At 39.1% G+C, this 47,099-nt stretch carries 41 protein-coding genes, 4 tRNA genes and 2 pseudogenes; 22 read left to right on the top strand and 25 right to left on the bottom strand.

All coding sequences use genetic code 11. From position 1 onward, the window contains the following. The first annotated feature begins 192 nt into the window (after positions 1-192). Both H7O61_RS06110 and H7O61_RS06105 read left to right on the top strand, forming a co-directional pair. A complete protein-coding gene (locus H7O61_RS06110; RefSeq protein ID WP_000906664.1) occupies positions 193-411 on the top strand; it encodes a type II toxin-antitoxin system HicB family antitoxin in 219 nt (72 codons plus the stop codon). After that, positions 404-597, top strand: a pseudogene (locus H7O61_RS06105) (type II toxin-antitoxin system HicA family toxin). The gene H7O61_RS06110 and the pseudogene H7O61_RS06105 overlap by 8 nt, the downstream one beginning before the upstream one ends. 73 nt (positions 598-670) lie before the next feature. On the opposite strand, the gene speA reads toward H7O61_RS06105, so the two are convergent. From speA to metG, 6 genes are read right to left on the bottom strand one after another with little or no spacing between them, the layout of a single operon-like run. Next, positions 671-2,518 carry an arginine decarboxylase gene (speA, locus tag H7O61_RS06100; RefSeq protein WP_079295559.1) on the bottom strand — a complete coding sequence of 616 codons (1,848 nt, stop codon included), beginning with the start codon at positions 2,516-2,518 and terminating at the stop codon, positions 671-673. Between the two features lie 14 nt (positions 2,519-2,532). Then, positions 2,533-3,702 carry a glycosyltransferase family 4 protein gene (locus tag H7O61_RS06095; protein ID WP_187875452.1) on the bottom strand — a complete coding sequence of 390 codons (1,170 nt, stop codon included), beginning with the start codon at positions 3,700-3,702 and terminating at the stop codon, positions 2,533-2,535. Positions 3,703-3,706: 4 nt separating this feature from the next. Beyond that, positions 3,707-4,135 carry a PaaI family thioesterase gene (locus tag H7O61_RS06090; RefSeq protein ID WP_001158298.1) on the bottom strand — a complete coding sequence of 143 codons (429 nt, stop codon included), beginning with the start codon at positions 4,133-4,135 and terminating at the stop codon, positions 3,707-3,709. A gap of 16 nt (positions 4,136-4,151) precedes the next feature. Further along, on the bottom strand, positions 4,152-4,937 hold the full coding sequence (gene cmoB / locus H7O61_RS06085; RefSeq protein WP_001929443.1) for a tRNA 5-methoxyuridine(34)/uridine 5-oxyacetic acid(34) synthase CmoB: 786 nt from the start codon (positions 4,935-4,937) through the stop codon (positions 4,152-4,154). A 3-nt stretch (positions 4,938-4,940) separates the two neighbouring features. Continuing rightward, positions 4,941-5,960 carry a ferrochelatase gene (locus H7O61_RS06080; RefSeq protein ID WP_079358129.1) on the bottom strand — a complete coding sequence of 340 codons (1,020 nt, stop codon included), beginning with the start codon at positions 5,958-5,960 and terminating at the stop codon, positions 4,941-4,943. Next, the gene (gene metG, locus H7O61_RS06075) at positions 5,961-7,907 is read right to left on the bottom strand and encodes a methionine--tRNA ligase (RefSeq protein WP_187875451.1); all 1,947 of its coding nucleotides are present in this window, start codon (positions 7,905-7,907) and stop codon (positions 5,961-5,963) included. It abuts the gene before it with no gap. A gap of 169 nt (positions 7,908-8,076) precedes the next feature. Between metG and cfaS the strand changes: the two genes are divergently transcribed. Then, complete coding sequence (gene cfaS, locus H7O61_RS06070) at positions 8,077-9,246, top strand: cyclopropane fatty acid synthase (RefSeq protein ID WP_187875450.1); 1,170 nt, start codon at positions 8,077-8,079, stop codon at positions 9,244-9,246. A gap of 9 nt (positions 9,247-9,255) precedes the next feature. Here cfaS and H7O61_RS06065 read toward each other — a convergent pair whose 3' ends face one another. The 13 genes from H7O61_RS06065 to H7O61_RS06010 form a co-directional block, all read right to left on the bottom strand. Then, positions 9,256-11,127, bottom strand: a complete 1,872-nt coding sequence (locus H7O61_RS06065; protein WP_001238081.1) for a mechanosensitive ion channel family protein — start codon at positions 11,125-11,127, stop codon at positions 9,256-9,258. A 700-nt stretch (positions 11,128-11,827) separates the two neighbouring features. After that, positions 11,828-11,904 (bottom strand) — tRNA-Arg (locus tag H7O61_RS06060). A gap of 21 nt (positions 11,905-11,925) precedes the next feature. Further along, positions 11,926-12,002 (bottom strand) — tRNA-Arg (locus tag H7O61_RS06055). A gap of 59 nt (positions 12,003-12,061) precedes the next feature. Next, positions 12,062-12,138, bottom strand: a tRNA-His gene (locus H7O61_RS06050). Positions 12,139-12,204: 66 nt separating this feature from the next. Further along, a tRNA-Pro gene (locus H7O61_RS06045) sits at positions 12,205-12,282 on the bottom strand. 185 nt (positions 12,283-12,467) lie between these two features. After that, positions 12,468-13,217 (bottom strand): HpaA2 protein, encoded by a 750-nt coding sequence (gene hpaA2 / locus H7O61_RS06040; protein WP_187875449.1) that lies wholly within the window; start codon positions 13,215-13,217, stop codon positions 12,468-12,470. A gap of 19 nt (positions 13,218-13,236) precedes the next feature. Beyond that, positions 13,237-13,344, bottom strand: coding sequence for a neuraminyllactose-binding hemagglutinin-like domain protein (locus H7O61_RS08075; protein ID WP_078215504.1), 108 nt, complete (start codon positions 13,342-13,344; stop codon positions 13,237-13,239). Next, entirely contained in the window at positions 13,301-14,827 is a 1,527-nt protein-coding gene (gene guaA / locus H7O61_RS06035; protein WP_187875448.1) for a glutamine-hydrolyzing GMP synthase, read from the bottom strand. The genes H7O61_RS08075 and guaA overlap by 44 nt, the downstream gene beginning before the upstream one ends. Beyond that, a complete protein-coding gene (locus H7O61_RS06030) occupies positions 14,824-15,321 on the bottom strand; it encodes a hypothetical protein (protein ID WP_187875447.1) in 498 nt (165 codons plus the stop codon). Before H7O61_RS06030 ends, guaA begins: the two co-directional genes overlap by 4 nt. Before the next feature lie 165 nt (positions 15,322-15,486). After that, entirely contained in the window at positions 15,487-17,877 is a 2,391-nt protein-coding gene (locus tag H7O61_RS06025; protein ID WP_187875446.1) for a molybdopterin guanine dinucleotide-containing S/N-oxide reductase, read from the bottom strand. 103 nt (positions 17,878-17,980) lie between these two features. After that, positions 17,981-18,571, bottom strand: a complete 591-nt coding sequence (locus tag H7O61_RS06020) for a DUF3972 domain-containing protein (protein WP_000353132.1) — start codon at positions 18,569-18,571, stop codon at positions 17,981-17,983. A 25-nt stretch (positions 18,572-18,596) separates the two neighbouring features. Next, on the bottom strand, positions 18,597-19,919 hold the full coding sequence (locus H7O61_RS06015; protein WP_001147587.1) for an aminotransferase class V-fold PLP-dependent enzyme: 1,323 nt from the start codon (positions 19,917-19,919) through the stop codon (positions 18,597-18,599). 18 nt (positions 19,920-19,937) lie between these two features. Next, a complete protein-coding gene (locus H7O61_RS06010) occupies positions 19,938-20,252 on the bottom strand; it encodes a histidine triad nucleotide-binding protein (protein ID WP_001100349.1) in 315 nt (104 codons plus the stop codon). A gap of 80 nt (positions 20,253-20,332) precedes the next feature. Here H7O61_RS06010 and pheS point away from each other — a divergent pair, with 80 nt between their 5' ends. The 13 genes from pheS to cheW all read left to right on the top strand — a co-directional run bounded on the left by pheS (position 20,333) and on the right by cheW (position 36,888). Then, positions 20,333-21,319 carry a phenylalanine--tRNA ligase subunit alpha gene (gene pheS, locus H7O61_RS06005; RefSeq protein WP_187875445.1) on the top strand — a complete coding sequence of 329 codons (987 nt, stop codon included), beginning with the start codon at positions 20,333-20,335 and terminating at the stop codon, positions 21,317-21,319. After that, positions 21,319-23,613 (top strand): phenylalanine--tRNA ligase subunit beta, encoded by a 2,295-nt coding sequence (gene pheT / locus H7O61_RS06000; protein ID WP_187875444.1) that lies wholly within the window; start codon positions 21,319-21,321, stop codon positions 23,611-23,613. The genes pheS and pheT overlap by 1 nt, the downstream gene beginning before the upstream one ends. 15 nt (positions 23,614-23,628) lie before the next feature. Further along, positions 23,629-24,918 (top strand): 3-phosphoshikimate 1-carboxyvinyltransferase, encoded by a 1,290-nt coding sequence (gene aroA / locus H7O61_RS05995; RefSeq protein ID WP_187875443.1) that lies wholly within the window; start codon positions 23,629-23,631, stop codon positions 24,916-24,918. After that, on the top strand, positions 24,908-25,732 hold the full coding sequence (locus tag H7O61_RS05990) for a 4-hydroxy-3-methylbut-2-enyl diphosphate reductase (RefSeq protein WP_000403570.1): 825 nt from the start codon (positions 24,908-24,910) through the stop codon (positions 25,730-25,732). Before aroA ends, H7O61_RS05990 begins: the two co-directional genes overlap by 11 nt. A gap of 120 nt (positions 25,733-25,852) precedes the next feature. After that, positions 25,853-27,511 carry a 30S ribosomal protein S1 gene (locus tag H7O61_RS05985; RefSeq protein ID WP_187875442.1) on the top strand — a complete coding sequence of 553 codons (1,659 nt, stop codon included), beginning with the start codon at positions 25,853-25,855 and terminating at the stop codon, positions 27,509-27,511. Positions 27,512-27,539: 28 nt separating this feature from the next. Then, positions 27,540-28,073, top strand: a complete 534-nt coding sequence (locus tag H7O61_RS05980; RefSeq protein ID WP_187875441.1) for a hypothetical protein — start codon at positions 27,540-27,542, stop codon at positions 28,071-28,073. A gap of 15 nt (positions 28,074-28,088) precedes the next feature. After that, on the top strand, positions 28,089-29,663 hold the full coding sequence (gene serA / locus H7O61_RS05975) for a phosphoglycerate dehydrogenase (RefSeq protein ID WP_001939531.1): 1,575 nt from the start codon (positions 28,089-28,091) through the stop codon (positions 29,661-29,663). Between the two features lie 9 nt (positions 29,664-29,672). Then, positions 29,673-31,523: a menaquinone biosynthesis decarboxylase gene (locus tag H7O61_RS05970; RefSeq protein ID WP_187875440.1), complete on the top strand. Its 1,851-nt coding sequence runs from the start codon at positions 29,673-29,675 to the stop codon at positions 31,521-31,523. A gap of 22 nt (positions 31,524-31,545) precedes the next feature. Next, a complete protein-coding gene (locus H7O61_RS05965) occupies positions 31,546-32,214 on the top strand; it encodes a YggS family pyridoxal phosphate-dependent enzyme (RefSeq protein ID WP_187875439.1) in 669 nt (222 codons plus the stop codon). 1 nt (position 32,215) lies between these two features. Then, entirely contained in the window at positions 32,216-32,974 is a 759-nt protein-coding gene (locus H7O61_RS05960) for a UDP-2,3-diacylglucosamine diphosphatase (RefSeq protein WP_187875438.1), read from the top strand. A gap of 1 nt (position 32,975) precedes the next feature. Next, positions 32,976-33,914: a chemotaxis protein CheV3 gene (cheV3, locus tag H7O61_RS05955; protein WP_131157992.1), complete on the top strand. Its 939-nt coding sequence runs from the start codon at positions 32,976-32,978 to the stop codon at positions 33,912-33,914. A 56-nt stretch (positions 33,915-33,970) separates the two neighbouring features. Continuing rightward, on the top strand, positions 33,971-36,394 hold the full coding sequence (cheAY2, locus tag H7O61_RS05950; RefSeq protein ID WP_187875437.1) for a chemotaxis histidine kinase/response regulator CheAY2: 2,424 nt from the start codon (positions 33,971-33,973) through the stop codon (positions 36,392-36,394). Further along, positions 36,391-36,888 carry a chemotaxis protein CheW gene (gene cheW, locus H7O61_RS05945; RefSeq protein ID WP_000070762.1) on the top strand — a complete coding sequence of 166 codons (498 nt, stop codon included), beginning with the start codon at positions 36,391-36,393 and terminating at the stop codon, positions 36,886-36,888. Before cheAY2 ends, cheW begins: the two co-directional genes overlap by 4 nt. A 257-nt stretch (positions 36,889-37,145) precedes the next feature. On the opposite strand, the gene tpx is transcribed toward cheW, so the two are convergent. Further along, entirely contained in the window at positions 37,146-37,646 is a 501-nt protein-coding gene (tpx, locus tag H7O61_RS05940; RefSeq protein ID WP_079354247.1) for a thiol peroxidase, read from the bottom strand. Between the two features lie 222 nt (positions 37,647-37,868). On the opposite strand from tpx, the gene sodB reads away from it, so the two are divergent. Together sodB and cmoA are read left to right on the top strand one after the other, a co-directional pair. Then, complete coding sequence (gene sodB, locus H7O61_RS05935) at positions 37,869-38,510, top strand: superoxide dismutase [Fe] (RefSeq protein ID WP_000494623.1); 642 nt, start codon at positions 37,869-37,871, stop codon at positions 38,508-38,510. A 54-nt stretch (positions 38,511-38,564) separates the two neighbouring features. Next, the gene (gene cmoA / locus H7O61_RS05930) at positions 38,565-39,308 is read left to right on the top strand and encodes a carboxy-S-adenosyl-L-methionine synthase CmoA (RefSeq protein WP_187875436.1); all 744 of its coding nucleotides are present in this window, start codon (positions 38,565-38,567) and stop codon (positions 39,306-39,308) included. 33 nt (positions 39,309-39,341) lie between these two features. Here the strand turns inward: cmoA and H7O61_RS05925 are convergent, their stop codons facing one another. Genes H7O61_RS05925 through H7O61_RS05915 form a run of 3 tightly spaced genes read right to left on the bottom strand, consistent with a single transcriptional unit; the run spans position 39,342 to position 41,662 of the window. After that, a complete protein-coding gene (locus H7O61_RS05925) occupies positions 39,342-41,201 on the bottom strand; it encodes a primosomal protein N' (RefSeq protein WP_187875435.1) in 1,860 nt (619 codons plus the stop codon). Then, a complete protein-coding gene (locus H7O61_RS05920; RefSeq protein WP_000051172.1) occupies positions 41,186-41,422 on the bottom strand; it encodes a hypothetical protein in 237 nt (78 codons plus the stop codon). Before H7O61_RS05920 ends, H7O61_RS05925 begins: the two co-directional genes overlap by 16 nt. 12 nt (positions 41,423-41,434) lie before the next feature. Next, a complete protein-coding gene (locus H7O61_RS05915; RefSeq protein WP_001191188.1) occupies positions 41,435-41,662 on the bottom strand; it encodes a hypothetical protein in 228 nt (75 codons plus the stop codon). Between the two features lie 198 nt (positions 41,663-41,860). Here H7O61_RS05915 and H7O61_RS05910 point away from each other — a divergent pair, with 198 nt between their 5' ends. Next, entirely contained in the window at positions 41,861-42,607 is a 747-nt protein-coding gene (locus H7O61_RS05910; protein WP_079339710.1) for an SPOR domain-containing protein, read from the top strand. A gap of 44 nt (positions 42,608-42,651) precedes the next feature. Here the strand turns inward: H7O61_RS05910 and H7O61_RS05905 are convergent, their stop codons facing one another. Then, on the bottom strand, positions 42,652-43,176 hold the full coding sequence (locus tag H7O61_RS05905; protein ID WP_079295585.1) for a hypothetical protein: 525 nt from the start codon (positions 43,174-43,176) through the stop codon (positions 42,652-42,654). A gap of 180 nt (positions 43,177-43,356) precedes the next feature. Here H7O61_RS05905 and H7O61_RS05900 point away from each other — a divergent pair, with 180 nt between their 5' ends. From H7O61_RS05900 to gdhA, 3 genes are all read left to right on the top strand, one after another. Then, positions 43,357-44,580, top strand: coding sequence for a M48 family metallopeptidase (locus tag H7O61_RS05900; protein WP_079295586.1), 1,224 nt, complete (start codon positions 43,357-43,359; stop codon positions 44,578-44,580). Next, positions 44,577-45,407, top strand: a complete 831-nt coding sequence (locus H7O61_RS05895; RefSeq protein WP_187875434.1) for a peptide chain release factor N(5)-glutamine methyltransferase — start codon at positions 44,577-44,579, stop codon at positions 45,405-45,407. The genes H7O61_RS05900 and H7O61_RS05895 overlap by 4 nt, the downstream gene beginning before the upstream one ends. Before the next feature lie 66 nt (positions 45,408-45,473). Further along, positions 45,474-46,820: an NADP-specific glutamate dehydrogenase gene (gene gdhA / locus H7O61_RS05890; RefSeq protein ID WP_187875433.1), complete on the top strand. Its 1,347-nt coding sequence runs from the start codon at positions 45,474-45,476 to the stop codon at positions 46,818-46,820. A gap of 13 nt (positions 46,821-46,833) precedes the next feature. Here gdhA and H7O61_RS05885 read toward each other — a convergent pair. Next, positions 46,834-47,099 (bottom strand): annotated as a pseudogene (locus tag H7O61_RS05885) (glycosyltransferase family 10 domain-containing protein); the annotation flags it as partial.

The raw sequence follows: 47,099 nt of genomic DNA, 5'->3' as shown, positions 1-47,099 counted from the left end.
AAGAGAACGAGTTTGCTGAAAAATTAGAAAACTAACTCCCCCCCCTTACTCTCTTGTGAGGGGTCTCCTTTTTTAATCTCTCTTTTATTCTTTTCTCTTTTCTCTTTCCATTTTCTCCCTAATCTGTTAATTTAATTTTGTTTAAAATATATTATATGTATAATCATAAGAAATTCACTCAAAGGTAGTGCCATGCTTATAAACGCTGTCATAGAAAAAGATGAGAATGGGTATTTTGCTTTTGTCCCCTTTCTAAAAGGCTGTGTATCACAAGGGAAAAGTTATGAAGAAGCCCTAAGAAACATTAAAGAAGCCATAGAGCTTTATTTGGGAGATTTAGAAGCCGATGAGTTAGCTTTTCTTTCTAAGAAAAATTCTGTAATAGCACCCATTGAGATAGCTTTTGCCTGAATTGCCACGACTCACAGCTAAAGAAGCAGAGAAGCTATTATTGCAGAATGGATTTGTTTTCTCTAGGCAAAAAGGCAGCCATAGAATTTATGTGAAAGATAAAATCAGGCAGGTTTTGCCTTTCATTCTGGCGAAATCTTGCACCCTAAAATAGTGAAAGAAATCATGGAAAATATCCTTAAATGAAATCTAAAGAAGTCTTAAAGATCTTAAACAATATAAAAACCCAACAAAAAGCGTTTTTAGTGGGTTTTTGCGTTTAAGAAATCGTGCGCAAATACCCGTTTTCGCTCAGCATGACATACAAACGCCCCATGATTTCTTTCTTTTCTTCCATGTCCAGTTGGTTGTTGTCTTCAATTTTTTGTTTTAAAAGGCGCTCGATCTCTTTGGTGTCGTAGTCTAAATCGTCTAGCACGTCTAAAATCGTTTGGGCTTCGCAAATATCTTCCACCTCATAATCGCCTTTTTCATCAAAAACCACGCTAAATTCCGTAGGGTGCGTGAATAAATTGTGCTTCATGCCTAAAACTTCTTGATACGCCCCCACTAAAAAGAACGCTAAAAAGTATTCTTCTTCATCTATGTCTATATCATGCAAAAACAAGGGCTTCGTGGAATCAAAAGCGATTTCCCCATCGCTATCGCAAGTAATATCCCACAAGCTCGCGCTCCTGGTGGGCTTTTCGTCTAATTTATTCAAGGGCATGACCGGGAAATTCTGCCTCAAGCCCCAATAATCCGGCAAGCTTTGGAAAAACGAGCAATTCAATAAATAGCGCTCTTGGACCTGCTCTTGAATGCGTAAAATATCGTTGTGATCCTTAACATAAAGCAACTGCACCGCTTTTTTGACGATCAAATGGGCTAAAACTTCGGTGTTGCTCCTGTCAATCAAATCAATATAGCCCAAATCAAAAAGCGTGAATAGCGACTCGGTGTGATCAAAACTATCATGCAAGTATTCAATGGCGTTTTTTTCATTGATATTAGCGAGCAAGTCTAGCATTTCATCAATCAAGGGGGGGTTATTACTTTCTTTGATTTTTAGGGATTTTTCATTGTATTCATGCGAAAACAATTCTAACACCGGGGCCACTAAAACGGCATGGTTAGCGGAAATGTAACGGCCTGATTCAATGAAAATGTCCGGCTCTATTTCCTGCTTATTTTTCACAATTTCTCTCAATAAAAACACCACATCAGCGCTGAATTCCTCTAAAGTGTAGTTTTTATCTTGGTGGTGCTTGTGTTGGGTGTATTCTACGGCTAACCCCCCTCCAATATTCACGCTATTGAGATTTTTAGCGCCCATTTTACGCAATTCTGCATACAAGTTACCCGCTTCTCTTAAAGCCTTTTTTAAGGGCGAAATATCGCTGATTTGAGAGCCTATGTGGAAATGTATCATGTGGAAATGCTCTAGTAAGTCGTTTTCTTCTAAAAGACGCATCGCTTCTAAAACTTCCGTGCTGCTAAGACCGAATTTAGAATTGATCCCCCCACTCTTTGCCCAAACGCCAGTGCCAGCGCTGTGCAAACGGATACGAATGCCAATTTTAGGGCATGCTACAAAATCGTTTTGTTTAGCCACGGCGATAATGGTTTTCAACTCATTCAAACCCTCAATCGTTAAAGTGATCTCATGCTGCATGCTTTTAGCGATAAAGCCAAGCTCAATCATTTCCTTGTCTTTAAAGCCATTCACGGTGATAGGGGCTGTGGGGTTAGTGTAGCTCATCGCAATGATGAGTTCGGATTTACTCCCGGCTTCTAAACCATAATCCAAACCCTTAGCCCCTTGCACTAAAGGCAAAACAAACGAGGGCATTTGATTGACCTTTAAAGGGAAAACCGCCTTAAAAGCTCCGCTGTATTGATACTCTTTAATCGCCAAAGAAAACGCATCAAACAGGCTTTTGATTTGTTTTTGCACCAAATGGGGGAATCTCACCAACAAAGGCCCTCTATAACCCTTATCGCGCACGCTTTGAACGATTTCTAAAAGCGAGGGGTTTTTGCCATGACAAACTTTAACCAAGCCTTTTTCTATCTTAAATTCGTTATTGCTCCAAAATTTAATCCCATAATCATGGACTTCTTGCATTTTTTATCCTTTTATCACGATAAGGTTTTAAAGAGGTTGGGGTTGTTTTTAAAATCTTTGATCGCTTCTTCATAAACCTTTTCAATTTGAATGACTGAATTTTCTAAAGTGTAGTTTAAAGCGCTTTTAGCGTATTCGTTTTGCATTCTTTCTCTTTCAAGCTTGTTCTCTAACCACCAGTCTATTTTAGCGCTCAAATCTTTAGCGTTATTAGGCTCAAATAACGATCGTTCATCTAGCGCGAATTGCCTGGTCGCGCTTAAAGGGCTATTAGCGATAACAGGCACAATCCCCACGCTAATGGCTTCCAAACACGCAATCGCTTCGCTTTCCACATTGGCTGTGTGCGCATAAAGGGTGCAAGTTTTTAAAATCTCTAACAATTCATTAGAATTGACAAACCCAAATTCCGTTTTTACGCCTAGTTTTTGGGCTAGAAGTTTGATTTTTTTCTCATCAGGCCCTTTGCCTTTGAGTAATAACACAATGTCTTGTTTGTATCGGCTTAAAGCAACCGCTTTGATTAAAACGCTTTGATTTTTTTCATTAGAATAGCGCCCTACCATAGCGATTTTAAAGGGCGTGGTGTCAAAAAGGCTTTTTTGCGGGTGCTCAAATTTAAACATGGGATCAAAGCCGTTAGAAATAGCGTATTTTTTCCCTCCATAGTTGTATTTTTCTAATTCTTCTACAATGAATTTTGATGGGCAATGGATATGGTGGATATAGCGGTAATGCGAAGATTTAAACCACGAAAAAAGCATGGTGTTTAGCCAAGAAAATTGCCCCAATTTCATGTTATAAGAAATATGCTCTGGCTGTAAATGGAAAGAGCCAATATAAGGCACTCGCATTTCTCGCGCGATTTTTACGGCTGTTTTTTCTAGCAAAAAAGGCAAATAAGTATGGATCATATCCGCTCCTTTAAAAGCCTTTCGTAGAATTTTTTCATCCGGTTTAGCAAAAAGAATGTGCTGTTTGTGTGAGATTTCTGTAACTAGGGGGATATAGTGCTCTTTAAGGTTGTAATACCCCTCTTCTTCACTCCCTAAATTATCCACATGAGGGGCAACCACTCTCATCGCATGCCCTCTTTTTTTCAGCGCTTCAAAAAAACGAAACGCTGTCATAGAAGTGCCATTACTGGTGTCTTTAAAGCTATCCACGACTAAAACAATAACCATTTAACTACTCTTCTTTAAAATTGAATTTAAAAGGCTTTTTATCAAACACCACGATTTCTACCATTCCCTCTAAAACCTGAATGTCTAACACAAACGCCTCTATTTTTATTTCAGCTTTTTTCACGCCATCTTGAATGACTTGCGCTTTAATGAGTGCTTCTTGATTCAATTCTAGGGGGGCGTAAAAATTGATGTTATTAGAAACCACCACGCTGTATTTTTTATTCAACGCGCACAAGGCCGCATAATTACACGCAAGAAGCATAAACCCGGCATGCACAAAATTTTCTTCATACACCATGTTTTCATTGCCCTTGAAACGGACATGGGCGATGTTTTTTTCTAAAACGACCAATTCAGTGCCAACGCTTGGTTTGAAATTCTTACAAGTCTCTAAAGAGTCATAATCCACATGAACGACTGATTCTTGCACTATTTTATCCTTTATTTTAACGCTTGCTTGGTTTAAGCATTTTAAAATACCCCCTTAAAGGGGCGTCATACCCCTCTAAAGTTTTAGAGTGATCCGTTTTATCCAAAAAATCTTCTAAACTCTGCCCCAAAATAAAATCCGTTTTACGCTGTTCTTTGGGCGTGGTCTTTAAAACGCTAAGAACCTCAAAATTTTCAAACCCCACCCTTTCGCACCACCCTTTTAAAGCGCTAACGCTAGGGATAAAATAAACATTTTTCATTTTAGCGTAAGTTTTTTTAGGGCAAAGGGCGATGTCTAGGGGCGAATCAATAATAAGCGTATCCAACACCAACTCCCCTTTTATTTTTAAAGCATGGTACAAGGCCTTTAAAGCCTCTAGCGGGTTTTTTCTATGGTATAGCACCCCTAAGCAAAAAATGACATCAAAAGCGTTAGGGTATTTTTCATTCAAATCCTCTACCCCCAAAGACTCGTAAATGATTTTTTTTTCTTTATCAAAAAAGGGGGCTAAAAATTCAAATTGTTTTTTGACTAAAACGCCCGGATCAAACCCCACCAAACTTTTAGGCCCATATTCTAGCATCTTAAACAAGTAATAGCCGTTATTGCAACCCACATCAGCCACTATTTTATCTTTTAAAGGAGTGGCGTTTTTGACTAGATCCCATTTAATAGAGCTATCCCATTCGCTATCAATCTTAATTTGAGAAATTTCAAAAGGGCCTTTACGCCATGGCCTTAACGCCATGATTTCTTCTAAAAGGGTTTTTGGATTGAATTTATCGTTACAAATGAGCATGACTTACCATAGCGTGGGGGTTTTTTTAAAAAAGGGGGGGTTTAGAAGGGATTCTAAATGATGGGAGCTAATCCCATAAATAAAAGCGAAATTAAACGCTAAATTTTTTAATTGCTCTTTAAGGTTGTTATGAGTGGTGTAACAATAAGGGTTATTTTTTTCAAAGAAAGCCGCGCTGTTTTTACGACAAAACACGACAATTTTCCCCCACGATAAAGTCTCAAAGGCTTTTTGAAGCATCATTTCAAACAATTCTTTTGAAGTCTCAGCAATAACCACCCTTGCCGTTGCACCATAGGGGGCTATTTCTAAATTTTTATTCACAAAAAAGGGTTTGCAATGATCTAAAGCAGGTTCTTTCTTGCTTAAAAGATTCAAATCAAATTCAATTTGTAATTTTTCGCACAATTGAATGACCCTTTTTAATGGCTCTAAAAAGACGCATGGCATTTTTAATTCGTATTCTTGTTTTTCATAGACTAAAGCGCTGCAAAAAAAGGATTGGTTGAGAACAATCAAACGACTTTCTTTTAAATCTTCCTTTAAATCTTCTCTCAAGCGCTCCTGCTTATAAAATAAATGAAGCCACTCCAATTTATCAAAAAAGGCTATTTTACACCCCTCTATAATGAATAAATCTTCAAGGCTTTCTTTCAAGCACCACACAAAATCGCTCACGATGATTTTAGAAGCGATCTCTAATTCTATGGGGCTTAGTAACGCTCCAACCACGCGCTCGTTCAACAAGCAAAATTTAAACAAATGGTTCAAAGAATGCTCTATATCTTTAAGCTTGATCCATGCCACATCCCTATCGCTTAAAGGATACTCTCCTGTGTATAAAATCCCATAAGCCCCTAACTCTAAAGCTTTAGGAATGAGAGCATGATCTTTAGCGGCAAATAAAGAGCCTTTTTGGACTTTGTTTAAAGACAAAACGATAGAATTAAAATAGCTGATTGAGGGCGTGTTTTGCAATTCACCCAAACTCAATTCTACGGCTTCATTCACCCCTAATCGCATTTAACTGATCAAACTTCCTGCAATTTTTTCTTTGGTAGGACTGATTAAAGCTAGATTATCGCTATCTCGCACCGCTAAAATCATGCCCTCACTCATTTCGCCCATAAGCTTTGCGGGTTTTAAATTAGCCACCACGCACACCATTTGCCCCACCAAACTTTCAGGCTCATAATCCAAAGCGATCCCTGAGATGATCTGCCTCAAACGATTTTCGCCTAAATCCACTTTTAAGCGCAGTAATTTATTGGATTTTTCAATCCTTTGAGCTTCTTTAATAAGCCCCACTTTAATCTCTACTTTCTTGAAATCCTCAATACTGATATAGTTTTCTTGTGTTGGTGGGGCTTTTTCTTTTTCTGCTTTTTTTTCTTTTTCGTTTTTTTCTGTTTTTTCTGGTAGGGCTTCTTTTTCCACTTTTTCCATTTTACAAAATAAAGGCTCGGTGTCTTGTAAAATCATGTCTTGTAAATTTTTAGCTTTAAAAAAGCGTTCGTAATTATCGGGCGTGATTTCTACACGAAAAGCGCTCGCTAATTTCATAGCGCTCTTTGGCATAAACGCATAGAGCAAGAAGCTTGATTGCAACAGCGCGTTTGCGATCAAGCTCAATAAGGCTTCTAATTTTTCTGATTCGTTGTTTTTGTGCAAGACCCACGGCTCTTCTTTGGCGATGAGTTTGTTTAAAAAATCATAAATGTTAAACAATTCCTCTAAAGCTTTATGCAACTGCATTTTAGGTACAAAAGAATTAGCGTTATCTAAAATTTGATGCGCTTTTTCTAGCTCTTTAGGATAATACGCGGTGATTTTGTCGCTTTTTAAAGAATGGTTAAAATATTTTTTAGCCATGCCTAGCAAACGATTCAACAAATTCCCCAAATCGTTATTCAAATTCGCATTAATCCTTTCTACTAACGCTTTTTTAGAAAAATCCCCATCTTGCCCAAAAGGCACTTCACGCAATAAAAAATAGCGCAATTCTTCAATCCCATACTCCATAGCGATTTTTTGAGCGTCTAAAACATTACCCAAGCTCTTACTCATTTTCACGCCCTCTATCGTCCACCACCCATGCACGCAAAGCTGTTTGAATAAGGGCAAATTCAAACTCATCAAAAAAGCCGGCCAATAAATGGCATGGAAGCGTAAAATGTCCTTACCCACAATGTGCCTAGCGCATTCAAAATGCACCATTTTATTGTCTAAATCATTCAAATACCCTAACGCGCTCGCATAATTCAATAAAGCATCCAGCCAAACATACACCACATGTTTAGGATCGTTCATTTTTTTAGGCAAAGGAATGCCCCATTCAAAGCTCGTGCGCGTGATAGACAGATCCAATAAACCCTGCTCAATAAAAGAAGTTACCTCATTTTTACGATAAATAGGCAAAATCGCTTCAGGGTTTTTAGCGTAAAACTCCAATAAAGGCTTTTCATACGCGCTCAATTTAAAAAAATAACTCTCTTCTTCTAAAAGCGTGGTTTCTCTCAAGCAATCAGGGCATAGGACTTTATCGTTCGTATTGTCCGTTTTAGAAATCGCGCAATAACTCTCACAGCTCACGCAATAATACCCGCTATAAGTGCCTTTATAAATATCCCCTTTTTCAAACATGATTTCAAAGGCGTTTTGCACGCATTTTTGATGCTCGCTGTCTGTGGTGCGGATAAAACCATCATAATCTAAATTGAAAAAATCCCACTGGTCTTTAAAAATCGTGCTAATGCTATCGGCGTAAGCTTTAGGGCTTTGATTTCTCAATCTCGCGCTTTGTTCGATCTTTTGCCCATGCTCATCGGTGCCGGTTAAAAAAAAGACTTCTTCGCCTTGAAGCGTGTAATACTTCTTTAAAGTGTCCGCAATCAAAGTCGTATAAGCATGGCCAATATGAGGGACATCATTCACATAATAAATGGGGGTTGTGATCAGTGATTTTTGCATCTTTATAATCGTGTTACCTTAAATTTGTTTAAATCTCTTAATTTTAACATGCTTTTAAAAATTTAGAGAATAGAGGTTGAATTTATGCTTATTTGTGGGGTGTTTTTAGCTTAAAATTCATTATAATTAACGCTCAAAAAATTGAAAAATGAGTTCAAGGAATAGACAGATGATTTCAAAATTTTTGCTCAAAAGCATGTTCAAGCAGTGGAAAAACGGCGATTATCAGGTCGTTTTTTGGGATAATAGCGTTTATAGGAATGGCGAACATTCGCCTAAATTCACCCTTAAAATCCATCGCCCCCTAAAATTTAGCGATATTAAAAAAGACATGTCTTTAACGATCGCTGAGGCTTATATGGATGGCGTGATTGATATTGAAGGCTCTATGGATGAGGTGATGCACTCTTTGTATTTGCAAACCAATTATGAGCATCTGCACAAGCATGATAGCGCTAAAGCCGTTCAAAAACCCCTTAAAGAAAGCTCCAACATTTCTAAACATTACGATTTAGGGAATGACTTTTATTCTATCTGGCTGGATGAAACCTTAAGCTATTCATGCGCTTATTTCAAAAAAGACGATGACACCCTCCACGCCGCCCAACTCCAAAAATTGGATCACACTTTAAAAAAGCTCCATTTAAAACAAGGCGAAAAACTGCTGGATATAGGCTGTGGCTGGGGCTATCTCTCCATAAAAGCCGCGCAAGAATATGGGGCAGAAGTGATGGGGATCACCATTTCTAGCGAGCAATACAAACAGGCTAACAAACGAGTCCAAGAGCTAGGATTAGAAGATAGAGTAACGATCAAATTATTGAATTACCAGGATTTAGACGGGCGGTTGTATCGCTTTGATAAGGTGGTGAGCGTGGGCATGTTTGAGCATGTGGGTAAGGATAATTTGCCCTTTTATTTCAAAAAAGTTAAAGAAGTGTTAAAAAGGGGCGGGATGTTTTTGCTCCACTCCATTTTATGCTGTTTTGAAGGCAAGACTAACGCATGGGTGGATAAATACATCTTCCCGGGCGGTTATTTGCCTTCTTTAAGAGAAGTGATGAGCGTGATGAGCGAATGCGACTTCCACCTGCTCATGGCTGAAAGCTTACGCATCCATTACGCCAAGACCTTAGACATTTGGCGAGACAACTTCAACCACAATCTAGATCGAGTGAAAAGACTCGGCTATGACGAACGCTTTATCCGCATGTGGGATCTGTATTTAAGGACTTGCGCTTCCGCTTTCAGGGTGGGGAGCGCAGATTTATTCCAATTGCTTTTAACCAACAGCGTGGATAACACTTTCCCCTTAACCAAAGAATACATCTACCAATAATTGCAAGTTTTAGATTTTAGCCCCTTCTTTCAGGCTAACTTCTGGCAAACTCTCCACATACAAACTCTGTGATGGGAAAGCAAAACTCAAATGGTGCTTTTCTACAATTCCCATGATTTTTAGCATCACATCTTCTTTGACTTCTAGCCACTCTTCCCAAACCACCGTCTTAGAAAAGCAATACACCAAAATATTAATAGAGCTGTCCGCAAACTGGTCTAAAAAGACAAACAGATTGTTTTTATACCCTAAAAAATCATCAATAGAAACAATATCCTTTTTAAACATGTAGCGGTAATCGCTCGCGTTTTGCAAAGCACTATCGGCTTCATTGGCGATTTTGGGGTGGTTTTCTAACATTTCTTTAATGTCTTTCACGCAAAGCTGTAAAGCGCTTTGGCTAGAGCTATAGGTTAAGCCTATTTCCATTTTAATACGCCTTCCCACTTTACGACGACTCCAATTCCTAATGGGTTTTCCGGCTAATTCTGAATTAGGCACGGACAAAAGAGCGTTATCAAAGGCCCTGATCGTGGTGCGCCTTAACCCCATTTCCACCACCGTGCCTTCCACTTCACCGCACACGATCCAATCCCCTTGAGAAAACGAATTGTCTAACAATAAAATGACAGAAGCAAAAAAATTCGCCAACACGTCTTTAACCGCCAAAGCCACCGCTAACCCCCCAATCCCTAAAGAAGCGATGATGGCTGAAACGTTAAACCCTAGTTGTTTCAAAACCCCTAAAAGCGCGACAATAAAGATCAAAAAATACACGACTTTTAAAATCAAGTTGATCACTTCTTTTCTAAAATTGTGCGTGCTTTTGGTAGCCATATTCGTAACCAACGCTTCCCCATAGCCTTTAAAAAGCGCTATCACTAACCATGCTAAAAGCATGATATACACCGCGCCCACCCACATAGAAACTTTAGGAGGCGATGCGTTAGGGTAGTAGAAAATGTCTAAAGCCACATCGCAACTGAATAGGGCTAAAAAGACAGAAACCGGCGAAACAATGCTGCTTTGCACATTGACATGCATTTTTTTATTGCGTTGCATGATTTCAAAAATACGATCTAATAATAAGGCTAAAAGCCAAGTGATCAATTTCCTTAAACCCAGCAATAAGGCTAAAATCATCAAAGCCAGCGCGATCTTACTCACTTGCAAGCTATGGGCTGTGAAAGGCAAAACCTTGCTGATCTTGTTTAACACAAAATCCATATTCACTTCCATGATCAAGTTTTTAGGAAGCACTTCTTTAGGGTGGTTTTTAATGTAACGCAAGACTTCGGTATAGGTGTTCAAACGCAATTCATAATCGCTAAACATCTGCTCTAATTCATGCATTTTGACATTGCCTAAATTTTTAGGGAAAGTGTAGAGTTTGAATTGCCCTAAACGCAAAAGAAAAGCATCGCTGATACTTTCCACATCTTTTTGTTCGCTAAAAATATCAATACTGCTCCTGATTTTATCTATAAAACGATACAAAATTTCATCTATCAATAAAATATCTAAAGACAATCTATCTTTCATGAAAGTGTAGAAATCATCGCCCTTAATGCTTTTAGACAAACGCTTTTTGATTTTCTCTTGCTCTTTTAAATTTTGATTGATGTCAATGCCAATTTTATCCCTTTCATTCAACACTTTAGAAGTCAAACTTTTAATCAAGTCGTTCTTTTGGGTGTTATACAGAGAGATTTCAGCGCTTCTTTCAGGGTTTTTTTTGTAAGTTTCAATGACTTGATTGAGCTGGTTGATTTGATTGAAAATCAAAAACAAATCCACCGCATCTGTCTCATGCTCTTCAACCGCCCTCAAAGGATTTAAAAAGAGCGATAATACCAATACCCACCACAATAATAAACGCATGCAAAACCCCACTCAAACAAGATAAAATCTTTCTCACAATTTCTAGCGATTATACCAAAAATTAGAAACGCTTCGCCCCATAAAGTTGGTCATGCAATTTGAAAGCGCTTTTTATTTAGCCCTAAAAAGCGGGCTTTATCCCAATTGTGAGCCTCTTTTCAGATCGCTATATCACTTGATGCAATGCTTGGAGTATTTTTTTAAATTTCATGATTAAGACTCAATTAAAAACTTAATTTTTAACAAAAACTCTTGCCTTATTTAATATTTTTATAGTAGGATTTTGCGTAGGTCGTAGTCAAAAAGCTTTCCCTGTTCGGTGCAATGAAGTCACGGATAATGTGCACATTTTTATATATCTCTTATTCTTTATTATTCTTTAGATTTTATCATCGCTTTTGTTAAATGTTTTTGCGTGAGATCCATGCTTTAGGGATTTCTAACCTATCTTTTGTAATTGGGCTATAGGGCAAAAGGGTAATCCAATCTCGCTTTTGCGCTTGCGATACCACTCATCATTCTTTAAAAAACACCTTTTAGGCTTCAAATACGGCTAAAACAAAGGGATTTGATAATCAATCTTTAGAAGAAAAAACCATAAAAACGTAGTATCCTATGCCTACAAGAAAAACAAGAATTAAGAAAATGAGCAATCCCCACTCTAAAGAATCCATAATTCCTCTTTAAAAAATGTCAAAAGTGGTGCGCTTGGCAGGACTCGAACCTGCGACCTACGGCTTAGAAGGCTGTTGCTCTATCCAGCTGAGCTACAAGCGCATTAATGGTATTAATGTTAGGTGGTACGCCCGAAGGGAGTCGAACCCCTAACCCCCAGATCCGAAGTCTGGTGCTCTATCCAATTGAGCTACGAACGCTTACAATTCAAGTAAAGGAATAACTAACATAAACTCGGTAAAACGCTTATTTTATGAGATGGGGTGGAAGATGGGAATCGAACCCACGACCCTCAGGACCACAATCTGATGCTCTAACCGACTGAGCTACTCCCACCATTCAACGAAAGGAAGCGATATTTTACCAAAGAATTTTAAACAGAACAACAAATTACGCAAAAAGTGGTCGGGGCGAAAGGATTCGAACCTTCGACCCCTTGGTCCCAAACCAAGTGCGCTAACCAGACTGCGCTACGCCCCGAAATTTTCACATGAAGCGTTATTATAACTGAATTTTCTAATTTTTGAGCGTAATTTTTCAAAAATACCGCTAAAATCAGAAGCGGCACTCAAAAATTATATTAATCCAACTCCCCCACCCTTTTAAAAAGCTACTTTTTTTTAAAAACAGCTCTAAATGATTCTAAGCTTTTCGTTTCTTAAAAACTACTTTCGCTTTTTCATTTCACTAGAAACTTTTTCATAATGTTCCATGTGTTTTTTGCTTAACTCTTTGGTGATATACGCCATCACTTTGTGATAGGCCTGATTCATGATTTTTTTAATGGCTTGATCATGGTCGGTTTCCTTGATCCTATGCACAAAAGTTTTGGGGACAAAACCTCCAGAATTGGTACGCCGCAATTCCACCCTTTCAATCGTAGCCTTAATCTTTGAAACATCAATACCAAAACTATGGATAATGTCTTCACTTTTTGGCTCAACAAAATTCAGATTCAAATACCCTGAAGACATGTCTATCACTTTTTCTTCATTAAGCGCATCGCTCTCTTCTACAATATCTTCTAAGATAGCCACATTCCCATCCATGCGTAAGACTAACAACGCCTTTTCTTTAATATCTTGAGGGATTTCGCTAACATCTTTAAATTGCGAAACGCTATAACCCTTCCTTTCTAAAACATTACTCAATTGGAGGACTAAAGATTTTTCAAACTCTTTTTGATAGCTTTCAGGGATAACCTTATTGATCTCTATTTTAGGATCGATTAAGACAACTAAATGGCTGTTTTTAGGCTCTTGCTTGCCTTTAATAGGATAGTGGAAATGCAAATCCACAGACTCACCCATATTATTATGCTGCTGCTTCATAGGCATTCCATCAGCTAGAGCCGTATAAAACGCCCCACTCGCTAATAACGATCCTAAAACGATTGCCAAACTACCTTTTTTCATTAAATTCCTTTCTTTCTTTTTATTTAAAATCAATTCCTAATCTTACCCAAAAAATCCCACTTTTAGCGCTATTTTTAAGATAATCATTCCCATTCAATCGTTCCTGGCGGCTTAGAGGTAATATCATACACCACCCTATTGATACCATTCACTTCATTAGTGATGCGGTTAGAAACCTTTTCTAAAAAAGAATGCTCTAAAAATGAAAAGCTCGCTGTCATGCCATCGCTCGCATTCACCGCTCTCAAGCAAATAGCGTTTTCATAAGTGCGATTATCCCCCATAACCCCCACAGAATTGACATTCAACAGCACGCAAAAGGCTTGCCAAACCTTATCGTATAAACGGGCTTTCTTAAGCTCCTCTATAAAAATAGCATCCGCTTCTTGCAAGCGTTTGATCTTACTCTCGCTAATCTCGCCTAAAATCCTTATTGCAAGCCCAGGTCCTGGAAAGGGGTGGCACATTAAAAAATCCTGACTAACGCCCAATTCTTTACCCAACAAGCGCACCTCATCTTTAAACAATTCCCTTAAAGGCTCTATGAGTTTAAAGTCCATCCATTCAGGCAGTCCGCCCACATTATGGTGCGTTTTGATCACTTTTGAAGGCCCTTTAACGCTCACGGATTCAATCACATCAGGGTATAGAGTGCCTTGGGCTAAAAATTCAATCTTGCCTTTTAAATGGTGCTTTTTGGCTTCTTTTTCAAACACTTCAATAAAGGTCTCGCCGATGATTTTTCGCTTCAATTCAGGCTCGCTCACGCCCTTTAATTTAGACAAAAAGATTTCTTTAGCGTCTATCGTGTTTAAAGGGATTTGCAAGTCTTTAAACATCGCTTGCACCCTTTCTTTTTCATTTTTACGCAACAAGCCATGATCCACAAAAACAGCGATCAAATTATCCTTAATGGCTCTGTATAATAGCGTAGCGACCACCGTAGAATCCACGCCCCCACTCACCGCACACAAAACCTTAGCGTTAGCAATTTTTTCTTTCAACCTTGCTATTTCTCTTTGAGCGAAATGCTGCATCCCCCAAGTTTTTTCACAGCCGCAAACTAAAAGGGCAAAATTTTCTAAAATTTTACCCCCTTCTTCGCTTTGAACGACTTCTGGGTGGAATTGCAAGCCAAAAATCTTGCCGTTTTCAATCGCACAATGGGGGGAATTAGGGCTTTTTGCAAGGGTAGTAAAGCCTTTAGGCAATTCTATGACTTTATCCATGTGGCTCATCCACACAAGGCTTTTAATCTTCACGCCTTCAAAAATCACAGAATTTTGAGCGATTTCTAAAATAGCCTTACCAAATTCTTGCTCATTCGCATAGGCCACTACCCCCCCAAAAAAATCCACCAGATACTGCATGCCGTAGCAAATCCCTAAAATCGGTAAATTCAAATCAAAGATTTTTTCATTGGGCTTGTAAGCGTCTTTAGCATACACGCTCGCTGGCCCCCCGCTCAAAATCAATCCCTTAGGGGCTTTTTTTTGAATGTTTTCTACGCTTTCAAAAAAAGGGACTATCTCTGCATAAATCCCGCTCTCTCTCAATCTTCTAGCGATCAGCTGCGTGTATTGACTCCCAAAATCTAATACTAAAATCATCGCTCATTCTTTATTTTTGTTTGTGTTTTATCATACTGGCTCTTATAATCCACTCTGTGGCTCTCAGCCAACTCAGGTGCTTTTTGCACAAACCAGCGTTCTAACCTTTCTAATTTGTGTCTATAATTCCCACCTTTTGAGCAATATTGAGAATTGATAAGCGAAAAGACATAGAGCGTTTTATTTTCTTTAGACTGGAATAAAAACTCTTTATGAAAAAGCGCTTTTGCGGGCATACCACTCATTAAAGACTCCGATAACAAAAAAGCGTCAAAATCACAAAGGACTTTTTTGCTCAATTTGTTGCTTTTGGTAACCACAAAAATGATCTCTTTTTTCATGTCTTGTTTAAAAGCTAATGAAAGCACATTCAAAAAGGGCGGAGTCAAACTTTTATCCACCCTAACCTTAAAAGCTTTAGAATCCCCTAATAAGACCCCCATAAATAAAACCAACCCCACGCAACATTTCAAACTCGTTTGAAAAATATTCATCTTTTATCCTTTAAGTGTCAATATTGAAAACAGAAATTAAACGCATTGATTGGGTATTATAATATAAAAATTGAGAATTACGCTTTAGCTTGGCTAGTAGTCAAGTCTTTAGTTATTAAGTCTTTATTGGGTAAAAACACTCTCATGCTAGTATTTTCACTCCGTTTAAGCCCCAATGATGCTTGGTGTTGAAATAGAATGATAGGGTTTGACTAATTCATACCTTCTAAGTCTTCTGATATTGACTAAAGCGGTATTGGCTGAAATGGCTTGTGTCATGCTGCTTGTAGGGCGTAAAGAAGTGAGCGTATTCACATGCCCCGCATTGCATCGTGGGTTTCTAACCCTCTCATCTTCTGGGTCATACCACGCCCCTTTTTGGATACTCAAAACCCCTTGACGGATATTTTTAGTTACAAACGCCCCTGCTAACAACCTCCCCCTAGCGTTAAACACTTCTACGATTTCACCATGCCTAATGCCCAATTTATTAGCGTCTAGTTCGTTGATCATTACAGGCTCTCTGCCTTGAATCTTATACGCGTTCCTAACCCAAGTGTTATCAAGCTGTGAATTGACACGATATTTGGGGTGCGGGGAGATTAAATGGAACGGATAAATCTCAGCCATTTTAGAGCCTAGCCACTCTGCTGGCTCAAACCAAGTGGGATGCCCTTTAAAATCAGCCAGTTTAAAATCCGCGCATTTTTGAGAAAAAATTTGAATTTTCCCGCTCTCTGTATCTAGCTTATTGTTAATAGGATCTTGCCTGAATTTCGCATGACGCACAAACTTTCTCGCATTTTCAGGGATTTCAAACTCCACAAAGCCATCCCTCCAAAATTGATCAAACGATTTCAAAGTAGGGCCATCGCTTTTTTCATAAAGGCCCTTAATCCATTCCATGTAACTCTTAGATTCAGTGAATTTCTGCTCTGTTTCATTGCCCCCAATGCGCAAAGCAAGCTGCCTGAAAATCTCATAATCGTCTTTAGATTCATAAACAGGCTCTACCACCTTACGCATGGCATAAACCACATTCTTAGAATAACTCCCTCCAAAAGTAATATCATCTCTTTCCATAGTGCTAGTGGAAGCAAAAATAATATCAGCAAATTTCGCTGTAGGCGTCCACCAAGGCTCATGCACGATCACGCAATCTAAGGTCCTTAAAGCGCGAATCAGCTCGTTTGTATCAGCTTCATGCCCTAACAAATCCGCCCCACAATTATAAATCATTTTGATTTTAGGTAATTTGAGTTTTTTACCCATAAAATCAATTTCTTTATCCGGATTCAAAATCGCTTCAGAAATTCTAGATGCTGGAATAACGCTTTTTACAGAATTATGCCCTTGCGAAATCATAGGAACAATTCTTGCCCCTGAGCTTGCTTGAGCGTTTCCTCCATAATGCATAGAAAAGCCAAAGCCCCCACCAGATAAGCCCACTTGACCAATCATGCTGGCTAGAACAATTAACGCCCAATCCGGTTGCTCGCCATACTGAGCTCTTTGCATGGCCCAATTACCCGCTAAAAAAGTGCGTTTAGAGACAAATAAATCCGCTAATTCTTTGATCTTTTCTGCGCTCACTCCAGTGATTTGAGACGCCCATTCCAAAGTTTTAGGCGCCTTATCGCTCTCTCCTAGCAAATAGGGTAAAAATTTATCAAAACCATCAGTGTATTTAGCGATAAACGCTTTATCATATTGATTGCTTGTATAAAGATAATGCATCATGCCTAGCATTAACGCTACATCAGTGTTAGGGCGAATGGGTATCCATTCAGCGTTAAAGGCTTGAGCGGTTTCGGTATAAATGGGATCGATACTGATGAATTTAATACCGGCTCTTTTATACTTAGGGTAGTAGCTGTCATTGACATGGTTTGGCACAAAATAATCAATGCGGTTGCACTTGAATAAATCCGCCCCCCACATGACATACACCTTACAATTTTTAATCATCTCTTCATGCGTGGTTTGTTGCGAATAAACTTCCATATCCCCTACAATCATAGGGTTTATTCTTGCGGCCGCGCCATTACTATATTCCCCATCAGTGCCAATAGCCCCCCCTAAAGTCGTATTAAAAAAACGCCATGTTAAATGATGGCAACGATGCAAACTGCCCGCATGCCCCCAACCACCATAACTGGCATTATAAATGTTTTCTTTAGGGATTTCTTTAAGCTTTTTAGCCGCTAAATCCAACGCCACATCCCAACTCACGCGCACAAACTCTTCTCTCCCGCGCAATTCTTTGTGGTTTTTTTTGTTTTCTAAAAAGCTCTTGCGCACGCAAGGATACTTCACCCTACTATCTGAATACACCCTATCTGCCATCGCTTTTAACATCATAGTAGGGTTATAATCGCTCTTTTGAGGGACAATATCTTTAATCACTCCATTTTGAACCTTTGCGATAAAGGGGCCAAAATGCGTTGCATGCGGAATGGATTCTATTTTTTCAAAAACACCAACAGCTTTTAAAACATTAACGCTAGCGAGTGCGATTGGGATTTTTTTTAGGATACTCCTGCGTGAAATGGACATGGTTCTCCTTCAAGCTTGCATTCTGTTAAAACACCCCAAATTCTAACATGTATTCACCTAAAATTATCGCTAATAAGCTCTCAGCATGGGCGTTAATTTAAAACTACTTTTTATTCACGCTGCTCATGTCAGCGACTTTCCCCCACATCAAGCGGTATTTCCTCTTCATGAATTCAATTTCTTCTCTGGCTTGATTGAGTTCATCGTGCAAAAGATCAATGGTTTTTTTATCTTCTTCATAGACTTCTTGCATAGAGATTAAAGCGTCTTTTAAAAACATGTTTTCATTTTTAAAGGCTGAAATCGTTTCGTCTTTAGCGCTAATGACTTTATCATGCAAGTTTAAAATCGTGTTAATGGTCTTTTCCACAAACACAGGCTCTAAAGAACGCCCGTTCATATCCATAGAAATCAAATTGTTTTCTACCTTTTTGATTAGAGCGTTTGTCCCGCTGCTCGCATCAATTAAAAGCTTGTTGTGGCTTATTTTGCTTTTGATTTTACCAAGATTCACTAATTCCAAGATCCTTTCTTTAGGAAGCTCTGAAAGGCGGCTAAACTCTTCTAATTCAAGCCATGCTAAAGCGCTCAAATCTTCTAAAACCACCGGCTCTTTAGACTCTTTTTCTTTATCCTCTACTTCTTGCTCATTTTGTTGCACCGCTTGCACTTTGTTCAAATCTAAAATATCCAAATTTTTCCTTAAAAATAGTTTTAGCTTAACGCAATTTTTTAACCGCTTTTTTCAAGCTGTCTAGCAAATAATCAATATCGTTTATGGAATGCGTGAAGTGCAAGCTCACCCTAAGCCATCCGGGTTTAGCGTTAAAATCGCTTGACTTTTGAGCGTTAAGATTCAATAAATCATGCCCATAAGGTCCTGCGCAAGAGCAACCTGCCCGGGTCTCAATAGCGTATTCATAGCTTAAAACTCTCGCTAAATCATAAGGCGAAATCCCCCCAATATTAAAAGCCACTACCCCCACACGACTCGCCGTTAAATTCCCATAAATATTAATAGCGGGCAAGTCTTTTAAGCCATGCATAAGCACTCTTAAAAGGTTGTTTTCTTTCTTATGGATAAAATCCAAACCGCATTCATCTCTTAATTGATACGCTAGAGTGCTCCTGTAAAATTGCAACAACCCTGGCGTGCCAAACTCTTCTCTTAAAGGCAACTCATCAATAAATTCATGCCGTGTGCGGTTAGCGTATTTAATCACGCCCCCTGCACTAAAACTCGGGGCGATTTGCGTGTCAATCAAATCTTTAGCAATGCCTAAAAGACCGCACCCTCCAATGCCCCCTAAAAGCTTATGAGGCGCATAAAAACCGGTTTGGTATTCGCAATCTTTAGGGTTAGCATGCGCGCTAAAATTCGCTAAATCCAAAGCCAAATCGGCCTTATATTTCTTACACAATGATGAAACTTCTTTTAAAGGCGTAAGAATTCCCGTTACATTAGAAGCCGCGCTCACAGAAACCAAGCTGTTAGGGGATTTTTTTAAAATTTGCTCTAAAATTTCTAAATCCAATAAGCCATGTTCATTTAAAGGGATACGCACCACTTCACACAAGCTTTCACGCCAGCTAATTTCATTAGAATGATGCTCATAAGGCCCCACAATCACACGCTTTAAAGCCATATCTTTCAAATACGGCTCTAAATTTTTCTTCGTTTTTGAAGGGATACACACCCCTAAAATTTCTTGAAATTTCTTAATCGCTGAGCTCGCCCCATACCCCGCGCTCAAGACGCAATGATTAGCGCTCAAATTTAAAGAACGCTTTAACTTTTCTTGGCACTCTTTTAAAAGCATGCCCATTAAAATCGCATGTTTAGAAGCGACAGAATGAGCGTTCGCGTAATAAGGCAGTAAGGATTTCATGCGCTTTTCCACTAAAGCGCTCGCCAAACCTGAAGCCCCCCAGTCAAAATAAGACACCCCTTTTTTTAAAATGATACTGGATTTAACCTGCTCTAAAGGACTCTCGTTAGGGTTGAGTAAGGGAGCAAAACTCCTGTTTAAAAACGCTTGCACGAAATACCACCAACGCTTTTAATGTTTATCTCCGCTTAAAATATGAAAATGCAAATGCATCACCTCTTGCCCTGCGTTTTTACCCACATTCGTTAAAAGCTTGTAACCCTTCTCTTTGATGCCTAATTTTTCCACCACTTCAAAAATAAAACTTGTCATTTGCGCCATAAGCTCTGGGGTGATGCCATTAAAATCCTGAATGCTTTGCTTAGGGATCACTAACGCATGCACTTTGGCTTTAGGGTTAATGTCATAAAAGGATAAAAAACGCTCGTTTTCTAAAATCTTAGAACAAGGGATTTCGCCTTGGATTATTTTTTCAAACACATTCATGCTTTTTTGCTCCCTTTTAAGGTTTTTCTTTTATTAAAGTTGTATTATAGCTTTTTAAAAATAAAATATAAGGATCGTTATTGCACACCTTAATAAAGCGATTAGAAAAGGTTACTAATAGCAAAGAGTTAGAAGAAGCACGCTTGAATGCTTTGGGTAAAAAGGGGGTTTTTGCGGATAAATTCAACCAACTCAAAAACCTGAACGGCGAAGAAAAAAACGCCTTTGCCAAAGAAATCCACCATTATAAACAAGCGTTTGAAAAAGCCTTTGAATGGAAAAAAAAGGCTATTTTAGAGCTTGAATTAGAAGAACGCTTGAAAAAAGAAAAAATTGATGTGAGTTTGTTTAATGCTATTAAAACAAGCTCTTCTCACCCTTTGAATTATACTAAAAATAAAATCATTGAATTTTTTACCCCATTAGGATACAAGCTTGAAATCGGCTCTTTAGTGGAAGATGATTTCCATAATTTCAGCGCTTTAAACTTGCCCCCTTACCATCCTGCAAGAGACATGCAAGACACTTTTTATTTTAAAGATCACAAGCTTTTAAGGACCCACACTTCGCCCGTGCAAATCCACACCATGCAAGAACAAACCCCACCCATTAAGATGATTTGTTTAGGCGAAACCTTTAGGCGCGATTATGATTTGACCCACACGCCCATGTTCCATCAAATTGAAGGGCTTGTCGTGGATCAAAAAGGGAATATCCGTTTCACGCACTTAAAGGGCGTGATCGAAGACTTTTTGCATTATTTCTTTGGTGGCGTGAAATTAAGGTGGCGCTCTAGCTTTTTCCCTTTCACAGAGCCAAGCGCTGAAGTGGATATTAGCTGCGTGTTTTGCAAGCAAGAAGGCTGTAGGGTTTGCTCGCACACAGGCTGGCTGGAAGTGTTGGGTTGTGGCATGGTCAATAATGCGGTGTTTGAAGCCATAGGGTATGAGAATGTGAGCGGGTTTGCTTTTGGCATGGGGATTGAAAGATTAGCCATGCTGACTTGCCAGATCAATGATTTGCGCAGTTTTTTTGAAACTGATTTGAGGGTGTTGGAGAGCTTTTAATGAAACTGAGCGTCAATGATTTGAATGTTTTTGTCAATACGCCTAAAGATATAGCCAAACTCTGTGAGGATTTGAGTCGCTTAGGATTAGAAGTGGAGAGCTGTATTTCTTGTGTTGCCCCTAAAAATGTGGTTGTGGGTAAGGTTTTAGAAAAAGCCCCCCATAAAAACGCTGAAAAACTCAGCGTGTGTCAAGTGGATGTGGGTAAAGAAGTGTTGCCAATCGTGTGTGGGGCTAAAAATGTCGCGCCAAACCAATTCGTGCCAGTCGCTTTAAACGGGGCGCTAATCGGCTCAACCACCATCGCTAAAACAGAGCTTAGGGGGGTTGAAAGCCATGGCATGATTTGCTCTAGCATTGAATTGGGCTTCCCTAAAATCAATGATGGCATCTTGGAATTAGATGAGAGCGTTGGGGAGTTGGTTTTGGGGAAAGAATTACATGAATACGCCCCTTTCAACACGCATGTTTTAGAAATTTCATTGACTCCCAATCGTGGGGATTGCTTGAGCGTTTTAGGTATTGCCAGAGAGATTAGCGCGTTTTATCACACGCCCCTAAAGCCTATTAAGGCTTTAAATTTTACGCCCAAAAGCGATTTGATCACGCTTAGTGTAAGTGAAAATATTGAATCGCATCTGGCTTATTATTTGATTTATAATCATTCTTTAAAAACCCCTTTAAATATCAAGCTTTCGCTCGCTCACAATAATGCCTTAAGCGAGAACGACCTGAACAATTTCATAGAATTTAGCGCGCATTTTAGTGGGGTAATATTGAACGCTTATAGCCTGGATGCAACCCCTATGGATTTGATCGTCAAAAACGATGAAAACAACCTTGAAAGCGTTTATATCAACCATCAAAAACGCTCCACTATCGCTATCAAGCATCAAGATCAAAAAGGTTTGAGCGAGTGTTTGCTTTTAGAGGCGAGTTATACCGATCCTGTAAGCTTGTCCTTAAAATTACACGCTCTAAAAGATAAAACGCTTCAAAAAGACAACGCCCTTATTTATAGGAGCGCTAGGGGGAGCAACCCTAATTTATCAGACGGCTTGAATTTTTTAAGCGCTCATTTAAAAGCCACGATTTTAGAAAGCAAACAAACCAAGCATTCTTTAAAAGATCACGCCCTTAAATTCCAACTTGAAGACATCACTGAAATTTTGGGGCTTGTTATAGAAGCAGAAAAAATTCAAGGCATTTTAAAAAATTTAGGCTTTAAAGTTAGCGCAAAAGAGCCAAACTCAAAACCCCAAATTTTAGAGGTTATCGTTCCCAATTTCAGGCATGACATTAAAACGATCCAAGATATTGCTGAAGAAATCTTGCGCTTTGTAGGGATTGATCATTTGATCTCAAAGCCCCTTGATAGCGTCAGTAGCAAAAATTCAAACCCCCATTATGACACGCACCGCTTTTTTGAAAACCTTAAACACAAGGCTCTCGCTTGCGGTTTTAAAGAAGTCATTCATTACGTGTTTTATTCTAAAGAAAAACAGCAAAAACTGGGCTTTGAAGTTTTAGAAGATCCCCTAGAATTGCAAAACCCTATCACAACGGAATTAAACACCCTAAGAACGAGTCTTGTTTGCGGGCTTTTAGACGCTAGCTTAAGGAATAAAAATTTAGGGTTTAAAAGCATAGCCCTTTATGAAAAGGGGAGCGTGTATAACTCTAAAAGAGAAGAAATCCAAAAACTAGGCTTTTTAGCGAGCGGCTTACAAAAAAAAGAAAGTTACCCTGATGCTAAGGGCAAGGCTTGGGATTTTTATTCTTTTGCCGAATGCGTTTCAAAAGTTATAGGGGATTTTAGCTTGGAAAAACTGACCACTCAAGCCCCCATTAACCACCCCTACCAGAGCGCTAAAATCATTCAAAATCATGAAATCATAGGCGTGATCGCTAAAATCCACCCCAAAGTGATCCAGGAATTGGATTTGTTTGAAAGCTATTACGCTGAAATAGACGCTTCTAAACTCAAACGCCCTGCCATGCTATTAAAACCCTTTAGCATTTACCCTAGCAGTGTGAGGGATTTGACTCTAATCATTGATGAAAACACCGCTTTTAGCGGGATTAAAAAAACCCTAAAAGACGCTCAAATCCCTAATTTAAGCGAGATTCTACCCCTTGATATTTTTAAAGAAAGCGATAATACCATAGCCTTAAGCGTGCGTTGCGTGATTCATTCTTTAGAAAAAACCTTGAATGATGAAGAGGTCAATTCAGCCGTGCAAAAAGCGCTTGAAATTTTAGAAAAAGAATTTAACGCCCGCCTTAAGGGATAATATAAAGGATAAAATGTGATAGAGCTTGACATTAACGCTAGCGATAAATCGCTCTCACACAGAGCCGTTATTTTTAGCCTGCTCGCTCAAAAGCCTTGTGTTGTGCGGAATTTTTTAATGGGAGAGGATTGTTTAAGTTCTTTAGAAATCGCTCAAAATTTAGGGGCTAAAGTGGAAAATATTGCCAAAAATTCTTTTAAAATCACGCCCCCAACGGCTTTAAAAGAGCCTAACAAGATCTTAAGTTGCAACAATTCTGGCACCAGCATGCGTTTATACAGCGGGCTTTTAAGCGCTCAAAAAGGCCTTTTTGTTTTAAGCGGGGACAATTCCTTAAACGCGCGCCCCATGAAAAGAATCATTGAGCCTTTGAAAGCTTTTGGGGCAAAGATTTTAGGGAGAGAGGATAACCATTTCGCCCCCTTAGCGATCTTAGGGAGTCCTTTAAAAGCTTGCGATTATGAAAGCCCTATCGCTTCAGCTCAAGTCAAAAGCGCTTTTATTTTAAGTGCCTTACAAGCTCAAGGCATAAGCGCCTATAAAGAAAGCGAGCTTAGCCGTAACCACACAGAAATCATGCTTAAAAGTTTGGGGGCTAACATTCAAAATCAAGACGGCGTTTTAACGATTTCACCCCTAGAAAAACCCCTAGAAGCCTTTGATTTTACTATAGCTAATGATCCGTCTAGCGCGTTTTTTTTCGCCCTTGCTTGCGCGATTACGCCCAAAAGCCGCCTTCTTTTAAAAAATGTCTTGCTCAACCCCACCCGCATAGAAGCTTTTGAAGCGTTGAAAAAAATGGGCACTTCCATAGAGTATACAATTCAATCCAAAGATTTAGAAATGGTTGGCGATATTTATATAGAGCATGCCCCTTTAAAAGCGATTAACATTGAGCAAAATATCGCCAGCCTTATTGATGAAATCCCTGCTTTAAGTATCGCTATGCTTTTTGCAAAAGGCAAAAGCATGGTCAAAAACGCTAAAGATTTACGATCTAAAGAAAGCGATAGGATTAAAGCGGTTGTTTCTAATTTCAAAGCTTTAGGGATTGAGTGCGAAGAGTTTGAAGACGGGTTTTACATAGTGGGATTAGAAGATATAAGCCAATTAAAACAGCGCTTTTCTCAAAAAAAACCCCCCCTTATCCAAAGCTTTAACGATCACAGGATTGCGATGAGTTTCGCTATTTTAACTTTAGCATTGCCTTTAGAAATTGATAATTTAGAATGTGCAAACATTTCTTTCCCGCAATTCAAACGCTTACTCAATCTATTCAAAAAAGGGAGTTTTAATGGAAATTAAAATGGCTAAGGATTATGGTTTTTGTTTTGGCGTCAAAAGAGCGATACAAATCGCTGAAAAAAATCAAAACAGCTTGATTTTTGGCTCGCTCATTCATAACGCTAAAGAAATCAATCGTTTGGAAAAAAACTTCAATGTGAAAATTGAAGAAGACCCTAAAAAAATCCCTAAAAATAAGAGCGTGATCATAAGAACCCATGGCATTCCTAAGCAGGATTTAGAATACTTGAAAAATAAGGGAGTCAAAATCACTGATGCGACTTGCCCGTATGTGATCAAACCCCAGCAAATCGTGGAATCCATGAGCAAAGAAGGGTATCAAATCGTGCTTTTTGGGGATATTAACCACCCTGAAGTCAAGGGCGTGATCAGCTATGCCACTAACCAGGCTTTAGTCGTCAATTCGTTAGAAGAATTGCAAGAAAAAAAGCTCCAACGAAAAGTGGCTTTAGTCTCTCAAACCACCAAACAGACCCCCAAACTCTTGCAAATCGCTTCTTATTTGGTAGAAAGATGCACTGAAGTGCGTATTTTTAACACGATTTGTAACGCAACTTCTTACAACCAAAAAGCCGCTTTGGATTTGAGTAAGGAAGTGGATATTATGATAGTCGTGGGCGGTAAAACTTCTTCAAACACCAAACAGCTCTTAAGCATCGCTAAACAGCATTGTGAAGACAGCTACTTAGTAGAAGATGAAAACGAATTAGAGTTAGCGTGGTTTAAGGATAAAAAATTGTGTGGGATTACCGCTGGGGCTTCCACGCCGGACTGGATTATAGAAAATGTCAAGCAAAAAATCAGCACGATTTAACACATTTTGAAAATTTTCTTTAAAAAAACCGCTAATTGTTAGTTTTTAAACGATTTTGTAAGCCAAAAAAGGATACAATACCCCTAAGGATTTTATATTTATTTTATAGTAAGGCAGTCAATGAGCAAAATACCAGATGATCAGAACTTTAATGACGAGGAGGAAAACTTTGCAGAACTCTTAAAAAAAGAAGAAACCCTAGAAAAAGGCACTATCAAAGAAGGTTTAATTGTTTCCATCAATGAAAATGATGGCTATGCCATGGTGAGCGTGGGCGGTAAGACAGAAGGTCGTTTGGCTTTGAGCGAGATCACCGATGAAAAGGGGCAGTTGCTGTATCAAAAAAATGACCCCATTATCGTGCATGTGTCCGAAAAAGGTGAACACCCTAGCGTTTCCTACAAAAAGGCCATTTCCCAACAAAAGATTCAAGCCAAAATTGAAGAATTAGGCGAAAACTATGAAAACGCCATTATTGAAGGCAAGATTGTAGGCAAGAATAAAGGGGGTTATATCGTGGAGTCTCAAGGCGTGGAGTATTTCCTCTCCCGCTCGCACTCTTCTTTAAAGAATGACGCAAACCATATCGGCAAACGCATTAAAGCGTGCATCATTCATGTGGATAAGGAAAACCATTCTATCAATATTTCTCGCAAACGATTCTTTGAAGTCAATGACAAACGACAGCTTGAAGTTTCTAAGGAATTGTTAGAAGCCACAGAGCCGGTGTTAGGGGTTGTGAGGCAGATCACCCCTTTTGGTATTTTTGTAGAAGCTAAGGGGATTGAGGGCTTGGTCCATTATTCTGAAATCAGCCATAAAGGGCCAGTCAATCCTGAAAAATACTACAAAGAGGGCGATGAAGTCTATGTCAAAGCTATCGCTTATGATGCAGAAAAAAGACGCCTTTCACTCTCCATAAAAGCGACCATAGAAGACCCATGGGAAGAGATCCAAGACAAACTAAAACCCGGATACGCCATTAAGGTGGTGGTGAGCAATATTGAACATTACGGGGTGTTTGTGGATATTGGTAATGATATTGAAGGCTTTTTGCATGTTTCTGAAATCTCTTGGGATAAAAATGTCAGCCACCCTAGCCATTACTTGAGCGTGGGGCAGGAGATTGATGTGAAGATCATTGACATTGATCCTAAAAACCGTCGCTTAAGGGTTTCTTTAAAACAACTCACTAACAGGCCTTTTGATGTTTTTGAATCCAAACACCAAGTGGGGGATATTGTAGAGGGCAAAGTGGCGACTTTAACGGATTTTGGGGCGTTTTTGAATCTGGGTGGGGTGGATGGCTTGCTCCACAATCACGACGCTTTTTGGGATAAAGATAAAAAGTGCAAAGACCACTATAAAATTGGCGATGTGATCAAAGTGAAAATCCTTAAAATCAACAAAAAAGATAGAAAGATCTCTTTGAGCGCGAAGCACTTGGTTACTTCCCCTACAGAAGAATTCGCTCAAAAGCATAAAACAGATAGCGTGATTCAAGGCAAAGTGGTGAGTATTAAGGATTTTGGCGTCTTCATTAACGCTGATGGCATTGATGTGCTGATTAAAAATGAAGATTTGAATCCCTTGAAAAAAGATGAAATCAAAATAGGGCAAGAAATCACATGCGTGGTGGTTGCGATTGAAAAATCTAACAACAAAGTGCGTGCTTCTGTGCATAGGTTAGAGCGCAAAAAAGAAAAAGAAGAGTTGCAAGCTTTTAACACGAGCGATGATAAAATGACTTTAGGGGATATTCTTAAAGAAAAACTCTAAAGAGCGATTTTAAAAGCATGGGAATGGCATGAGATTTAAGAGTGTTGTTGCTTTTATTTCCCTAGCTGTCGCTCTTGGCGTTTTAGCCTATTTGTTTTTAAGCGTTAAAAAAGAAATGCCCACTACTTCTCATGCGATCCCTCAAACCAATGAAAGCCCCTCTCAAACCAATGAAAAAAGCCATGAAATCAACCTAGAAGAAAGCCCTAATAATCCTAATACCCCTAACGATGAAAAAGCCCCCCATAACGAAGAAGATCATAGTAACACCCTTTTTCAAAACCTTGATGCGCAAGAAGTCATCAATTACCCTGTTGTGGAACATCATTTTGAGATCCCTTTTGAAGAAAAAAAAAGGGAGTATTCAAAGCTTATCATTAAGGATTTAAAGGACTATCAATGGTGGTGTTTAAAAGAAATCCTCAAAAAAGAACAAATTGATTACGCTTACGATAACACCAAAAACCACTCCGGTCTCATCATCTATTTAGATGAAAATAAAAAAGAACGCTTGCTGGCTGATTTAGACTATTATAAAATACGCTATCATGCTGTTTTTTAAATTCAAAGGATAAAAATGTATCAAGTAGCCATTTGCGACCCCATCCATGCTAAAGGCATTCAAATTTTAGAAGCCCAAAAAGACATTGTCTTGCATGATTATTCCAAATGCCCCAAAAAGGAGCTTTTAGAAAAACTCATCCCCATGGATGCGCTCATCACTCGCAGCATGACCCCTATCACAAGCGATTTTTTAAAGCCCTTAACCCACTTAAAATCCATTGTGAGAGCGGGCGTGGGAGTGGATAATATTGATTTAGAAAGCTGCTCTCAAAAAGGGATTGTGGTGATGAATATCCCTACCGCTAACACGATTGCCGCTGTGGAATTGACCATGGCGCATTTGATCAATGCGGTGCGCTCGTTCCCTTGCGCGAACGATCAAATCAAACACCAACGGCTATGGAAAAGAGAAGACTGGTATGGCACGGAATTGAAAAATAAAAAACTAGGCATTATCGGTTTTGGGAATATTGGCTCTAGGGTGGGTATTAGGGCAAAAGCCTTTGAAATGGAAGTTTTAGCCTATGATCCTTATATCCCTTCTTCAAAAGCCACTGATTTAGGGGTTATTTACACGAAAAATTTTGAAGACATTTTGCAATGCGACATGATCACTATCCACACCCCTAAAAATAAAGAAACCATTAACATGATAGGCGCTAAAGAGATTGAACGCATGAAAAAAGGGGTTATTTTGATCAATTGCGCTAGAGGGGGGCTTTATAACGAAGACGCCCTTTATGAAGCTTTAGAAACCAAAAAAGTGCGTTGGCTTGGCATTGATGTCTTTTCTAAAGAGCCTGGCATTCATAACAAGCTTTTAGACTTGCCTAATGTGTATGCGACCCCCCATATTGGCGCGAACACTTTAGAGTCCCAAGAAGAAATTTCCAAACAAGCCGCTCAAGGGGTTATGGAATCTTTAAGGGGTTCAAGCCACCCGCATGCTCTGAATTTACCCATGCAAGCTTTTGATGCAAGCGCTAAAGCCTACTTGAATTTAGCACAAAAACTGGGTTATTTTTCCAGTCAAATCCATAAGGGCGTGTGCCAAAAGATTGAACTCAGTCTTTGCGGGGAGATCAACCAATTCAAAGACGCCCTTGTCGCTTTTACGTTAGTAGGAGTGTTAAAACCCGTTGTAGGGGATAAGATCAATTACATTAACGCCCCCTTTGTGGCCAAAGAAAGAGGCATTGAAATCAAGGTTGGCCTTAAAGAAAGCGCTTCGCCTTATAAAAACATGCTTTCTTTAACCCTAAATACGGCTAATGGCGCGATCAGCGTGAGCGGCACGGTGTTTGAAGAAGATATTTTAAAACTCACTGAGATCGATGGGTTTCATATTGATATAGAGCCAAAGGGTAAAATGCTTTTATTCAGGAATACGGATATTCCAGGCGTTATTGGGAGCGTGGGGAACGCGTTCGCTAGGCATGGCATTAACATCGCTGATTTTCGTTTGGGGCGCAACACGCAAAAAGAAGCCCTAGCACTCATCATTGTAGATGAAGAAGTTTCTTTGGAAGTTTTAGAAGAGCTTAAAAACATTCCTGCATGCTTAAGCGTTCATTATGTGGTTATTTAAGGTAATTGGATGCGAGATTTTTTAAAGCTTTTAAAAAAGCATGATGAATTAAAAATCATTGACACCCCCCTTGAAGTGGATTTAGAAATCGCTCATCTAGCCTATATAGAAGCGAAAAAACCTAATGGAGGCAAAGCCCTTTTATTCACGCAACCCATAAGAAAAGAGCATAACCAAATCAAAACCTTTGGCATGCCTGTTTTGATGAACGCTTTTGGCTCTTTCAAACGATTAGATCTTTTATTAAAAACCCCTATAGAGGATTTACAACAACGCATGCAAGCCTTCTTGCACTTTGACGCCCCTAAAAACTTCACTGAGAGTTTGAAAGTTTTAAAGGATTTATGGGATTTAAGACACGTTTTCCCTAAAAAAACCGCTCGCCCCAAAGATCTCATCACCAAGCAAGACAAAGAAGTCAATTTGTGGGATCTGCCCGTTTTAAAAACTTGGGAAAAAGATGGCGGGGCTTTCATCACTATGGGGCAAGTCTATACCCAAAGCCTGGATCATAAAAAAAAGAATTTAGGCATGTATCGTTTGCAAGTTTATGATAAAAACCATTTAGGCTTACACTGGCAAATCCATAAAGACTCCCAGCTCTTTTTCCACGAATACGCTAAGGCTAAAGTCAAAATGCCTGTCAGTATCGCTATTGGTGGGGATTTGCTCTACACGTGGTGCGCGACAGCCCCCTTACCTTATGGCATTTATGAGCTCATGCTCTATGGGTTTATTAGGGAGAAAAAAGCGCATGTGATGCCATGCTTGAGTAATCCTTTGAGCGTGCCAAAAGATTGCGATATTGTGATAGAAGGGTTTGTGGATTGCGAGAAATTAGAGCTTGAAGGGCCTTTTGGGGATCACACTGGCTATTACACCCCTATTGAGCCTTACCCTGTTTTAGAAGTCAAAACCATTAGCTATAAAAAAGATTCCATTTACTTAGCCACTGTGGTGGGTAAGCCCCCTTTAGAAGACAAATACATGGGGTATTTGACCGAACGCCTGTTTTTGCCCTTGCTTCAAACGCATGCCCCCAATCTCATAGATTATTGCATGCCAGAAAATGGGGTGTTTCATAATTTGATTTTAGCCAAAATACACACGCGCTATAACGCTCATGCCAAGCAAGTCATGCATGCTTTTTGGGGCGTGGGGCAGATGAGTTTTGTCAAGCATGCGATTTTTGTCAATGAAGACGCCCCTAATCTAAGGGACACCAACGCTATCATTGAGTATATACTAGAGAATTTTTCTAAAGAAAATGCGCTCATCTCTCAAGGCATATGCGACGCCTTAGATCATGCAAGCCCTGAATACGCTATGGGGGGGAAACTCGGTATTGATGCGACCTCTAAAAGCAATACCCCCTACCCCACGCTTTTAAACGATAGCGCCTTATTAGCGCTTTTACAAGATAAAATGCAAAATATCGTTCTTTTGAAGCAATATTACCCGCACACTCGTAACCCCATTTGCGTCATTAGCGTGGAAAAGAAAGATAAAAGCGTCATTGAATTGGCTAAAAACTTGCTCGGTTTTGAAGAGCATTTGCGCATCGTCATCTTTGTAGAGCATGTCAGCAACGATTTAAACAACCCCTACATGCTGTTATGGCGCATCGTTAATAACATTGACGCCAAGCGTGATATTCTCACCTCTAAACATTGTTTTTTTATAGACGCTACCAATAAGGGCGTTATGGACAAACATTTTAGAGAATGGCCAGTAGAAACCAATTGCTCCATGGAAGTCATAGAAAATTTGAAAAAGAAAGGGCTTTTAAAAGATTTTGAAACTTTAAATCAAAAATTCCACCTCACGCATTCTTTCAGCACGCACAAAGAAGATCTATAAAGAATAGCCATAAAGAAGGATTATGTTAGATTATCGCCAAAGGATTGATGCTCTCATCACCAAAATAGAAAAGGCTCGCACCGCCTATTCAAGACACCACATTGTCAAAATCGTGGCTGTTTCAAAAAACGCTTCCCTAGAAGCTATCCAACATTACTACAACTGCTCTCAAAGGGCTTTTGGAGAAAATAAAGTTCAAGATTTAAAAATTAAAATGCATTCTTTAGAGCATTTGCCCCTTGAATGGCACATGATAGGCTCTTTACAAGAAAATAAAATCAATGCGCTTTTGAGTTTAAAGCCCGCTCTTTTGCATTCTTTAGACTCTTTAAAACTCGCCCTAAAAATAGAAAAGCGTTGCGAAATATTGGGCGTCAATTTAAACGCTCTTTTACAGGTTAATAGCGCGTATGAGGAAAGTAAAAGCGGGGTGGTGCCTGAAGAAACGCTAGAAATTTATTCTCAAATCAGTGAAACTTGCAAGCGCCTCAAACTTAAGGGGCTTATGTGTATAGGCGCCCATGCTAATGATGAAAAGAAAATTGAAAAATCCTTCATCACCACCAAAAAGCTTTTTGACCGATTAAAGAACGCAAGCGTTCTTTCAATGGGCATGAGTGATGATTTTGAACTAGCGATTGCTTGCGGGGCGAATCTTTTAAGGATTGGCTCTTTTTTGTTCAAAGAGTAAGATGTTAGAAGCTTTCGCGCTTAAAAATGGGGCTGTTTTTATCTCTGATGCGCATTTTTTGCCCAAAAGCCCTCATTTAATCCATACGCTTAAAGAACTTTTAAGCGCCAAACCCCCACAAGTCTTTTTCATGGGCGATATTTTCCATGTTCTTGTGGGCTATTTACCCCTAGATGGAGAGCAACAAAAAATCATTAGTTTGATCAATGCTTTGAGCGAAATTTCACAAGTCTTTTATTTTGAAGGCAATCATGATTTTTCCATGCGTTTTGTATTCAATTCCAAAATAATGGTTTTTGAGCGCCAAAACCAGCCCGCATTATTCCAATATGATAACAAACGCTTTTTGCTAGCCCATGGGGATTTATTCACCACTAAAGCGTATGAATTTTACATCACGCAGCTCACTTCCACTTGGGCTAGATTTTTTCTAACTTTTTTAAATTTTGCGAGCTTTAAAACCTTATACCCTTTTTTGAAAAAACGCATCTATCAAAAACCCATCCGTCTTTGGGAATTAGAGCCAAAAGAATTAAAAGCCTTTATTGAAAAGCGCCTAAAAGCCTATCAAAACTATATTAAAGATCTTAACCTTGGTAGGATTGATGGCATTATAGAGGGGCATTTTCATCTCAAAAGCGGTGTAAAAATCCCCTTGAATGCGCCGATTTATTGCCCACTGCCTTCCTTTTATTACGAACAAAGCCTTTTTAAGGTATCATCAAATATTTTAGAACCATCTCAAAATAAGGACGCCTAACATGGCAGAAAAAACAGCTAACGATTTAAAACTAAGCGAGATAGAACTCGTGGATTTTCGTATTTATGGCATGCAAGAGGGCGTCCCTTATGAGGGGATTTATGGCATCAATGTGGCTAAAGTCCAAGAAATCATCCCCATGCCCACCCTTTTTGAATACCCCACGAATCTAGATTACATTATCGGCGTGTTTGATTTGCGTTCCACGATCATTCCGCTTATTGATTTGGCTAAATGGATAGGGATTGTCCCGGATAAAAGCAAGGAAAATGAAAGAATCGTCATCATCACTGAATTTAACAACATTAAAATGGGCTTTTTAGTCCATTCAGCCAGGCGTATCAGGCGCATTAGCTGGAAAGATGTGGAGCCTGCGTCCTTTAGCGCATCCAATAGCATCAACAGAGAAAATATCACCGGCACCACGCGCATTGAAAACGATCAAACCCTACTCATTTTGGATTTAGAAAGCATTTTAGACGATTTAAAGCTTAATGAAGACGCTAAAAGTGCTAAGGAAGACACCCCTAAAGAGCGTTTTGAAGGCGAAGTGTTGTTTTTAGACGATAGCAAGACCGCAAGAAAAACCTTAAAAAACCATTTGAGCAAATTGGGTTTTAGCATCACGGAAGCTGTGGATGGGGAAGACGGGCTGAACAAATTAGAAATGTTATTCAAAAAATACGGGGACGATTTGAGGAAACATTTGAAATTCATTATTTCAGATGTTGAAATGCCTAAAATGGATGGCTATCATTTCTTATTCAAGCTCCAAAAAGACCCCAGATTTGCTTATATTCCTGTGATTTTTAATTCTTCTATTTGCGATAATTATAGCGCTGAAAGGGCTAAAGAAATGGGGGCTGTGGCGTATTTGGTCAAGTTTGACGCGGAAAAATTCACCGAAGAAATTTCTAAGATTTTAGACAAGAATGCGTAATTTTTATTGATAAAATTGTAAAATACTCTTATCTCAAACGCTAAAAAGGGGTTTAAATGGATGATTTGCAAGAAATAATGGAAGACTTCTTGATTGAAGCCTTTGAAATGAACGAGCAGTTGGATCAGGATTTGGTGGAATTAGAGCATAACCCTGAAGATTTGGACTTGCTCAATCGCATTTTTAGAGTCGCCCACACCATTAAAGGCTCTAGCTCGTTTTTGAATCTTAATATTCTCACGCACCTCACGCACAACATGGAAGATGTCCTGAATCGCGCCAGAAAGGGCGAAATCAAAATCACGCCTGATATTATGGATGTCGTGTTGCGCTCCATTGATTTGATGAAAACCTTACTCGTAACGATTAGAGACACCGGATCGGATACTAATAACGGCAAGGAAAACGAGATTGAAGAAGTAGTCAAAAAGCTTCAAGCCATTACGAGCCAAAACTTAGAGGGCGCTAAAGAAACTTTAGGGGCTAAAGAAGCCCCAGAAAAAGAAGTAAAAAAAGAAAATAAAAAAGAAAATCAGACAGGAACAAAAGCCCCTACTACAGAAAACCCTACAAGCGATAACCCACTAGCCGATGAGCCGGATTTGGATTATTCCAACATGAGCGCTGAAGAAGTGGAAGCGGAAATTGAACGGCTGCTTAACAAGCGCCAAGAGGCCGATAAAGAACGAAGGACTCAAAAAAAGCAAGAAGATCAAGCCAAGCCTAAACAAGAAGTTACCCCAGCAAAAGAACCTCCCAGAACAGAAACCCCCAAAGCCCCTAAAACAGAAACTAAAGCTAAGGCTAAAGCAGATACTGAAGAAAATAAAGCCCCCTCTATTGGCGTGGAGCAAACCGTTAGGGTAGATGTGCGCCGCTTGGATCACTTGATGAATCTAATCGGCGAGCTTGTGTTAGGGAAGAATCGCTTGATTAGAATCTATAGCGATGTGGAAGAACGCTATGATGGGGAAAAGTTTTTAGAGGAATTAAACCAGGTAGTCTCTTCTATTTCAGCGGTAACCACAGACTTGCAGCTTGCGGTGATGAAAACCCGGATGCAACCAGTGGGCAAGGTGTTCAATAAATTCCCTCGCATGGTAAGGGATTTAAGCCGGGAATTAGGCAAAAGCATTGAATTGATCATTGAGGGTGAAGAAACCGAGCTTGATAAATCCATTGTAGAAGAGATTGGCGATCCGCTCATCCACATTATCCGTAACTCATGCGATCATGGGATTGAGCCTTTAGAAGAAAGAAAAAGGCTTAACAAGCCTGAAACCGGTAAAGTGCAATTGAGCGCGTATAATGAGGGCAATCACATTGTGATTAAAATCTCTGATGATGGCAAAGGGTTAGACCCTGTGATGCTTAAAGAAAAAGCGATTGAAAAAGGGGTGATTAGCGAAAGAGACGCTGAAAGCATGAGCGATAGGGAAGCGTTTAACCTCATTTTCAAGCCAGGCTTTTCTACCGCAAAAGTCGTTTCCAACGTTTCAGGCAGAGGCGTAGGCATGGATGTGGTAAAAACCAATATTGAAAAGCTTAATGGGATCATTGAAATCGATTCAGAAGTGGGGGTAGGCACGACTCAAAAGCTTAAAATCCCTCTCACTCTGGCTATCATTCAAGCTTTACTCGTGGGCGTTCAAGAAGAATATTACGCTATCCCGCTTTCTTCAGTTTTAGAAACCGTGCGCATCAGCCAGGATGAAATTTACACCGTTGATGGCAAAAGCGTGTTGCGCTTAAGAGATGAGGTGCTTTCTTTGGTGCGCCTTTCTGATATTTTTAAAGTGGATGCTATTTTGGAGTCCAACTCTGATGTGTATGTGGTTATCATTGGCTTGGCCGATCAAAAAATTGGCGTGATCGTGGATTATTTGATCGGTCAAGAAGAGGTGGTCATCAAGTCTTTAGGCTACTATCTTAAAAACACTAGAGGCATTGCTGGCGCTACGGTGAGGGGCGATGGGAAAATCACTCTCATTGTAGATGTGGGGGCGATGATGGAAATGGCAAAGAGCATTAAAGTCAATATCACTACCTTGATGAACGAATCCGAAAACACGAAAAGTAAAAATTCTCCTAGCGATTATGTCGTCTTGGCGATTGATGACAGCAGCACGGACAGGGCGATTATCCGCAAATGTTTGAAACCATTAGGTATCACGCTTTTAGAGGCCACTAACGGCTTAGAGGGCTTAGAAATGCTTAAAAATGGCGATAAGATTCCGGACGCTATTTTAGTGGATATTGAAATGCCTAAAATGGATGGTTACACTTTCGCCTCTGAAGTGCGTAAATACAATAAATTCAAAAACCTGCCTTTGATCGCCGTTACCAGTCGGGTGACTAAAACGGACAGAATGCGCGGCGTTGAATCCGGCATGACTGAATACATCACCAAACCTTATAGCGGTGAATATTTAACCACCGTAGTGAAGCGCAGCATTAAATTAGAAGGAGGCGAATCGTGAGTAATCAATTAAAAGATTTATTTGAAAGACAAAAAGAAGCTAATGCAAGCTCTAAACAAGAAGACAATGAAGAAATTTTGCAATTCATTGGCTTTATTATCGGCGATGAAGAATACGCCATTCCCATTTTGAATATTTTAGAGATCGTCAAACCCATTGGCTACACACGAGTCCCTGAAACCCCAAACTATGTGCTTGGCGTGTTCAATTTAAGGGGTAATGTCTTCCCTTTGATCAGTTTGCGTTTAAAGTTTGGCTTGAAAGCTGAAAAGCAAAACAAAGACACTCGTTATTTGGTGGTGCGTCATAATGATCAGATTGCTGGGTTTTTCATTGATCGCTTAACCGAAGCCATTCGCATCAAGCAAACGGATATTGACCCGGTGCCAGAGACTTTGAGCGATAACAATAATTTAACTTATGGCATTGGGAAACAAAACGACAGACTCGTAACCATTTTAAGAGTGGAAGAAATCTTAAAAAAAGACTTTTAAAAACCTTTCCTATCAAACCCTTATGGGGGCTTTGAAAAAGACTTATTCCATTAAAAAGCTTGATTAAAATCAAGTGATAATGTTTGATTGACAACAGAGTCTTTTTTAATCTTTTCTTTTAAAAATAGCGTGAAACTTTTTTAAACGGGTTAAAAAGAACTTCTCATTTTTTAGTTTTTGTTACCGACACTTTTTAATAAGTGGGACTTTTTGCGTTGAGATTCACTAAATTGTAGCCCCCTCCTTTTAAGGATTTCCTATTTCAACACTTTTAAAAGCGCTTCATAATTGGGCTCTTCTAAAATGTTTTGAACGATTTCTTTATAGATAACCACTCCCTTATCATCAAGAACAAACACCGATCGAGCGAGTAAGCCTTGCAAAGAGCCTTTGCCCAACAGCACGCCGTAATTTTCCCCAAAAGCCTTATACCTAAAATCGCTTAAGATTCTTAAGTCCTTAATGCCTTCAGCGCCACAAATTTGCCCTTGAGAAAAAGGCAAGTCCATAGAAATAACGCTAAAACTCACAGAAGGCAGTTTGCCGACTTGCTCATTGAAGTGCTTGGCTTGGAGCAAGCAAACCGATCCGGTTAAGCTAGGAAGCGAGCTAACGACTTGAAAACGCACGCCTTGCTTCAACAAATTGACTTCTTGCAAATCGCCATTGACCAATTTCACATCAGGGGCTTTATCGCCCACTTTCAAGGCTTTCCCTTCTAATTGGTATGTTTCTTCTTTAAAAGTAACTTTTTGCATGGTTAAATCCTTTCTAATGAATTGCTATATTGCGTTAGAATAGTAGCCCATTAAGATTAACTTTTAACAAATTTAAAAAGAATTTGTTTAAAAAGTCGTTTTCATTTTAAAAAACCCCTTAAAATCTACAAAATTTGCATAACGATCCATTTTTAAGAAAAGATTTACCAAAAAGTATTAAAAAATGATTACAATACGGCTATCTGATCACAAGGAGAAAACATGTTTACATTACGAGAGTTGCCTTTTGCTAAAGACAGCATGGGAGATTTTTTAAGCCCTGTGGCGTTTGATTTCCACCATGGGAAACACCATCAAACTTATGTGAATAATTTGAATAACTTAATCAAAGGCACGGATTTTGAGAAAAGTTCTTTGTTCGCTATTTTGACGAAGTCTAGCGGAGGCGTGTTTAATAACGCCGCTCAAATTTATAACCACGATTTTTATTGGGATTGCCTAAGCCCCAAAGCGACTGCCCTAAGCGATGAGTTAAAAGGGGCTTTAGAAAAAGATTTTGGCTCATTGGAAAAATTTAAAGAAGACTTCATTAAGAGCGCGACCACTTTGTTTGGCTCTGGTTGGAATTGGGCAGCGTATAATTTAGACACTCAAAAAATTGAAATCATTCAAACGAGCAACGCACAAACCCCGGTTACGGATAAAAAAGTGCCGCTTTTGGTGGTGGATGTGTGGGAGCATGCTTATTATATTGACCATAAAAACGCGCGCCCTGTGTATTTGGAAAAATTCTATGGGCATATCAATTGGCATTTCGTCTCTCAATGCTATGAATGGGCGAAAAAAGAAGGCTTAGGCTCAGTGGATTACTACATCAATGAGTTGGTGCATAAAAAAGCTTAAGCGTTATTTTGCGTAGAGTGGTTTAAAGGTTTTTAAACCACGCTTCTTTTTTGAATGAAAGACACTCTGTTTAATCAATCCCTAAACAAACGCTTTTGTTTTGATGAGAAAGTCGCCCATGTTTTTGATGACATGCTGGAGCGTTCTATCCCCTATTATCATGAAATGTTGAATCTAGGAGCGTATTTTATCGCTCAAAATTTAAAAGAAAATATTTATCCTAAGCCCTTGCCTAAGTCCTTGCCTAAACCCTTGATTTATGATTTGGGCTGTTCTACCGGGAACTTTTTTATTGTGCTTAACCAACAAATCCAACAAGATATTGAGCTTGTAGGGATTGACAATTCCATGCCCATGCTCAAAAAAGCGCAAGAAAAATTAAAAGATTTTAACAATGTCCGTTTTGAATGCATGGATTTTTTAGAGGTTGAGTTTAAAGAAGCGAGCGCGTTTTCATTGCTTTTTGTGTTGCAATTTGTCCGCCCCATGCAAAGAGAGGTGTTGCTCAAAAAGATTTATAACAGCCTTGCGTTGAATGGGGTTTTATTGGTGGGCGAAAAAATCATGAGCGAAGACAGGATATTAGACAAGCAGATGATAGAGCTATACTACCTTTATAAACAAAATCAGGGTTATAGCCATAATGAAATCGCTTTCAAAAGAGAGGCGTTAGAAAATGTGCTTGTGCCTTATAGTTTAAAAGAAAATATCGCGCTTTTAGAAAGCGTGGGGTTTAAGCATGTGGAAGCGCTGTTTAAATGGGTGAATTTCACGCTGTTAGCCGCCAGAAAAACTTGAGTTTTTTAAAAGAATATAGAAAACTTGAGTGTTTTAAAAAATATCCACAGGATCCATGTTCACGCTGCAAGGGATATTGGGGGCGGTTTTTAAAAACGCATGCACGCTTTTGATTAGGCTTAAAGGGTTTTTGGAACGCAATAAAATAAGGTAGCGGTAAGAAGAAGCAATTTTTTCAATGGGGGCTTTGAAATTAGAGAGCGTTACGCCCTTTTCTAAACACAAAGAAAGGGTTTGAGAGGCTTTTAGGCTCAATTGTTGGGCCTTTTCTTCGTTTTTATGCTTAAATTCCAACAAACACAGCCTTGAAAAAGGCGGGTAGAGTTCGCACCTTTCTTGCAATTCGTATTGTAAAAAATCTTCATAATCTTCTAAGAAATTTTCTAACAGATCCGTTTCGGTGCTTTGAATGAACACTTGGCCAGAAATTTGCCTAGCGCTCCTCCCAGCGATTTGATAAAGTAACGACACGCCTTCTTCTAAAGCCCTGTAACTATTGGATTTGATGATATTGTCTATGCCTAAAACAACCGCTAAACTCACTTTAGCGTAATCATGCCCCTTGCTTATCATTTGAGTGCCGATTAAGATATTGGTTTTTTGAGCGTTGAAATCGTTTAAAATATTATGGAGTTTTTTTGGAGTGCTGGTGTGATCTTTATCTAAAATCGCTATTTTAGCGCCCTTCAAAAGGCCTTCCAACTCGTTCAACACTTGCATGGTGCCTATCCTTTTACCCACTAAAACTTCGCTTTGACACTCGTTGCAAATTTTAGGGATAGGGCTTGAAAAATGGCAATAATGGCACATGAGTTTGTTGGTCTTTAAATGCAAGCTCATATTCACGCTGCAAAAAGGGCATTGAACGCTTTTATAGCAATTTTGGCACAGCAAGGTTTTGAAATTAGCCCTTGTAGGCACAAAAATAATGGCTTGCTCGTTTTTGTCTATAACTTGTTGCAGCACTTCTAGGAGTTTGGGCGTGATAAAACGCTCGGTTTTTTCAAAAATAATGTTTTTTTGCGTGGGGGTGTAGCGCCCCTTTAAGCGCACTAAAGCCTTATCTTTAAAGCGTTTATAACTATTCAAACTTGGCGTAGCAGAGCCTAAGATCACTTGAATAGGGAATTTATGGGATAAATACAAGCATAAATCCCTAGCGTTATACATAGGGCTTTGCTGGGATTTATAAGAAAAGTCATGCTCTTCATCTACAATGATCAAACCCAACTCCCTAAGGGGCAAAAACAACGCGCTTCGTGTGCCTACCACTAATTTGATTTCTTGCGAATAAAGCTTTTCTAAAAATTGTTTTTTTTGATTTTGAGAGAGTTTGCTATGCCACAAGCCTAAATTTTCTTTAAAAACCTTTTTAAGGCGTTGTTGCATTTGAGGGGTGAGGGCGATTTCTGGCACTAACAACAAAGCGCTTTTTTTTTGCTCTAAAATTTGAGCGATTGCATGCATATAAATCTCGGTTTTCCCGCTACCCGTATCGCCAAAGAGCAAGCTTGCTGGATGTTTTTGCAATTCTTTTAAAGCGTTGGTTTGCGTTTGGCTTAATATATTAAGAACAGGCTCAATTTTTTCTAACCCCACTAAATCGCATTCTTTAAAAGGGGCAAAAAGGCTTAAGACTGAAGAAAGATTAGCCGAGTAATATTGAGCGATAAAAATAGCGAGCTCCATTTGAAAGGGGAGTAAAAAATAAGGGGTTTTTTCTAACTCTAGGCATTCAAAAGAGGGTTTTGAAACTTCTTTAAGAACGACGCCCAAAAGCGTTTTATTCCTTAAAGGGATATTGACTAACGCTCCTTTAAGGTGTCGCTCTTTAGAAAAGTAAGTTAAAGGGGGGGTTTTATTTTTTAAAGGAGCGATTAAGTAATAGAACATGATGAGATTTTTTCTAAAAGCTTTTGGAGTTCATTATGCAAATACTCGTTTTGACAACTTTCATGCAAATAGTCCTTTAAAAGCTCTAAGGCGTTTAATTCTTGGTTATGGAAACGCTCCTTTAGGGTGCGTTTCATCTCATCGCTAAAGGTGTTATTGAGAGAAATTTTATAGCGTTTGCCTAAATAAGTGATTTCTAAGCTATCGTTTTCTAAAGACATGTTTTTAATGGTTTATGACAATAAATCAGAGATTTTGTCATAAAGACCTTGAATACCCTTATCTTTAGCGCTCAATTCATCGTATAAAATAGCGATCTGAATGTCTTTTTCTTCATTTTGCGCATTCAGGGTGGTGTTTGCTTGGCGTAAAGCGTTCAACTCTTCTTCTTGTTTTTTGATTTTTTCAATCAATTCATCAATTTTAGCGCCCAACTGGTTTAATAAACTTAAAGATTGCATCATAAGCCTTTCATGGTTTTTAAAAGTTATTATATCAAAGCTATTAAATTATCGCAAAATACCCCTATCCCCTTAAGGTAATACTTTTACCATAAAATCAAGCAACTAAATCCTATTTTTAAGCAGTTCTTATGGCGGTATTTGGTATTTTTGATTACCATAAAGCAATAAGATAGAGAGCTTGACAGGGAATGATAAATGCAAAAAAGTATATTCAAAATAACTCTGTTGTTGGTTTTCCTCTTTTTAAGGAATGCTGTTGGTTTAGACGATAAAAAAGCAGATTCTAAAAGCGTTCAAAATACGCCTAAAAATTTACCCCCTATCCAATTAAGGCTCGATCAAGCCTATGAAGACCTTATCAAAATGTTAGACAATATGGGAAAAAGCACGCAGTATGAGTTCCCTAAAATTAAAGAAATCCTAGAACAAAGCGAAGAAGAATGGCTAGGAGTCGCCCATGAAGAATGCGTGGCGTTAGTCATGCTAATAAGCCCTAAGGCTTCTATTGAAAACAGCCCGATTTATAAGAATTGCTATGAAGCTTATGTGAAACAAAGAATCCATGATTTATATGATTTTTATATAGAGGGCAAAAAGGTGAAAAGAAAAATCAAGAAAGCCCATGAGCATGAAATGGCCCTCAACAAATCCCAACCCTTAAAAAAAGAACCGCCTAAAAGCGAGAATAAAAAGAGTTTAACAAAACCTAGCTTAAAAGACACAAAGATCCCTAAAGGGTATTACTTGCAAATTGGGGCTTTTTTAAATTCGCCCAGTAAGGATTTTTTGCAAACGCTCAAAAATTTCCCTCACCAAATGGAGAAAAAAGACTCCCTCACGCATTATTTGATTGGCCCTTATAAAACCAAAGAAGAAGCCCTAAAACAGCTTGAAAATGCGGCTAAAAGCTTTAAAAATAAGCCTGCGTTGGTAGAGAAGTAATCGTTTTAGCTATCTCCTTATTCAATAAAAACAAATCCATCGTTTTATGGGATTTGATAAAGCCACATGGCTATCAGCGCGACAAACAAACTCGCGCTCAAAAACACATAGCCCATCATTTTATAAAGGGGGATAAAATTTTTTTGAATTTCTTCTTCTGCAATAATGATTTTAGAAACCCCTAAGCGGTTAGTTGGGGCGCTGTCTGTGAGGTAAAAGCCCTGTTTTTTAAGCGCAAAATAAGGGGTTTTGATCAAGGCGTCATTTTTAAAAGAGGCCACAAACGCCCCGATATTAGAAAACTTGACTTGGTTGTCTGCGTCCAACAAAACAAAGGGGGTGTTTTTGAATCGTTCTTCTAAGATTTTTAAAGGCTCTAAAGAAGAGGCATTATCCAACTCTAAAAGGCTTTTAGCGATCGCATCAGCGGTGTATTGCATGCGTATTTGGGTGTTTTCCAAAAGGTTATTTTTCGCATAAAAGAAAAACAACGCTAACAAAACCCCCACTAAAAGCAAGGTAGAAAGGGTATAAACGATTAAAAAACGCTTTTTTAAAGAATGGGGCATGACAAACCTTTTTGTTGGTAGCGGGTTGGATAACACGGCTTTTTTATGATTGGATTAAAAACGCTCAAACGCAACCCTTTTTTCTACCATATTTATTTAATTTTATGGTAAATTTTTGAAAAATTGTTATAATTCCTACACTTTTATTGGTAAATTCATTTAAAAAAAGGAGTTTAGAATATGCTTGATATATGGATAGATATGATAATCTGTATTTTTTATTTGCTCTTTTTTACGACTCCTTACATTGTAGGCGATATTTTGCAATTGAAATTTATCCGTCAAAAGCTCTGCGAGAAGCCTGTTTTGCTCTCACAAAAGGATTATGAGGAAGCGGGAAATTATGCCATTAGGAAAATGCAATTATCCATTATTTCTCAAATTTTAGACGGGATCATCTTTGCTGGTTGGGTCTTTTTTGGTTTGACGCATTTAGAAGATTTGACGCATTATTTAAACCTTCCTGAAACGCTAGGTTACTTGGTGTTTGCCTTGTTGTTTTTAGCGATTCAAAGCGTTTTGTCCTTACCCATTAGCTACTACACCACCATGCATTTGGATAAGGAATTTGGCTTTTCTAAGGTGAGCTTGTCGTTGTTTTTCAAGGATTTTTTCAAAGGGTTATTACTCACTTTAAGCGTGGGGTTGTTGTTGATTTACACCCTCATTATGATCATTGAACATGTGGAGCATTGGGAGATCAGCTCGTTTTTTGTCGTGTTTGTTTTTATGATCTTAGCTAATCTTTTTTACCCTAAAATCGCCCAGCTTTTCAACCAATTCACCCCCTTGAATAATAGGGATTTGGAAAGTCAAATTGAAAGCATGATGGATAAGGTGGGTTTTAAATCTCAAGGTATCTTTGTGATGGACGCTAGCAAGAGGGATGGGCGTTTGAACGCGTATTTTGGGGGCTTGGGTAAAAACAAGCGGGTGGTGTTGTTTGACACTTTGATCTCTAAAGTTGGGACAGAAGGGCTTTTAGCCATTTTAGGGCATGAATTAGGGCATTTTAAAAATAAGGATTTGTTGAAAAGTTTAGGGATTATGGGAGGCTTGCTCGCTCTTGTTTTTGCTCTGATCGCTCATTTGCCGCCGTTGGTTTTTGAAGGCTTTAATGTCTCGCAAACGCCAGCGAGTTTGATTGCGATTTTACTCTTGTTTTTGCCGGTGTTTTCCTTTTACGCCATGCCTTTGATTGGGTTTTTTAGCCGCAAGAACGAATACAATGCGGACAAGTTTGGGGCGAGTTTAAGTTCTAAAGAGACTTTAGCCAAAGCGTTAGTGTCCATTGTGAATGAAAATAAAGCGTTCCCTTATTCGCACCCTTTTTATGTTTTCTTGCATTTCACGCACCCGCCGCTATTAGAACGCCTAAAAGCTTTGGATTATGAAATTGAATGACCCTTTCACAAGCCCTAAATAAAACCAAAAAAGAATTATCGCAAAAAGGCTTTAGGGGGGGCTTAGAGTCTGAAATTTTATTAGGCTTTGTCTTGCAAAAAGAAAGGGTTTTTTTGCACACGCATGAGCATTTGGAATTAAGCCACAAAGAAGAGATGCGCTTTTTTGAATTGGTAAGAAAGCGTTTGGATGACTGCCCCATAGAGTATTTATTAGGAAGCTGTGATTTTTATGGGCGCTCTTTTTTTGTGAATGAGCATGTTTTAATCCCACGGCCTGAAACCGAGATTTTGGTCCAAAAAGCCCTTGATATTATTTCTCAATACCATTTAAAAGAAATAGGCGAAATCGGCATAGGGAGCGGATGCGTGTCCGTGAGTTTGGCTTTAGAAAACCCTAAACTTTGTATTCATGCGAGCGATATTTCACCAAAAGCTTTAGAAGTGGCGTTAAAAAACATTGAACGCTTTTGTCTAAAAGAGCGTGTTTTTTTAAAAAAAACGCGCCTTTGGGATCATATGCCCATGATAGAAATGCTTGTCTCTAACCCGCCCTATATCGCTAGAAATTATCCTTTGGAAAAATCCGTCCTCAAAGAACCGCATGAAGCCCTTTTTGGGGGGGTTAAAGGCGATGAAATCTTAAAAGAAATCGTTTTTTTAGCCGCTGAATTAAAAATCCCTTTTTTGGCCTGTGAAATGGGGTATGACCAGTTAAAGAGCTTGAAAGAATGCTTAGAGTTTTGCGGTTATGATGCAAAGTTTTACAAGGATTTGAGCGGCTTTGATAGAGGGTTTGTGGGCGTTTTAAAAAGTTTTTTAAGATAAGGTTAAAATTTAATTACCCTTTTAGTGTTACAATAAAAACACTTAAAACAATAAAGGATGCCGCTCATGTATGTTGAAAAAATTCTCCAATCTTTACAGAAAAAATACCCTTATCAAAAAGAGTTCCATCAAGCCGTCTATGAAGCTATCACTTCCTTAAAACCCCTTTTAGACAGCGATAAAAGCTATGAAAAGCATGCGGTTTTAGAGCGTTTGATTGAGCCTGAAAGGGAGATTTTTTTTAGGGTGTGTTGGCTAGATGATAACAATCAAATCCAAGTCAATCGGGGGTGTAGGGTTGAATTCAATTCGGCTATTGGCCCTTACAAGGGGGGCTTGAGATTCCACCCTAGCGTGAATGAAAGCGTGATCAAGTTTTTAGGCTTTGAGCAAGTGTTGAAAAATTCGCTCACCACTTTGGCTATGGGGGGCGCTAAGGGGGGGAGCGATTTTAACCCTAAAGGGAAGAGCGAGCATGAGATCATGCGTTTTTGCCAGGCGTTCATGAATGAATTATACCGCCACATTGGGGCCACAACTGATGTGCCAGCTGGGGATATTGGAGTGGGCGAAAGAGAGATTGGCTATCTGTTTGGGCAATACAAAAAATTAGTCAATCGTTTTGAGGGCGTATTGACCGGTAAGGGACTCACTTATGGGGGGAGCTTGTGCAGAAAAGAAGCTACCGGCTATGGGTGCGTGTATTTTGCAGAAGAAATGTTGCAAGAGAGGAACAGCTCTTTAGAGGGCAAGGTTTGCAGCGTTTCTGGGAGCGGTAATGTCGCAATTTATACCATTGAAAAACTGCTTCAAATAGGAGCCAAACCGGTAACGGCGAGCGATTCTAATGGCATGATTTATGATAAAGACGGCATTGATTTAGAGCTTTTGAAAGAGATTAAAGAGGCGCGTCGTGGGAGGATCAAAGAATACGCTTTAGAAAAAACTAGCGCGAAATACACCCCAACAGAAAATTACCCCAAAGGAGGGAATGCCATATGGCATGTGCCTTGTTTTGCGGCTTTTCCTAGCGCGACTGAAAATGAATTGAGCGTTTTAGACGCTAAAACCCTCCTTTCTAACGGGTGTAAATGCGTGGCTGAAGGGGCGAACATGCCCTCAAGCAATGAAGCGATTGAATTGTTTTTGCAGGCTAAGATTTCTTATGGTATAGGCAAGGCGGCTAATGCTGGGGGGGTGAGCGTGAGCGGCTTGGAAATGGCGCAAAACGCGAGCATGCACCCTTGGAGTTTTGAAGTGGTGGATGCGAAATTACACCACATCATGAAAGAGATTTATAAGAATGTCTCTCAAACCGCTAAAGAGTTTAAAGACCCTACTAATTTTGTTTTAGGGGCTAATATCGCTGGTTTTAGAAAAGTGGCGTCTGCGATGATAGCGCAAGGGGTTTGATTTACCCCCAATTTTACAAACCCAATTTTTTAACCAACTTTCTCGCCGTGCGCAACAAAGGCAAGGATTTTTGATAGGCTTTGTAATAGATTTTAAAAGTGGTGTTTTGAGAGAGTTCCAATAAAGGCGAAGCGTTTTGTAAAAGGCGATCGTAATCGGCTCTCAAATCATCATAATTAACCCTCAAATCATCATAATTAACCCTCAAATCATCAATGGATACTAAAGGCTCATTCAAATCACGATAGAAAATGAAAGGGTTATTATGATAAATCGTGT

Source organism: Helicobacter pylori (assembly GCF_014496965.1).
GTDB lineage: Bacteria > Campylobacterota > Campylobacteria > Campylobacterales > Helicobacteraceae > Helicobacter > Helicobacter pylori_CZ.
The sequence above is the reverse complement of the archived record's forward strand: the minus strand, read 5'-3'. Positions and strand labels throughout refer to the sequence as shown.

Excerpts from the sequence above, each read along its gene's own strand:
- H7O61_RS08075 (WP_078215504.1), bottom strand. The coding sequence starts at position 13,344 with ATGATATTACCTCTAAGCCGCCAGGAACGATTGAATGGGAATGATTAT.
- serA (WP_001939531.1), top strand. The coding sequence starts at position 28,089 with ATGTATCAAGTAGCCATTTGCGACCCCATCCATGCTAAAGGCATTCAA.
- H7O61_RS06030 (WP_187875447.1), bottom strand. The coding sequence starts at position 15,321 with ATGAATATTTTTCAAACGAGTTTGAAATGTTGCGTGGGGTTGGTTTTA.
- hpaA2 (WP_187875449.1), bottom strand. The coding sequence starts at position 13,217 with ATGAAAAAAGGTAGTTTGGCAATCGTTTTAGGATCGTTATTAGCGAGT.
- H7O61_RS06095 (WP_187875452.1), bottom strand. The coding sequence starts at position 3,702 with ATGGTTATTGTTTTAGTCGTGGATAGCTTTAAAGACACCAGTAATGGC.
- gdhA (WP_187875433.1), top strand. The coding sequence starts at position 45,474 with ATGTATGTTGAAAAAATTCTCCAATCTTTACAGAAAAAATACCCTTAT.
- H7O61_RS05900 (WP_079295586.1), top strand. The coding sequence starts at position 43,357 with ATGCTTGATATATGGATAGATATGATAATCTGTATTTTTTATTTGCTC.
- tpx (WP_079354247.1), bottom strand. The coding sequence starts at position 37,646 with ATGCAAAAAGTTACTTTTAAAGAAGAAACATACCAATTAGAAGGGAAA.
- cheAY2 (WP_187875437.1), top strand. The coding sequence starts at position 33,971 with ATGGATGATTTGCAAGAAATAATGGAAGACTTCTTGATTGAAGCCTTT.
- cmoA (WP_187875436.1), top strand. The coding sequence starts at position 38,565 with ATGAAAGACACTCTGTTTAATCAATCCCTAAACAAACGCTTTTGTTTT.
- H7O61_RS06110 (WP_000906664.1), top strand. The coding sequence starts at position 193 with ATGCTTATAAACGCTGTCATAGAAAAAGATGAGAATGGGTATTTTGCT.
- cmoB (WP_001929443.1), bottom strand. The coding sequence starts at position 4,937 with ATGCTCATTTGTAACGATAAATTCAATCCAAAAACCCTTTTAGAAGAA.
- H7O61_RS06025 (WP_187875446.1), bottom strand. The coding sequence starts at position 17,877 with ATGTCCATTTCACGCAGGAGTATCCTAAAAAAAATCCCAATCGCACTC.
- H7O61_RS06080 (WP_079358129.1), bottom strand. The coding sequence starts at position 5,960 with ATGCGATTAGGGGTGAATGAAGCCGTAGAATTGAGTTTGGGTGAATTG.
- H7O61_RS05965 (WP_187875439.1), top strand. The coding sequence starts at position 31,546 with ATGTTAGATTATCGCCAAAGGATTGATGCTCTCATCACCAAAATAGAA.
- cfaS (WP_187875450.1), top strand. The coding sequence starts at position 8,077 with ATGATTTCAAAATTTTTGCTCAAAAGCATGTTCAAGCAGTGGAAAAAC.
- H7O61_RS05960 (WP_187875438.1), top strand. The coding sequence starts at position 32,216 with ATGTTAGAAGCTTTCGCGCTTAAAAATGGGGCTGTTTTTATCTCTGAT.
- H7O61_RS05980 (WP_187875441.1), top strand. The coding sequence starts at position 27,540 with ATGAGATTTAAGAGTGTTGTTGCTTTTATTTCCCTAGCTGTCGCTCTT.
- H7O61_RS05905 (WP_079295585.1), bottom strand. The coding sequence starts at position 43,176 with ATGCCCCATTCTTTAAAAAAGCGTTTTTTAATCGTTTATACCCTTTCT.
- H7O61_RS05895 (WP_187875434.1), top strand. The coding sequence starts at position 44,577 with ATGACCCTTTCACAAGCCCTAAATAAAACCAAAAAAGAATTATCGCAA.
- cheV3 (WP_131157992.1), top strand. The coding sequence starts at position 32,976 with ATGGCAGAAAAAACAGCTAACGATTTAAAACTAAGCGAGATAGAACTC.
- sodB (WP_000494623.1), top strand. The coding sequence starts at position 37,869 with ATGTTTACATTACGAGAGTTGCCTTTTGCTAAAGACAGCATGGGAGAT.
- guaA (WP_187875448.1), bottom strand. The coding sequence starts at position 14,827 with ATGATTTTAGTATTAGATTTTGGGAGTCAATACACGCAGCTGATCGCT.
- speA (WP_079295559.1), bottom strand. The coding sequence starts at position 2,518 with ATGCAAGAAGTCCATGATTATGGGATTAAATTTTGGAGCAATAACGAA.
- H7O61_RS05910 (WP_079339710.1), top strand. The coding sequence starts at position 41,861 with ATGCAAAAAAGTATATTCAAAATAACTCTGTTGTTGGTTTTCCTCTTT.
- pheT (WP_187875444.1), top strand. The coding sequence starts at position 21,319 with ATGAAACTGAGCGTCAATGATTTGAATGTTTTTGTCAATACGCCTAAA.
- H7O61_RS05915 (WP_001191188.1), bottom strand. The coding sequence starts at position 41,662 with ATGCAATCTTTAAGTTTATTAAACCAGTTGGGCGCTAAAATTGATGAA.
- H7O61_RS05970 (WP_187875440.1), top strand. The coding sequence starts at position 29,673 with ATGCGAGATTTTTTAAAGCTTTTAAAAAAGCATGATGAATTAAAAATC.
- H7O61_RS05920 (WP_000051172.1), bottom strand. The coding sequence starts at position 41,422 with ATGTCTTTAGAAAACGATAGCTTAGAAATCACTTATTTAGGCAAACGC.
- H7O61_RS06010 (WP_001100349.1), bottom strand. The coding sequence starts at position 20,252 with ATGAATGTGTTTGAAAAAATAATCCAAGGCGAAATCCCTTGTTCTAAG.
- H7O61_RS05925 (WP_187875435.1), bottom strand. The coding sequence starts at position 41,201 with ATGTTCTATTACTTAATCGCTCCTTTAAAAAATAAAACCCCCCCTTTA.
- H7O61_RS06065 (WP_001238081.1), bottom strand. The coding sequence starts at position 11,127 with ATGCGTTTATTATTGTGGTGGGTATTGGTATTATCGCTCTTTTTAAAT.
- H7O61_RS05990 (WP_000403570.1), top strand. The coding sequence starts at position 24,908 with ATGGAAATTAAAATGGCTAAGGATTATGGTTTTTGTTTTGGCGTCAAA.
- metG (WP_187875451.1), bottom strand. The coding sequence starts at position 7,907 with ATGCAAAAATCACTGATCACAACCCCCATTTATTATGTGAATGATGTC.
- H7O61_RS05985 (WP_187875442.1), top strand. The coding sequence starts at position 25,853 with ATGAGCAAAATACCAGATGATCAGAACTTTAATGACGAGGAGGAAAAC.